Here is a 57,671-nt window from a genome sequence, read left to right as displayed (position 1 = left end):
GACTCGCATCCAGATCCACGACCACCAGCCCACCCTCATCGCAATGCGCATCGGGGGCCCCGGACCCGGCCGCCTGCCATGCGTTCGCGCGGGAGTGGGCGCGGGCGGTGTTGATCGCCGCCACAGCGGGCCCCGCATCAGCGGCCAGGCTGGAGATCAATCGTGAGACCGTCGGATCGGAGGCCACCGGCCCGAACACATCCCGATCACCACGTAACTGCGCGATGTCGGCCAGGCAGTCCCCGCCGATCGCGACCGACACTGCCAGATCGAACACGATCTTGCCTGGGTCATGGATGGCAAGGGGTTTACGCCACGGCGACAACGCCCGCGATAGCTCATCGAGCAGGCCGGTCTTCTCCCCGGCCCGCAGCAACAACGCTGTCCCCGCATGCGACACGATCCCGGTTCCGCCGCCCTCTACAGACAGCGACGGGTACTTCGACGTAGACTTACTCACCAGATTGGTGCTCCTCGAACCGGGCGTATTCGGACTGTGGTAAGTCGAATTATCCCAGGTCAGGGCACCAATCTTCGTATGACACGCAATCAGCGTGAAAGGCTGAAACTAGTTTGTAATCTTCCTCCCGGGACCAGGGCTGCACTCAAGGTACGATCAGATTTGCACCATCGGTCGGTTGAGGCCGAGGTGCGTGAGATCCTGTCCCGTGAATTGGAACGTGAGCCGGTGGCGCTTGTAGATCTGCTTACCGGTGACGTAGGTTCCGATGTCGACTTCTAGCCTGAGCGACTCGGCCTGAAAGTTTGCCCCGCCGACGTGTGACGGGTCGGAAGCAGTATGTCCCTCAACACCAATGTCGTATCGACACTCCGGGCGCGTGGACGTAGCCGCGCCGTCGAGACTTGGGTGGCTTTCGTGACGGCAACGACGATCGCTAGATTGAGCGAGGTGTCGTGGCAAAGGAACGAACCGATCTGCACAGGGGGGTGGTTCTGCGTCGCAGGTTCGAGGACCGCATTCGATATGCTTTCGGAGGCCGTGGTCTTGCGTTTGATCTGTCGGCAGCCTGTGTCCTCGCCACCTATTGAGTGCCCGAACACGTCCCGCTCGATGACGCACTCATCGGTACTGTGGCCCAAGCGACGGGGCGGACGGTCGTGACGCGAAGCGAACGGCACTTCGAGCCACTCGGAGTGCCGTTCATCAATCCGTGGTCTGCGGGTTCGTAGTTCGGCATCGCGACGGTAGTGTGCGGCGGCGGTTCTGTGGGGGACCACGGGACTGGCCGCGGCGTACGCGCCGACGGTCAATCCGCTGGTGATCGGGGCGGTCGTGATGGGCGGGTGCGGGCTACTTCAGGCGGTCGTCGATGCCGAGGTATTGCGGTCGCATCGGGATACGTTGCGGCGCAGCGTCGGTGTCGTCGCGTTCGGTGCGGTGTGTGTCGCGATCTATCCGCTGGCGTTCTATACGTCGATGCGGGTGGGTGGGGTTGCGCTGGGGACGGTGTGGTGTTGTTGGCGTCGGTGCCGGCGGGTGTCGCGTTGGGGTTGGTCGCCGGAGCGACCTATGCCGGATACTCGTGGGCGTTGCGGCGCGTCATCAACCGGCGCATACCGCGCGGGGCCGCTGCCGGCGCGGTTCTCGGTGCGGGTGGGATGTTGCTCGCACCGATCGCCGGCGTCGGACTTGTTCTCACGGAAAGCACTCCCGCAGACGCGTGGCTGGTGCTCGCGTATCTGTCGCTGGTGCCGATGTTCGTCGGCTATGTGCTGTTCAGTCGTGGGCTGGCAGGGATCGATGCCACCACAGCCACCACCGTCACCCTCGTCGAACCCGCTGTCGCAACTGTGTTGGCCGTGCTGATCCTGGGTGAGCATCTCGGCGCGATCGGTTGGTCCGGGATGGCGCTTCTCGGTGCCGCGTTGCTGATTCTCGTCGCGCCGAAACTCCGACAGTGAGCGGTCGTGGTTGTGCCGGGAGGTGATCCCGGCACAACCACGCACCCGCTACCAGCCCCAGTGCCGGCGCTGGGCGTCGACGGCCCACTCGCCGATCCTGTTCGCGTCGGCGAACTCGGGGAGCGGTGACCGATTGTCGTCGAGCAGAGCACGTACCTGCGACTCCAGGTCGGTGATCTGGGCCGACACCTCCTCGCGTGGCACCTCACCGCGCTTGACCGACAGCACCCGTTCGCGCTGGTCGTCGGGCATCGGCAGGGTGAGATGACCCGAGCCGGCCAACTCGTGACCCTGATACGCCAGCCGTAGCGCGTGCGAACCGTACTTCACATCCCAGCCGTATTGCGCGATCAACTCGGGCCGGTTCGGCACGTTGCGTTTGGACTGCCCGAGCATCCGCTCATGCTGCGAATGCATGTAGCCGAGGAAGCGCTCGGCGGCCGCCCTCGACAGGAACGACGAACGCAACGAACGCAGTTCCTCGCCGAGTGGCGTCACCAGAACAACCGACTCCGCAGGTGCGAACAGCGGCAGCAGTGCCGTCGGATTGCCCTTGATCGCCAGGCGCAGGTACTTGCGCAGCGAATACAACACCAGATCGGTGTCACCGTGTCCGCTGCGCACGCCCTCCGGCTGCGTCCGCCAGACATAGTCCTGACGGTGCTCGACGACGCCCAGCACATACTCGGGCGGCTCGACGTATACACCCATCTCGTCGTGGTCGTCGGTGCCGGGGATAGCGATGCCGTGCACACCGCTGCCCACCACCGAACGCAGGATCTCGTTCGGCAGGGCGACGGCGGGGTCGCCGTATTCGACATTCGGACGCAGTTCAGACAGGTCCATCGGATTGCTCCTTCCGGAGGTGGTCACAGGGAAATGGTGGTGCGCCGGGCAGGACTCGAACCTGCGATGCTCGAAAGCCACGGATTTACAGTCCGCTGGAATAGCCGCTATCCGACCGACGCGTGATGATAAAGCCCGGGGCTGATCTGCCATGACGGCACCAGGCCCCGATGGAAACCCGAACGGGTTCTAGGCGTGGATGATCCGCGAACCGGGATACGGGAAACAACGGAGCGCAACAGTGCAGGCGTTGATGGTCATGGTCCCCCTTCGGTCGCAGTGGCAGTAGATTCAGAGGCTAGACGACGACCCCGACGAACGCCACAGCTATTCTTCGAAGGGCGGTATCGGGGTCGTGCGTCGTCAATCGGTGGTCTTATCGGCGTACACCCGTGCGATCAGCTCACTCAGAGCCGCCGAATCGACGTCGGCGAGCTTGTTCAGGTAGATGCAGCCCTTGCCGATGGTGTATTTGCCGATCGCGTCGAGTTGCGGGGTGAGGCTTCCGGCGTCACTCGTGATGTACAGCGAGATCTTGGTCTTGCGGGGGCTGAACGCCAAGAGTGGCCATGCCGATTCGCCGGAATCATCGACACCGAAACCGATGATTGCACTACCCCACATCACCGCCGGTTCACCGGTGATCTCGTTCATTGTCGCGATCAGCGCACGCGATTCGGTCCGGCGTTGCTCACCGACAGTCGACAGAAAGTCATCGACCGAGGCCTCGGGATCTGCGACGGTCCTGCGGTTGCCCATGACGGGCAGCGTACGCGCAGTGAGCGGAATTGAGTAACGTTACGCATATCCTGACCTGGGCGGACGGCTTAGCGTCTATCCATGTCACAAGGCAAAGACGTTCCCCAGTCCGCGACCACCTCGGCCTTCCAGATCCAGGCGGTCATCGCATTCGCCGTCAGCCTGAGCGCGTCGGTCATCGGTGTATGGAATCTGCCGCTCGACTCGTGGCAGCGCGGCTTCTTCGGCGTCACCCTGCTGTTCCTGGTGTCGAGTACGTTCACCCTCGCGAAGGTGGTGCGTGACCGGCAGGAGCAGACGACGATCCGGTCCCGTCTCGACGAGGCGCGCGTGGAGAAGCTGATCGCCGAACACGATCCGTTCAAGGGCGTCGCCTGACCCTTACAGGACGGAGAAGCCGGTCGGGAGGGCGCTGCGTCCGGTAAACGCGAACAGCACACAGGGGCCATCCCCGCGGCGCACCGCCAACGACGTTGCCAGCTCGAGGGTCCTTCGTAGCGCCGGCTCCGGCGGATCTGCCGGAAGACCGGCGGCCGCGCAGATGTCGAGACCATGGACCACCAGCTCGAACGTGCGGGTCGGCAGATAGTTGCGCAGCCACATGCCGCCGGCGATGGTCCGGATCAGCGCATCGGGGTGACCGGTCAGTAGTTTCGGGACCCTGTCGGCGATGTCGGCGAAGGCAGCCGCGGGATCGTCACCGAGAGCGACCCCCGCATCGATACCGCGTTGCAGTACCGCGGCCTCGTCAGCGGCGACCATCTGGGCGGCCGCCTCGTAGTACGCCTCGGCGCGGTCGGCCGACTCCGATTCCGCCGGAATGGTGATGTACTGCTCGACGGTCAGTAGTGCGCGGCTGGTATGGCCGACCAGGGCACGCATATCCCAGTCACCCAGGCCCGGCACGTCCCACCGGGTGATGGAGCCGATGCGGTCCGCAGCCCATCCCGCGGCGACCGTGAACGCCGCGGCCTCGTCCTCCAGCACGGTCATGGGGCATGACGTTACGCCCGCTCCGTGCGCCGTGCAGTCCGGCGGATCCGATCGGAGGCCGACAGCAGGTGAATCTGTTGATCGTTCGTATTCAGGAAGCTGAACCCGACTCACGGTTCGGTGTGAACGGGCATGCCGCACTGGACATTCTGTACACCTCCCGTACGGACATTTGGCCGGTACGGCACTTGACTCAACATATGGCGCGAGCCGGGTTGATCTCTTCAAAGAACCCGGTTTCCGATACAAAAGCGGATCTTTACCAATCGCATGAACCGACATTCACGTTGAGTTGAGGAAGTATTCATTTTGCACTGCGACGTGGTTCACACTGTGGTACTCCTAGGGCACCGACCAGCGGATCTTGCTGGAATAGCAGAGTCGAGGTGATTCTAGTGAGTGGTGCGTCCCCCGAACTGGCGAAGGCGCTCAGCCAACGCCAGTTGACGATGATCGCGATCGGCGGTGTCATCGGTGCCGGCCTCTTCGTGGGATCCGGTGTGGTCATCAAGGATACCGGTCCGGGCACATTCATAACCTATGGCCTGGCAGGCGTTCTGATCATCATGGTGATGCGGATGCTCGCCGAGATGGCGGTGGCCAATCCGGCCACCGGATCATTCGCCGACTACGCCCGGCAATCACTGGGCGACTGGGCCGGCTTCTCTGTGGGCTGGCTGTATTGGTATTTCTGGGTGATCGTCGTGGGTTTCGAGGCGATCGCCGGGGCCAAGATCATCGAATACTGGTACGACGGAATCCCCCTGTGGATCACCGCTCTTGTTCTTCTCATTCTCATGACCGCGACCAATTTGTTCTCGGTGTCCTCGTTCGGTGAGTTCGAGTTCTGGTTTGCCGGCATCAAGGTCGCGGCGATCATCGCCTTTCTTGTTCTCGGCACGATTTATGTGATCGGCCTCTGGCCAGACAAAGAGCTGGATTTCTCCAATCTCACCGCGCACGGCGGCTTCTTCCCGAACGGCATCAGTGCGGTGACCGTGGGCGTCGTCACGGTCATCTTCTCGATGGTCGGTGCCGAAGTCGCGACGATCGCCGCCGCGGAGTCGGAGGATCCCGAGCATGCCGTGGCCAAGGCGGCCAACTCGGTGATCGTGCGTATCGCGGTGTTCTTCGTCGGCTCGGCATTCCTGCTGGTCACCATCCTCCCGTGGAACACGATGGGCGGTGAAGGCCACGACGCGTCCCCCTTCGTCGCGGCATTTGACGAGATGGGTATCCCAGGGGCGGAACACATCATGAACGCGGTGGTGCTCACCGCGGTGCTCAGCTGCCTGAACTCCGGCATGTACACGGCATCACGCATGCTGTTCGTTCTCGCCGCCCGACGAGAAGCTCCGGCGGCACTGGTCGAGGTGACCAAGCGCGGTGTGCCCGCGGCGGCCATCCTGAGTTCCTCGGTCATCGGATTTCTCTGCATCATCGCCGCATCCGTCGCCGAGGACACGATCTTCAGCTTCCTGCTGAACTCCTCCGGCGCGATCATTTTGTTCGTCTACCTGCTCATCTCGATCTCGCAACTGGTGCTGCGGTTCCGGAACGGTTCCGAGCACCTCACGGTCAAGATGTGGGGGTTCCCGGTGCTGTCGATTCTGACGGCGGTCGCGATTCTGGCGATCCTCCTTCAGATGGGCATCGAGTCGGGCAGCCGGTCCCAGCTGCTGCTGAGTTTGCTGTCGTGGGCGGTGGTGATTGTTCTCTTCTTCATCAACCGCGCCTACGTCAACAGACGTCCGGTCGCGCCCAAGATCGAGGCCGAGGCCCCGCCGGAGCGGGTACTGGTACTCGCCAACGAGACGGTTGATTCCGCTGCGCTGCTCGGTGAACTCGCCCGTATGGGTGCCGACCACCAGTGCGTCTTCCATGTCGTAGTACCGGCCAGCCCCGTCGAGACCGGAACAGCCGCCACCCACGGTCCACGGGATGTGTGGGCGGCGACCCTGAAGGCCGCGCAACAACGCCTCGACGTCACCCTGAACACGTTGCGGGAGGCGGGATTCACCGCCGACGGCGAGTTGGGGGAGAACCGGCCGCTACGGGCACTCGCCGCCGGTGTGGAGTCATTCAACCCCGACCAGATCGTGATCTCCACCAAGCCGCCGGAGGATTCGGTGTGGTTGCGGTTCGATGTGATCGACAGGGCCCGAGAGCAGTTCCAGATTCCGGTGACCAACGTCGTCGCCAAGCCCGTCGCTTCGGGGTCGGTATGACCATCGTCGTAGGTTTCTCGGCGAGTCGGCAGTCGCGGGCGCCGCTGAATCTGGCCGTGCAGATCGCGGCGTCGTCAGGCCATTCGATCGTGGCCGTCGCGGTGGTCGAGGACTCCGGCGCGCGAGCCGGGGATCCCTTCCAGCAGGAGTTCATCGATCACCTCACCGGACTCACCGAGGCCGCACTGCGCAGCGTGCTCGACGAAATGCCGGGAGGGGCCGGGATTCCGGCGATCGTGACCCCAGGGCCGTCGACGGCTGCGGGTCTCCTACAGGTGGCCTACGACCATGACGCCGCGCTGGTGGTGGTCGGGTCGTCGTCGTCGGGATTGATGGGGCGGCTGGCGCTGGGCAGCGTCACCGATCGCATCGTGCACACCGCGCGGATACCGGTCGCCATCGCCCCCCGTGGCTACGAACTGGAACCGGGCCGGATCACCCGGATCACCGCGGGATACGGTGGCGCCGCCGACGAGAGCGGCTTGATCGCCGCGACAGCCGAGCTGACCCGCCGGTGGTCGTTGCCGTTGCGCGTGGTGTCGTTCACCGTCCGGCCCCTGGCGGCATTCGCCGCCACGGCCACACCGGGCTCGGAGCAGGCGATGATCGATCGCTGGATCGACCAGACCCGCGATGCGGTGACCGCCGAACTCGCGGAGGTACGCACCCGGATCCATGTTCCCGACACCGAGGTCGTGGTGGGAACCGGACCCGATTGGGCGACGGCGATGGACAAGGTGACCTGGCGGCCCGGTGAGATCCTGGCGCTGGGATCGGGTGCCGCGGGTGTGGTGTCCCAGGTGTTCCCGGGCACAGTCGCCAACCGGATCCTGCGCAACAGTCCGGTGCCGGTGATCCTGATGCCGAAGACCTGACCGTACGGCTCTGAAACACAGCGGCCTCAACACAGGTGGGTGCCGTCCGACGTCGGACGGCACCCACCTGTGTTGTGTTGCTGTCAGTCGGCCGGAAGGTGTGATGCCGCCGCCTCGTCGAGGAACCAGACGGTTTCGGCGGTGCCGTGGGCTCCGGCGCACGGCCAGTCGGCGGGATCGGCGCCGCCATGGGCGGCGGCGACGGCCTCGGCCTTGTCGGCACCCGCGACCAGGAACCACACCGCTCGGCTGCGGTTGACCACCGGCAGCGTCAGCGTGATGCGGCGGGGCGGAGGCTTGGGGGAGTCAGTCACGGCCACAACGGTTTTCGATATTTCCGCGGTGGCTTCGGTGTGCGGGAAGAGGGAATTGATGTGGCCCTCACCGCCCATACCGAGCAAATGCAGGTCGAACTCGGGAGCCACCCCGCCGGTGGACAGCTCGGACAGAATCCGGGCGTAATCCTCGGCTGCGGCGTCGATATCGTCCCCGAACGGACCGTCCGATGCGGCCATCGCGTGCACCTTGGCCGGGTCGACCGGAACATGGGCGAGCAGCGCGTCACGGGCCTGACCCACGTTACGTTCGGGATCTTCATCGGGGACGAAACGATCATCGCCCCAATACAATTCGACGTTCGACCAGTCGATCTCACCGCTGTTGGCTGCCAGTGCGGCCAGGATCGCGATGCCATTGCTGCCGCCGGTGAGCACCACATGCGCGACACCGCGCTCACGTTGGGCGGCGGTCACGACGTCGACGAACCGCTGCGCCGCAGTGGACACCAGCTCCGACTTGTCATCGAAGACCAGCGTCTCCGTCATCGGCTCCAGGTGGGGATTGTCTGATGCGATCACGCCGAAACCCTTTCCACTGTCTCCACCTCGGCGGCACCGGCAAGTGCCATCTCGTAGATCTCGTCGGCGTCGAGCCTACGCAGTTCCTCGGCCAGACACATCGGCAGGTTCCGCCGGATCAACGCAATCCGGCCGTCGGGTTTACCGGGGGCGGTCAGCACGGCATTGCTGTTCTCGTCGATGGCCAGCACCGTCGGCCCGCCCTCCCGGTGCAGACGGACCTCGAAACTGCCGATGCTGCGGTGCGTGGGAACCCGCAGCGCCGCCCGCAGCCACCCTGCCAGCAGGTCGATGGCAGGGGAGTTGGTGGGCCCGCTCACCTCGACCGCGGTGATCGGCTCATGCGGGGGCCGATCGACAGCCGAGGCCAGAATGCCCCGCCACGGGGTGATCTGCGTCCAGGCGATGTCCGAATCACCGTCGGAGTAGCTCGACAGGCGGCGCGCGAGCACCGTGCCGCCGTCGGGGTCCTTGGTGGCGTCGAGGATACGGCGCTTGCCGAGTTTGCCCATCGGGTCGGCCGCCGGGTGCTCCGGAGCGGTGCCCGGCCACCACGTGACGACCGGAGTGTCCGGCAGCAGGAACGGAATGACCACCGAATGCGGGTGTGCTGCCAGCTCGCCGTGCAATGTCAGGACCACCACCTCGGAGGCACCGGCGTCACCACCGACCCGGATCTGTGCGTCGAGACGGGTCGGATCGTTCTCGTCGCCCCGCGACACCGCGATCACCCGGCTCGGATGCTCACGGCTGGCATCGATCGCCGCCGAGATTGCGCCCTCGGTGGGTTCGTTGCGTTCGGCGACCACCACCAGCGTCAGCACGCGGCCCAGGCTGATGGCGCCGCCGGACTCGCGGACCTCCACGATCCGTTTGGCCACCGCGCTGGTGGAGGTGTCCGGAAGATCGACGATCATCGTTACTCCTTACGGCCGGCGCCAGCTGCGACCGGTACGGGTCATCATCTCCTCGGCCGATGCCGGACCCCACGTACCGGACTCGTAGGTATCCGGCTTACCGTCGGCGGCCCAGTGGTCGAGTACGGGATCGAGGATCTGCCACGACAATTCGACTTCCTCGTTCACCGGGAACAGCGACGGCTCGCCGAGCAGCACGTCGAGGATCAGCCGTTCGTACGCCTCCGGGGAGGCCTCGGTGAAGGCGGTGCCGTAGCTGAAGTCCATGTTCACGTCGCGGACCTCCATGCTGGAAGCGGGCACCTTGGACCCGAACCGCAGCGTGATGCCCTCATCCGGTTGCACCCGGATCACCAGCGCGTTCTGGCTCAGTTCCTCGGTCATGGTCTTGTCGAACGGCAGGTGAGGGGCCCGCTTGAACACCAGGGCGATCTCGGTGACCCTGCGGCCCAGGCGTTTTCCGGTCCGCAAGTAAAATGGCACACCGGCCCAGCGGCGCGAATCCACTTCGAGCGCGATGGCCGCGTACGTCTCGGTGATCGAGTCGGCGGCGAAACCGTCCTCGTCGATGAGGCCGGGAACCTTGTCGCTGCCCTGCCAGCCGGGACCGTACTGGCCCCGCGCCGAGTTCTCCGCGAGCGGTTCGATGTTGCGGGTGGCGGCAAGGACTTTGATCTTCTCGGCCTGCAACTGCTTCGGCTCGAACGAGATCGGCTCCTCCATCGCCACCAGCGCCATCAACTGCAGCAGATGGTTCTGGATCACATCCCGGGCGGCACCGATACCGTCGTAGTAGCCGGCCCGGCCGCCGAGGCCGATGTCCTCGGCCATGGTGATCTGCACATGATCGATGTAGTGCGAACTCCACAGCGGATCGAACAACTGATTGGCGAACCGCAGCGCCAGGATGTTCTGGACCGTCTCCTTGCCCAGATAGTGGTCGATCCGGAACACCGACGACTCGGGGAAGACCCGGTTGACGATGGCGTTCAGTTCTTTCGCCGACTGCAGGTCGTGGCCGAACGGCTTCTCGATGACCACCCGGCGCCAATGCTCGTCGTCGCCGGCGGCAAGCCCCACCCGGTGCAGCTGCTCGAGGACGGTCGGGAAGGCCTTCGGCGGGATCGACAGGTAGAAGGCGTGATTACCGTCGGTGCCGCGTTCGGTGTCAAGGCGGGCCAGGGTGTCCTTGAGCCGGTCGAAGGCATCGTCGTCGTCGAAGGCGCCCTGCACGAACCGGAAACCCTCGCTCAGGCGTTCCCACACCTCTTCACGGAAGCCGGTGCGCGCGTGATCGCGGACGGCGTCGTGGACGATCTTGGCGAAGTCCTCGTGATCCCAGTCGCGCCGGGCGAACCCGACGAGTGCGAACGACGGGGGCAGGAGCCCGCGGTTGGCCAGGTCGTACACCGCGGGCATCAGTTTCTTACGCGCGAGATCGCCGGTGACCCCGAAGATGATCAGACTGCAGGGACCGGCGATCCGGGCCAACCTCTTGTCCCGGGGATCGCGCAGCGGATTGGTCCAGTCGGTGCCGTCGTGCTGCGGGTTCCGGGATGTCACCAGGTTTCAGCCTTTCGCTGCGGTGAGCTGCTCTGCGGTCGCGGTGAGGAGCTCGTTCCATGCGTCCTCGAACTTACTCACTCCCTCGCTTTCCAGCACCTCGAAGACGTCGGTGAAATCGACACCGAGGGCGGCGATCTTGTCGAAGACCTCCTGCGAGGCGCCGCCCAGACCGATGATCGAGGAGGTGTTGACCCAGCCGTGGTCGGCGAAGGCGTCCATCGTCTTGCCCGGCATCGTGTTCACCGTGTTGGGGGCAACCAGCTCGCTCACGTACAGGGTGTCGGGGTAGTCGGGGTTCTTCACACCCGTCGACGCCCACAGCGGACGCTGCGACCGGCCGCCCTTGGCGACGAGCGCGTCGAAACGGTCGCCGCTGAACACGTCCTCGTACGCGGCATATGCCAGCCGGGCATTGGCCAGTGCCGCCTTGCCCTGCAACTCGGTCGCCTCGGGCGAGCCGATGGCGGCCAGGCGCTTGTCCACCTCGGTGTCGACGCGGGAGACGAAGAACGAGGCCACCGAATGGATCTTCGACAGATCGTGTCCGGCGGTGGCCGCGGCCTCCAGGCCGGCGAGGTAGGCGTCCATCACGCCCAGGTAGCGCTCCACCGAGAAGATCAGCGTCACGTTCACGCTGATGCCCTCGGCGATCACCTTGCTGATCGCGGGCAGACCGGCGACGGTCGCGGGGATCTTGATCAGCAGGTTGGGCCGATCGACGATCTTCCACAGTTCGATGGCCTGGGCCACGGTGGCGTCGGTGTCGTGCGCCAGACGCGGATCGACCTCGATCGACACCCGGCCGTCGACGCCGTCGGTGGCCTCGTACACGCCGGCGAGCACGTCGCAGGCGTTGCGGACGTCGTCGGTGGTGACGGTGCGGATGGTGGCGTCCACGTCGGCGCCGCGCGCGGCCAGCTCACTGACCTGGGCGTCGTAGCTGGTGCCTTTGGACAGCGCGGCCTGGAAGATCGACGGGTTGGTGGTCACCCCGGTCACCGACTTGGTGTCGATGAGGGCAGCCAGGTCACCCGAGGAGATCAGGTCACGCGAGAGGTCATCGAGCCACACCGATACCCCGGCGGCGGACAGTTCTGCGAGCTTCTCATTCTGGGTCACGGCGGTTCTCCCTGATTTCGTGTGATTACTTGGCGACTGCGCGTTCCGCGGCGGCGACGACGGCCTCAGCGGTGATACCGAACTCCTCGTAGAGCACCTTGTACCCGGCCGACGCGCCGTAGTGCTCGAGGGAGACGATCTGGTCGGCGGACGGCACGAACCGGAACCACGGCATCGCGATGCCGGCCTCGACCACCACGCGCGGGGTGGCCGGCGGAAGCACCGAATCCCGGTACTCCTGGGTCTGCTCGTCGAACCATTCGATGCTGGGCATCGACACGACGCGGGCGGCGATGCCCTTGCCCTTGAGGGTCTCCTGCGCGGCGACAGCCAACTCGACCTCGGAACCGGTCGCGATCAGCACCACCTGGGCCTCGCCCTCGGCGTCGCTGAGCACGTAACCGCCGGCGGCCACACCTTCGGCGGACGTGCCTTCCAGGACCGCGACGTTCTGGCGCGTCAGGGCCAGGCCTGCCGGGTTCTTGTGGCGGGTCAGGATATGCGCCCAGGCGTAGGCGGTCTCGTTGGCGTCGGCCGGGCGCACCACGTCCAGGTGCGGGATGGCGCGCAGCGCGGCCAGGTGCTCGATCGGCTGGTGGGTCGGCCCGTCCTCGCCGAGGCCGATCGAGTCGTGCGTCCACACGTAGACCGGGGCGATCTCCATCAGTGCGGCCAGGCGCACAGCCGGGCGCATGTAGTCGGCGAACTGCAGGAATGTGCCGCCGTAGGCGCGGGTCGGGCCGTGCAGGACGATGCCCGACAGGATCGAGCCCATAGCGTGCTCGCGGATGCCGAAGTGCAGGGTGCGGCCGTAAGGGTCTGCGGTCCAGGTCGATGTGGAGATCGACGCCGGGCCGAACGACGCGGCGCCGTCGATGGTGGTGTTGTTGGAGCCGGCGAGGTCGGCCGAGCCGCCCCACAGTTCGGGCAGCACCGGGCCGAGCGCCGAGAGCACCTTGCCGGAGGCCGAACGCGTGGCCACGGCCTTGTCGCCGGGCTCCCAGGTGGGCAGCGCATCGGTCCACCCCGCGGGCAGCTCACCGGCATGCAGCCGGTCGAACAGCGCCTTGGCGTCGGTGTTCGCGGCGGCCCAGGCATTGAACGCGGTGGTCCACTCGGCCTTGGCGGCGGCGCCGCGCTCCAGCAGTGCACGGGTGTGGCCGATGACCTCGTCGGACACCTCGAAGGACTTCTCCGGGTCGAAGCCGAGGATTTCCTTGGTGGCGGCCACCTCGTCGGAGCCCAGTGCCGAACCGTGCGAGGCACCGGTGTTCATCTTGGTGGGGGCGGGGAAGGCGATCACTGTCTTGAGGCAGATGATCGACGGCTTGTCGGTGACGGCCCTGGCCGCCTCGATTGCCGCCTCGATGCCGGCGACGTTCTCACCGCCGTCGACGGTCTGCACATGCCAGCCGTAGGCCTCGTAGCGCTTGGCGACGTCCTCGGACAGGGCGATGTCGGTGTCGTCCTCGATGGAGATCTGGTTCTGGTCGTAGAAGACGATCAGATTGCCGAGCTGCTGTGTACCGGCGAGCGAACTGGCCTCGGAGGTCACGCCCTCCTCGATGTCACCGTCGGAGGCGATCACGTAGATGAAATGGTCGAACGGGCTGGTGCCGGGGGCGGCCTCCGGGTCGAACAGGCCGCGCTCGTAGCGGGATGCCATGCTCATGCCCACCGCCGACGCCAGACCCTGGCCGAGCGGGCCGGTGGTGATCTCCACACCGTTGGTGTGCCGGTACTCGGGGTGGCCGGGGGTCAGCGAACCCCAGGTGCGCAGCGCTTCGAGGTCGGACAGTTCGAGACCGAAACCGGCCAGGTACAGCTGGATGTACAGGGTCAGGCTCGAGTGGCCGCAGGACAGCACGAAGCGGTCACGGCCCACCCACTCCGGGTCGGCCGGATCGTGCCGCATCGTCCGCTGGAACAGGGTGTAGGCGAGCGGCGCCAGGCTCATCGCCGTGCCCGGATGCCCGCTGCCGCACTTCTGCACCGCGTCGGCGGCCAGCAGCCGGGCGGTGTCGACGGCCCGGGTGTCGACGTCGGTCCAGTCAGCCGGATGAGAGGCGACGGTCAGCGCGCGGATCTCGTCGGTGATGACGGCGGGACTGTTTGAGGTGCTGGCCACGATGCGGTGTCTCCTGTTGATGATGGGCTGCTGTGCTGATCTGCTGCGGGCAGTTACGAGGATTTGCGGGCACTTGCTGCTTTCCAGACTAAACGCCGGGCCCCGCGGCGGTTCGGTCACGGGGCCTAACTCGCCGGTAGCTTCGGCAACGTGACCAATTCCTCTTGATCCCGGTCACAGAATCGACGGCTCGGGCGTCCAGTGGCCGAGGCGATTCCTTGATTCACCGGCCCACCGTCTACCATTCCCTGTAGTAGTCGGCCGAGGCGAAGGCCCGCCCGTGGGTCGTCAGAGATGCAAACGCCGTCCAGTGGAATGCCGAAGCAGGACATCGGTGTCCGCCGGCAGACGAGGAGTGCCAGTGAGGATTGGGGAACACGTGAGCGGATCGTCCTCCGCCGCCCCCCGAGATACCTCGGTACCGCAGGGCTCGGCCCGGCCGTCGGTGCCGCGGCGAGTGCGCGACACGGTTCTCGCCTACATCGCGCTCACCAAACCCCGGGTGATCGAGCTACTGCTGGTGGCGACCATCCCGGTCATGCTGCAGGCAGACCGTGGTGAGGTCGACCTCGCGCTGATCGCGTTCACGCTGATCGGCGGCTGGCTCGGAGCCGGCAGCGCCAACACGCTGAACATGGTCGCCGACGCGGACATCGACCAGAAGATGAAGCGAACTGCGCGCAGGCCGATCGCCCGGCATGCCGTGTCGACGCGGGCCGCGCTGATCTTCGGGATCGTGCTCGGCGTTGCCTCGTTCGCGGTGCTGTGGACGGCCGCCAACCTGCTCAGCGCGTTGCTGGTCCTCGCGACCATCGCGTTCTACGTCGGCGTCTACACGATGATCCTCAAACGCCGCACCTGGCAGAACGTGGTCTGGGGCGGCGCCGCCGGCTGTATGCCCACCCTGGTGGGCTGGGCCGCGGTCACCGGCTCACTGAGCTGGGAACCGATCGTGCTGTTCCTGGTGATCTTCTTCTGGACACCGCCGCACACCTGGGCGCTCGCGATGCGCTACAAGGAGGACTACAAGGCGGCGGGCGTGCCGATGCTCCCGGTCATCGCGACCGAGGAACGCGTCACCAGGCAGATGCTGTTCTACACCTGGGCCACCGTCATCACCTCGCTGGTGTTGATCCCGGCGACAAGCTGGATCTACCTCGCGGTGTCCGTCCTCGGCGGCGGATGGTTCCTGAGCCGGGTGCACAAGCTCTACAGCGAGACCCGAGCGGGTGCCGAGGTCGCCCCGCTCAAGGTGTTCCTGCAGTCCAACGAATACCTGGCCATCCTGTTCTGCGGTCTGGCCATCGACGCCGTCGTCAACATGAAGACGATCGCCGACCTTATTTGATTCAAACGTCAGGGGATCAGGACCGTGCTGCCCGTGGTGATGCGGGCCTCCAGATCGCGATGGGCCTGTGCCGCATCCGCGAGGGCGTAGCTCTGGCCCACCCGAACCTTGACATCCCCGTCGGCGACAGCCCCGAACAGCTCACCGGCACGCCACGACAGTTCGTCGGGGCGGGCGATGAAGTGCGCCAGCGTCGGGCGTGTCACCGACAGTGAACCCAGCCCGTTGAGCCGCTGCAGATCGAACGGGGGCACCGGTCCGCTCGCGGCGCCGTAGAGGACCACGGTGCCGCGGACCGCCGTGGAGGTCAGGGACTGCTCGAAAGTGTCGGCGCCGACCCCGTCGTAGACCACCGTCACGCCATCGCCCGCGGTCAGGTCACGGACCTGCGCGGTCAGGTCGTCGCTGTAGCGCAGCACGTGATCGGCCCCGGCCTCCCGCGACAACACCTCCTTGTCGTCGGAGGAGACCGTGGTGATGACCCGCAGCCCACGGAGCTTGGCGAGCTGGGTGAGGATCAGCCCGACACCGCCCGCACCGGCGTGCACGAGCACCGTGTCGCCCGCCGCGGGATGCGCGCTGCCGTCGAGGAGGTAGTGGGCGGTCAGGCCGCGCAGCATCGAGGAGCCGGCGACGTCGTCGGTCACCGCGTCGGGCAGCACGACGGTGCGGCCGGCGGGCACGGCCACCAGTTCGGCGTAGCCGCCGGGGGCGTTCACGGTGGCCACCCGGTCGCCCACGGACCGATCGGTGACCGACGAGCCGACTGCCACCACGGTGCCGGCGATCTCCGAGCCCGGGATGTAGGGAGGCGCGGACGGATACATGCCGCGGCGCAGGTAGGTGTCGATGAAGTTCACGCCCGCGGCGCCGGTGCGCACCAGCACCTCGTCCGCGGCGGTCACCGGATCGTCGACGGTGGTGAGGGACAGAACGTCGGGACCGCCGTGGGCCGTGACCTGTATCGCACGCATGCCACTGTTGTACACGGTCCCGTGAGGGTGGCCGGTATGCTGGCCCGCATGACTGACGCGCCCTCAACCGATACCGAAGCCCCTCAGCAGGCCACGCCGAAGTTGACCGTACCCAAGGATGTTCTCGTCGCCGTGCGCGGTTTCGTGGCGCGGGAGGGCGGATCGGCCAAGGCCGTGCTGCAGCCGATCGGCGCCGCCGGTGTCCGGATCACCCTCGTCGGTGAGGCGGGCGGCATCCTCGGTGACCGTGTGGTGGCCGACGTGGCCACCGCCAAGGCCGTCGTCGACGCGGTGAACGGCCTGGAGGTGGCCGAAGAATGGGACCGGGAACTCATCTCCACGGTGACCCCGAAGAAGGGGCACTACGCGAAGATGGCCGGCTGGGTCGCCAACCAGAAGCGGTTCCCCAAGGCGCGCAACACCGCGATCGTCAAGCCCAGGCTTCGCGACCCCGGCCTCGGCTGACCGCATCGTATTCACTCGAATGGCCGCATCCCCGGCGTGGGGATGCGGCCATTCGCATGCCGTTGGGGTGGCCGGCGTCAGCGCGCGGCTTGCTCGCTGACGTTCTCGGCAGCCGAGTCGTCGTTGCTGCGTGAGAACGAGATGACCAGCCAGGTGGCTCCCGCGACGAGTAAGGCGCTCCCGGTCATGTGCGCGATCACCAGGGCGATCGGCAGATCGGTCGCGTACTGGATCGCCCCGATGAGACCCTGCAACAACAACAGCCCCAGGAACATGACCGACGTGCGGTACTGGCCCAGCTTCGCGGCCCGGGCACCGATGACGAGCGCGACAGTGGCGCCGAGCAGGATGAACACGGCGTCAGCGTGCAACTGGGTGGCGTTGGCCGGATCGAGCCCGTTACGGGGCGCGTTCTCGTCACCGGCGTGCGGTCCGGAACCGGTCACCACGGTGCCCAGATAGGTCGCCGCCCAGGTTGTCACGTAGATCAGCCAGGACAGATCCCGGCCCAGCCGGGCGACCAGGCCGGCGGAGCCGGGCGTATCGGAGCTTCCCCGCGGGTAGCGCAGCCGGTAGACCAGCCACGCCGCGCCCGAGACCAGCGCCATCGACAGCAGGAAGTGCAGGGCCACCACCCACGGGTTGAGATCGGTGAGCACCGTGATGCCGCCGATCACACCTTGGAACGGGATACCAAGACCAAGGAGCACCGACAGCCGGCGGTTGAACCGTTCGACAGGCCTGCGGCGCCAGATCGCGACGACCGTGGCGATCGCGATCACCGTGAGTACCCAGGTGAGCATCCGGTTGCCGAACTCGATGACGCCGTGGATACCGAGTTCGGCGTGCGGGACCACCGATTCGGCGGTGCAGCGCGGCCAGGTCGGGCAGCCGAGTCCGGACTTGGTCAGCCGGACCGCGCCGCCGGTGGCGACGATCCCGATGTTGGCCACCAGCAGTGCGATCGCCCAGCCGAAGACGAACCGGTCGGTCGGGTGGGCGAAGCCGGGAACCCTGTCGAGAATCGACGGCCTGCCGGCGGGAGGTCCGGCGGGTGCCGAGTCCGCCCGGGCGTCCGTGGCGGGTGAGTTGTGGGCTGTTACTGAACTCATTCGAACTTGAACCACCTCACGGCAAGGGCGCCGGCGACGGCCGCCCAGACCAGCAATACACAGATCCCGAATACGTCGAAACTCCCGGACGTCGCCTGGGTGAGAGCTTCGGTCAGCGCACCCGACGGAACGCAGCGGGCTGCCCAGCGAACCGCGTCGGGCACACCCGAGTCGACGATGGTGAGGCTGCCGATTCCGATCAGCACAAACCACAGGAGATTGGCGAGCGCCAGCACGATCTCGGCCTTGAGGGTGCCGCCGAGCAACAGTCCCAGCGCGGCGAAGGTCACGGTGCCCAGCGCGATGACCACCGCACCGAGGGCGAGTCCGGCGATGTCCGGACGCCAGCCGAGGGCGAGACCGATCGCGGCGATGATCACCGCCTGCAGTGCGACGACGATCGCGACAGCCATGGATTTGCCCGCGATGATGCCCCACCGGGGTATAGGGGTGGCACCGAGGCGTTTGAGGGCGCCGTAGCGGCGGTCGAAACCGACCGCGATGGCCTGGCCGGTGAAGGCGGTCGACATGATGGCCATCGTCATGATCGCGGGGACCACGGAGTCGGCACGTTCGCTGACTCCGGCGCCGAGCCCGGCGTCGATGGGGAGCAGGCACAGGCCGATCAGCACGGTGATCGGGATGAACATGGTCAGCAGCAACTGCTCGCCGTTGCGCAGCAGCAGTTTGAGTTCGAGCCGGGCCTGTGCGGTCAGGATCTTGCCGATCGGCGCGGGCCGCGGTGACGGGGTGAACGCCCCGGCGGGGAACCTGTTGGCGGCGCCGTCTGTGGAACCGGGCGTGCCGATGTCAGAGATGCTCATCCGCGCAATCCTTTTCCGGTGAGCCCGAGGAACACGTCTTCGAGGCTGCGGCTCTCCACGCGCAGATCGGTGGCCAGGACATTGATGCGGGCACACCAGGCGGTGACCGTGGCGAGCACCTGCGGCGTCATCGGACCCACCACGAGGTAGCTGCCGGGCGACGGTTCGGAGCTGGTGTAGCCCTCGGGCAAGGCCAGTTCGAGCAGGCTCAGGTCCAGGCCGCGGGGTGCGGTGAAGCGCAGTTCGTTCTCGGCGCCCTTGCGGGTCAGATCCGCGGGACTGCCCTCGGCGACCTTGCGTCCGTGATCGATGATCACCACGCGGTCGGACAGTTCCTCGGCCTCGTCCATCATGTGGGTGGTCAGGAGCACCGACACACCGTCGGCGCGGAGCCGGTCGATCAACTCCCACACCATGATCCGCGCGTGGGCGTCGAGGCCGGCGGTCGGTTCGTCGAGGAAGACGAGTTCGGGGCGGCCGACGATGGCGCAACCGAGGGCCAGGCGTTGCTGCTGGCCGCCGGACAGCCGCCGCACCGAGGTGCGGGCCGCATCGCGCAGTCCGAGCACGTCGAGCAGCCACCGCGGGTCGATGGGGTCGACGTAGTAGGAGGCGCACAGCCGGAGCATCTCCTCGGCGCGCGCACCGGTGTAGGCGCCGCCGCCCTGCAGCATCACGCCGATCCGGGAACGCAGGGCGTCGCTGTCGGCGACCGGGTCGAGACCGAGTACCCGGACCTGTCCCTGGTCGGGTCGCCGGAAGCCTTCGCAGATCTCCACGGTGGTGGTCTTGCCGGCGCCGTTGGGGCCGAGCAGGGCCACGACAGATCCGTGCGGGACGGTGAGATCGAGACCGTCGACGGCCGCTGTGGACCCCCAGTGCTTGACCAGTCCGGTGACGGTCAACGCATGCTCCCCGACGGGACCCGCCGGTGCCTGCTGCCGACGGTCGGGCGACCGATCGCCGGTGGTGGCGCCCGAGCGGGCGGTCGTGGAACGCACGGCTGTCAGCCTATTCCTCGTTGCGTCGTCCGGGAACAAAAAGCCGGCCCCGCCGCGGAGGTCGGATGGCCGGGGCGAGCGAAGCGACGGGGGATATCGACGTTCTCGAAGAAGATCGCGGTGAGCACGCCGACGACGATGACACCCGCCAGCACACCCGAGGCGATGAACACCGCGCCGGTATTGGCACCCGTCGGCAGCGCGACCACCCCGATCAGGGCACTGACGAGGATCGTGAGCAGCCGGAACCACGGACCGGTGGCCCACGCGGCGAGCGGGATCACCGCCCACAGCAGGTACCACGGCTGCACGAACGGGAAGAACGCGATGAACGTGGCCATCGACACACCGAGCGCGCCGAGCGGATGGATCCGTCCGCTGAGGGTGGCCAGCATCCACCGCAGAATGAATACACCCGCCACGCCCTGCGCCAACGGCCGGGCGGTGTCGAGGATGGTCTGGGTGTGATCGCCGAGTCCTAGCGATTTCCCGATGTTTCCGGTGAGCACCGACACCGAGGTGGGCAGCGACATCCAGGACCGCACCACACCGCCCGTGGTGACGGTGTGGATCCAGCCGAAGCCGAGGCCGGTGATCAGCCCGATCACGGCCATCACCGCTGCCAGCACGGCGACGTGGAAACCCGCTGACAGCGTGATCGCGATCACCGACCGTCGCGAACGCCGCCACCATTGGCTGACGGGCGCGTGCCGGAGGGCGGGCAGGGTGGCGCCCCACCGCTGGGCCAGCGCCAGGCCGAGGAAACCCATCGCGAGCAGCGATGTGATCTTCACCATGCACGAGGCGGCGATGATGGCTCCGCCGGCGATGAGCAGCCAGCCGGCCGGACTGGGCAGCCAGGTGCCGGGGCGGCGTAATCGGGCGGTGCCGTAGATCGCCCGGAAACCGAGTTCCAGCCCGACGAGCATCAGCCCGAGCATCAGCGCCTCGTTATGGATGCCGCCGACGAGGTGGATGATCACCAGCGGATTCATCGCACCGAGCCAGATCGCGGCGACGCTCGACACGCCGCATCGGCGGGCGAGCCGGGGCAGTGCCCACACGATCAGCGCGATGCCGAGCAGGGCGACCAGCCGGTGCAGGAACACGGCGGCGGTGATGTTGTTGCCGGTGATCGCGGTAATGCCCTCACCGATCCACAGGAACAGCGGCCCGTACGGCGCGGGGGTGTCGCGCCACAGGTTGGGCACCGACCGGGTGAGCACATGATCGACGCCCAGACCGCGGAGCGGGCTGACGACGTACGGGTCCATGCCCCGGTGCGCGATGGCGCTCTGGGCGAGGTAGGAGTAGACGTCCTTGCTGATGATGGGCGGTGCCACGACCAGCGGAATGCTCCACAGCAGCAGGGTGCGATCGGCCTGTCTGCGGGTCATCCGCCGCGCGGGGCTGCGTCCGGTGAGGACCTCGACGCTGAGCCTGCCGACGGCGAAGCGTCCGATCAGCAGCCAGGCGAGCACCAGCATGATGGTCCCGGCGACGGTGAGCGTCAGTGACGTACTCCACATCCGGGACGGGAGTGACAGCACGCGGGTGCCCGCGACGGGGTTCTGCAGTACCGGGATCTGGCCGGTGCCGAGCGATCCGATGAGCAGCAGGATGGACCCGGTGGCGCCGAAGATCTTGATCCGGCCCAGGAGCTGATTCTCCCGCGGATTGAGCGGCCCGACCTCGCGCTCGTCGTCGTGAAGCCTGGCCACGGCCTTGCCGTAGTCGCCGATGGTGTCGGCGTCGGGTTCCCGCCGTTCGCGGCTCAGCCCCAGATAGTCGGCGACGCGCCGCCCGGCTCGCGGCCTGGGCGGCGTCTGCTCCGGGGGCTGCGTCGCGTGCACAGCGAGAACTCTAGTTGCCCTTATCGGAAATCCTGGGACCGGCTGGGTAAGGCCACCCTTGCTGGCAGATGGGAATCAATTACGACACACTTGTGTTGTGAAAACCGTGGGCGACGTTACCGAAGTGCCGGTGAAGGACGCCCGTCGACGCCGTAATCGCAGTTCAGGACGTTCCGAAGAGGATTTGACCGACCTGGCCGCACCTACCGCGCACGACGGGCAGACCCGCGCTGCTGTGGTGTCGCTGCTCGTCGAGGACGGTCCGCTGACCGCCGGGGAGATCGCTGAGCGTCTCGGTATCAGCGCGGCCGGTGTGCGCAGGCATCTCGACGCACTCGCCTCCGCTGGCGACGTCGAGGCCTCGTCGTCGGGATACGGGCAACGCGGCCGTGGCCGTCCGGCCAAATGGTTCCAGCTCACCCCGACCGGCCGTGGCAAGTTGCGTCACGCCTACGACGACCTGGCCGGTGCCGCCCTGCGGGCACTGCGCAATGTCGGTGGGCAGCAGGCGGTCGAGGACTTCGCCCGGGACCGCATCACCCGCATCGTCGCCGATGTTGCGCCGGCCGAGGCGGGTTCGGTGGCGGGCACGGTCGAGGGCATCGCGGATGCGCTGACGAGTGCCGGCTTCTCCGCGAACACCCGGCAGGTGGGCAACGGCGTCCAGATCTGCCAGCATCACTGCCCGGTGGCCCATGTCGCCGAAGACTTTCCGGAGTTGTGCGAGGCCGAGACCGCGGTGTTCACCGAGCTGCTGGGCACCCACGTGCAGCGGCTGGCCACCATCGCCAACGGTGACTGCGCGTGCACCACGCACGTGCCGCTCGCCGCGGTCGGCGGACTCGGCACCGCCGGAACGCCCGGATCCACCGCAGACCCGCCACGCCGACAACCAGGACCGACCAAGACTTTCACTGCCGAGCGACAGACCGCGCAGCCCGCGGCCGCTCACCAACCGTCACCTCGAAAGGCAACGTCATGACAGTCACCGATCCCGTCCCATCGGGGATGACGCAGGAAGAGACCATCGCGTCCCTGGGCAACTACGGTTACGGCTGGTCCGACTCCGATGCCGCGGGCGCCGTCGCGCAGCGTGGCCTGTCGGAGGCAATCGTCGCCGACATCTCGGGCAAGAAGAACGAGCCGGCCTGGATGCTGGAGGCCCGCCTGAAGGCGCTGCGGATCTTCGACCGCAAGCCGATGCCGCACTGGGGCGCGGGCCTCGACGACATCGACTTCGACAACATCAAGTACTTCGTGCGCTCGACCGAGAAGCAGGCCACCTCGTGGGAGGAACTGCCCGAGGACATCAAGAACACCTACGACAGGCTCGGCATCCCCGAGGCCGAGAAGCAGCGTCTGGTGGCAGGTGTCGCCGCGCAGTACGAGTCCGAGGTGGTCTACCACCAGATCCGTGAGGACCTCGAACAGCAGGGCGTCATCTTCCTCGACACCGATTCGGGCCTGCGTGAGCACCCGGAGCTGTTCCGCGAGTACTTCGGCTCGGTCATCCCGGCCGGCGACAACAAGTTCTCCGCCCTCAACACCGCGGTGTGGTCGGGTGGCTCGTTCATCTACGTGCCGCCTGGCGTGCACGTCGACATCCCGCTGCAGGCCTACTTCCGGATCAACACCGAGAACATGGGCCAGTTCGAGCGCACCCTGATCATCGTCGACGAGGGCGCCTACGTGCACTACGTCGAGGGCTGCACCGCGCCGATCTACAAGACCGACTCGCTGCACTCGGCGGTGGTGGAGATCATCGTCAAAAAGGGTGGCCGGTGCCGCTACACCACCATCCAGAACTGGTCGAACAACGTCTACAACTTGGTCACAAAGCGCGCCAAGGCCGAGGCCGGCGCCACCATGGAGTGGATCGACGGCAACATCGGTTCCAAGGTCACGATGAAGTACCCGGCGGTGTGGCTGACCGGTGAGCACGCCAAGGGTGAGGTGCTCTCGGTGGCGTTCGCCGGCGAGGGGCAGCACCAGGACACCGGTTCCAAGATGGTGCACCTGGCCCCGCACACCTCCAGCAACATCGTCTCCAAGTCGGTGGCGCGCGGCGGTGGCCGGGCCTCTTACCGCGGCCTGATCAAGATCAACAGCGGCGCCTACGGCAGTCGCTCGACGGTCAAATGTGATGCGCTGCTGGTCGATACGATCTCACGCAGCGACACCTACCCGTACGTCGACATCCGTGAGGACGACGTCACGATGGGCCACGAGGCCACCGTGTCCAAGGTGAGCGACGACCAGCTGTTCTATCTGATGAGCCGCGGTCTCACCGAGGACGAGGCGATGGCCATGGTGGTGCGCGGCTTCGTCGAGCCCATCGCCAAGGAACTGCCGATGGAATACGCACTCGAACTCAACCGACTCATCGAACTGCAGATGGAAGGAGCCGTCGGCTGATGGCAGACCCCACGCTTCCGGTCGCCGGCCAGGTCCCTGGTACAGCCGCTGTGCCGGGCACCACCGTCACTCAGGTCAATAAGGGACAACAGTTCACCTCATTCGACGTGAACGCATTCGAGATCCCCCATCAGCGTGAAGAGGTGTGGCGGTTCACCCCGTTCCGCCGCCTGCGCGGCCTGCACGACGGCACCGCCGTTCGCACGGCAGACCCGGCGATCACCGTCGACGGAGTGACCGACGGGGTCACCGTCGAGACCGTCGGCCGTGACGACGCCCGCCTGGCCGAGGGCGGCGCGCCGTTCGACCGGGTTGCCGCACAGGCCTTCTCGTCGGTCACCGACGCCACCGTCATCACCGTGGCCAAGGAGACCGAACTCGCTGATCCGGTGATCGTCAAGGTCATCGGGCCGGGCGAGGGCCAGGTGGGCTTCGGGCACATCCAGATCCGTCTGGAGGCCTTCGCCCGGGCCGTGGTCGTCCTCGACCAGCAGGGCAGCGGCACCTATGCCGAGAACATCCAGTTCGTCGTCGGCGACCAGGCACACCTCACCGTCGTGAACGTGCACGACTGGGAGGACGACGCGGTGCACGTGGCCGCCCACCACATCGGGGTGGGCCGCGACGCCATCGTCCGGCATTTCGCGGTCAGCCTCGGCGGAAACCTGGTCCGGCTCTCGCCGGTGGTGCACTACAACGCACCCGGCGGCGACGTCGAGCTGTGGGGCCTGTACTTCGCCGACGCCGGCCAGCACCTCGAACAGCGCCTGCTGGTCGACCACAGCCAGCCCAACTGCCGCTCCAACGTCGTGTACAAGGGCGCGCTGCAGAGCGACGGCTCCGGCGACCGGCTGCGTGAGGCGCACACCGTGTGGATCGGCGACGTACTGATCCGGCCCGAGGCCGAGGGCACCGACACCTTCGAGCTCAACCGCAACCTGGTGCTCACCGATGGCGCCCGCGCGGACTCGGTGCCCAACCTGGAGATCGAGACCGGCGAGATCGTCGGCGCCGGACATGCCAGCGCCACCGGCCGTTTCGACGACGAGCAGCTGTTCTACCTGCAGTCGCGTGGTATCTCCGAGGCCGAGGCCCGCCGTCTGGTGATCCTCGGGTTCTTCGGCGAGATCATCCTCAAGATCGGTGTCAAGGAGATCCGTCAGCGCCTGGCCGACGCGATCGAGGAAGAACTCAAACTCGTCGTCGGATGACGGCAACGCTTACAGCCCAAGCATTTTCGTTGTAGACATCATTCATCAAGGATCAATTGTGACCACTCTGGAAATCCGGGATCTGCACGTCAACGTCAAGCAGTCCGACGCCGACGCAGAACCCATCAGCATCCTCAAAGGTGTCGACCTGACCGTCGCCTCCGGCGAGACCCACGCCATCATGGGCCCCAACGGCTCCGGCAAGTCGACGCTGTCCTACGCCATCGCCGGCCACCCCAAGTACGAGGTCACGCAGGGCTCGATCACCCTCGACGGCGAGGACGTGCTGGAGATGAGCGTCGACGAGCGCGCCCGCGCCGGCCTGTTCCTGGCGATGCAGTACCCCGTCGAGGTGCCGGGTGTGTCGATGTCCAACTTCCTGCGCACCGCGGCCACCGCCGTACGCGGCGAGGCTCCCAAGCTGCGCCACTGGGTCAAGGAGACCAAGGAGGCGATGACCGAACTCGGCATCGATCCGTCGTTCTCCGAGCGCAGCGTCAACGAGGGTTTCTCCGGTGGCGAGAAGAAGCGTCACGAGGTGCTGCAGCTCGGCCTGCTCAAGCCCAAGATCGCCATCCTCGACGAGACCGACTCCGGCCTCGACGTCGATGCGCTGCGGATCGTGAGCGAGGGCGTGAATCAGTACAAGGAGCGCGAGAACGGCGGCGTGCTGCTGATCACGCACTACACGCGGATCCTGCGCTACATCAAGCCCGACTTCGTGCACGTGTTCGTGGCCGGCCGCATCGTCGAGTCCGCCGGGCCCGAGCTGGCCGATGAACTCGAAGAGAACGGCTACGTGCGGTTCACCTCGGCCGCGACGGCGGGCTGAGCCCAACTCGGAGGAGGAAGGCTGTGACCATTTCACCCGACACCCTGAACCCCTCGGGTATTGCGGTGTTCGACGTCGACCGCATCCGTGCGGACTTTCCCATTCTGTCCAGGACCGTCCGGGACGGAAAACCGTTGGTGTACCTGGATTCCGGGGCCACCTCGCAGCGGCCCGTCCAAGTCCTCGACGCCGAACGCACCTTCCTGACCACGTGTAACGCAGCGGTGCACCGGGGTGCGCATCAGCTGGCCGAGGAGGCCACCGACGCCTACGAGGGTGCCCGCGAGAAGATCGCCGGGTTCGTCGGGGCGAGAGCCGACGAGATCGTGTTCACCAAGAACGCGACCGAATCGCTCAACCTGGTCACCTACACGCTGGGCGATGACCGCAGCGCGTCCGTTCTCGGCGGCAAGGCACTCGGGCCCGGCGACACCGTCGTGATCACCGAGCTCGAGCACCACGCCAATCTCGTTCCGTGGCAGGAACTCTGTCGCCGGACCGGTGCGACGCTGCGCTGGTATGGGGTCACCGACGAGGGCCGCATCGACCTCGACTCGATCGAGCTCGACGACACCGTCAAGGTCGTGTCGTTCACCCATCAGTCCAACGTGACCGGTGCCGTCGCCGATGTCGCCGAACTCGTCCGGCGGGCGCGGGTCGTCGGCGCGCTCGTGGTGCTCGACGCCTGCCAGTCGGTGCCGCACATGGCCGTCGACTTCGCCGCACTCGACGTCGACTTCGCGGCATTCTCCGGGCACAAGATGTTCGGGCCTTCGGGCGTGGGCGTGCTGTACGGCAAGGCCGATCTGCTGGCCGCGTTGCCGCCGTTCATCACCGGCGGCTCGATGATCGAGACGGTGTCGATGGAGGTGTCCACGTACGCGCCGCCCCCGCAGCGTTTCGAGGCCGGTGTGCCGATGACCTCGCAGGTGGTTGGTCTCGGTGCCGCCGTCGACTACCTCGCCGCCATTGGTATGGATGCTGTTGCCGCACATGAACACTCGCTCACCGAACGGGCGCTGGAGCTGCTCGGCGGAATCGACGGTGTGCGCATCATCGGCCCTGCTGACGCGCAGCGGCGCGGCGGTGCCGTGTCGTTCGTGGTCGACGGTATCCACGCGCACGACCTCGGCCAGATCCTCGACGACGAGGGTGTGGCCATCCGCGTCGGTCATCACTGCGCCTGGCCGCTGCACAAGCGGTTCGGGGTCGCGGCCACCGCACGCGCGTCGTTCGCCGTGTACAACACGCTCACCGAGGTCGACGCCCTGGCCGAGGCCATCGTGAAGGCCCAGGACTTCTTCGGAGCGCGCTGATGCGGATGGAGCAGATGTACCAGGACGTGATCCTGGACCACTACAAACACCCGCACGGGCGTGGCCTGCGCGACCCGTTCGTCGCCGAGGTGCACCATGTCAACCCGACCTGCGGCGACGAGGTCACGTTGCGAGTCAGCCTGTCCGACGACGGCACCAAGGTCGCAGACATCTCCTACGACGGGCAGGGCTGCTCGATCTCGCAGGCGTCGACATCGGTGCTGCACGACCAGGTCGTGGGACTGGAACTGGCCGAGGCCCTGGCGACGGTGGACTCGTTCAACACGATGATGACCTCGCGCGGCAAAGACGAGGGTGACGAGGACGTCATCGGCGACGGCATCGCCTTCGCCGGCGTCAGCAAGTATCCGGCCCGCGTCAAGTGTGCGCTGCTGGGCTGGATGGCATTCAAGGACGCACTTGCCCAGGGTGTGGACGCAAAGGAGATAGCATGACCGACGAAGCCACCACACCGGCACCCCAGACGGTGGGTGAGGTGCAGACCGCACTGCCGAGCCTCGACGACGTCGAGGAGGCGATGCGTGATGTCGTCGACCCCGAACTCGGCATCAACGTGGTCGACCTGGGCCTGGTCTACGGGCTCGACGTCACCGACGAGGCGGTCGCGAAGATCGACATGACCCTGACGTCGGCGGCCTGCCCGCTCACCGACGTGATCGAGGATCAGGCGCGGACAGCGCTCGTGGGCAGCGGCTTGTGCACCGACCTGGAGATCAACTGGGTGTGGCTGCCGCCGTGGGGCCCGGACAAGATCACCGACGACGGCCGCGAACAGCTGCGGGCACTCGGTTTCACCGTCTGAGCAGACTCGACCAACCCAGCCGACCATCCTGTGACGGGCCGGGGCACCCAGCGTGCCCCGGCCCGCCGCCGTCGGTGGGGACGCGCTCTCGTACGGGTTCCGGGGCGGCGAACGGAGTCAAGGCGAGATAGCCTAACCTAAGTCGAGGTTCGCCTTCGGTGGTGGACGCAGCGCGGCGGGGGAGGCCACGCGGACGGCAATCGGGTCAACTCTGAGGAGCACGACGGCAAGTGAGTTCCACCGTGAAGCCGACGGCTCCTGTCGAGTCCTCGGTCACCGCCGACGCCGCCGTCGCGCAATTGACCCACGGCATAGCGCGGAGCAACCTCCTACGCACGATCGGATGGATCGTCGGTGTGGCGATCTTGCTGCTGATCTGCCTGCTGAGCCTGTCGGTGGGTGCCAAGTCGATCCCGTTCGGCACCGTGTGGGATGCGCTGTTCGCCTTTGACGGAAGCCAGGATCACCTGGTCGTCCGGGACATGCGGCTCCCCAGGACCGCCCTCGGCCTGGTCGCCGGCGCGGCCCTCGGTGTGGCCGGTGCGCTGATCCAGGCGTTGACGCGCAATCCGCTGGCCGATCCCGGAATCCTGGGTGTCAACGCGGGTGCGGCGTTCATGGTGGCGCTGGCGGTCGGGACGTTCGGGATCACCGGACTGCGAGGTTACATCTGGTTCGCCTTCGCCGGGGCGATCCTGGCCACCCTCATCGTCTACGCGATCGGTTCGTGGGGACGCGGCGGCGGCACCCCGGTGCGCCTGACGCTCGCCGGTGTTGCGATAGCGGCGGTGCTCGGCGGTGTGACGCAGGGACTCGTACTGCTCGATCCGGTCGCGTTTGACGCGATGCGCACCTGGAACGCGGGCTCGATCGCCGGCCGCGACGACGCCGTGGTCTGGGCGATCCTGCCGTTCATCGTGGCCGGTCTCATCGCGGCGCTGGCCGTGGCGCGGCCGCTCAACGCGGTGGCCCTCGGTGACGACCTGGCACGCAGCCTCGGCGCTGACGTCGGGCGTGTCCGGACTGTCGGGGTGATCGCGGTGACGTTGCTGTGCGGTGCGGCCACCGCCGGTGCCGGGCCGATCGGATTCGTCGGGCTGATGGTGCCGCATATCGCACGCTGGATCGTCGGCCCCGACCAGCGGTGGATCTTCGCGTACACCATGATCGGCGCACCGATGATGGTGCTCGTCGCCGACGTTCTCGGCCGGCTCATCGTCCGGCCCGACGAGATGCAGGTGGGCATCGTGACGGCGCTCGTGGGTGCGCCGGTGCTGATCCTGCTCGTGCGGCGCAAGAAGGCGAGCGGACTGTGAGCGGCAACCAGACCCTGCGCCGGACCGAGCGGACGATCGATTTCGGACGGCCCCTGCTCGCCGTCCGGCTGCCCGCGATCACCCGGCGCGGCAGCTCTGTCACCAGGGTGCCCGACGGGCTGTCGACTCGGATCGACCTACGCGGCGTGGTGGTCGTGATCGTGTTGATCCTGGCTGCCGCCGGCGCCGCCTTCGCCGAGTTGGCGACCGGTGACCTGCACATCCCGATCACCGAGGTGATCGAGGCGGTGTTCGGCGTCGACACCCCGAACGCCGAGATCGTCACCGAATGGCGGGCGCCCCGGGTGGTGCTCGCGGTGGTCCTCGGGACGCTGCTGGGCATCAGCGGCGCGATCTTCCAGTCCCTGACCCGCAACCCGCTCGGCAGTCCCGACATCATCGGTTTCAACACCGGCGCCTACACCGGCGCCCTGGTGGTTCTTCTCCTCCTCGACGGCGTGGCCACCAGCTATTACCCGACGGCGATCGGCGCACTGATCGGCGGTATCGTCACCGCTCTGCTGGTCTATCTGCTCGCGTTCAAGCGCGGCGTGCAGGGCTTCCGGCTGATCATCGTGGGCATCGCGATCGCCGCGGTGCTGGCGGCGGTCAACACCTGGCTGATCCTCAAAGCCGATCTGGAGGACGCCATGTCCGCCGCCGTCTGGGGAGCGGGAACCCTCAACAACAAGGAATGGGTCCACGCCCAGCCGGTGCTGATCGTGGCCGCGATCCTGGTGATCCCCGTCTTCTGGGTGGCCTACCGGATGCCGATGCTCGACATGGGCGACGACTCGGCCGCGGCACTCGGAATCCCGGTGGAACGGACCCGGCTCGCGATGATCGTCGTCGGGGTGAGCCTGACGGCGATCGCCACCGCGGCCGCCGGGCCCATCTCGTTCGTGGCGCTGGCCGCCCCTCAGCTCGCCAAACGGCTCACCCGCTCGGCGGGTGTGACCATCACCGCGTCCGCCGCCATGGGCGCCCTGCTGCTGGTGGTGAGCGACTGGATCGCGCAGTTCGCCTTCGGCGACAAGGATCTGCCGGTGGGTGTGGTGACCGTGTCGATCGGCGGGCTGTACCTGGTGTGGCTGCTGGCGATGGAAGCGCGCAGGCAGTGAGAGCGGAGAAGATGAGATGAGCGAGGTCATGGCGCCGGAGGAAACCCGCACGGGTACCCGTCTGCAGGCGAAGAACATCACGATCGGCTACGACTCGCGGATCATCAGCGACGGGTTGACTCTCGACATCCCGGACGGCAAGTTCACCGTGATCGTCGGTCCCAACGCGTGCGGCAAGTCGACCCTGCTGCGGGCGTTGTCACGGCTGCTCGCGCCGTCGTCCGGGGAGGTACTGCTCGACGGCAAGGCAATCGCCGGCTACCCGGCCAAACAGGTCGCGCGGCAGCTCGGTCTGCTACCGCAGTCCTCCATCGCCCCCGACGGTATCCGGGTGGCCGACCTCGTCGCACGCGGCCGGTTTCCGCACCAGAACCTCATCCGCCAGTGGACTCGGGAGGACGAGGCCGCGGTGGTGGAGGCGATGGCCGCGACCGGCGTCGGTGAACTGTCGGGACGACTGGTCGATGAGTTGTCCGGCGGTCAGCGGCAGCGGGTGTGGATGGCGATGCTGCTGGCCCAGCAGACCGAGCTGATGCTGCTCGATGAACCCACCACCTACCTCGACATCGCCTATCAGGTGGACCTGCTGGAACTGTGCACCGAACTCAATCGGGACGCGGGCCGCACCCTGGTCGCGGTGCTGCACGACCTCAATCACGCCTTCCGGTACGCCGACCACATCATCGCGATGAAGGCCGGCCGGGTGGTGGCGCAGGGCAGCCCCGCCGACATCGTCACCGCCGACATGGTGCACGAGGTGTTCGGGCTGCCATGCCGGATCATCGATGACCCGGAAACCGGTACGCCGCTGGTGATTCCGCTGGCACGGAAGGGTGATGCGGCGCGGTTCACCACCCACTGAGGCGCGCGAGCAGACCGGTCGTGCGCCGGTGTGCCGGGAGCCCGGCCAGTGAGGTCCTGGCGATCGTCGACTTCAGCCGAAGGGGCAACGAGGCGAAGACGCCCCACATGGCCTTACAGGTGCCCACAAGGTCGTCGCGCCCGGACAGATACCCCCGTTGCGTGGACTCCGGGAGGGCGAAGAACCGGTCAAAGAACAGGACCAGGTCGTCGGGCTCGAGGACGAGCAGTGCGGCCAGGCCCATCACCCGCAGCCGGTACACGCACCGCGCCCGCCACGGCCACAGTGCCCTGGTCACATCGGCACCCCGGCGCACCGCGTCGACCACCGTGTCGGCCATTGCCAGCGACTGGGCGAGGCTGTACCCGGTCGCCGGATGCATCAGCCCACCGGCCGCCCCGAAGCGCGGGGCACCCGCGGTGTGCCACGGCCGCGGCGTCGCGCCCACGAGTGGGAAACGTACGATCTCGGCTCCCGTGGACACCCTGCTGCGCGCACCCCGCCTACCCGGAGCCGGGATGGACACTCCCGGCACCCGGTCGCGCAGTCTGCGCGACAGTTCATCGATATCGACGGCCGGTGCGCCGGCCAGGCAGGTCTCCTCGACGAGCCGCCGCCCACCGCCGAGATCGACGGAGTAGGCGAAGGTGCCGGTGCCCGGCCGCCAGTCCATCACCACCATGCGGTCGTCGGCGGGGCGATGCTCGACCCCGGTCCCGCCATGCGCGACGACGATCCCGACGGCCGTCTGCTCCGGCGCGTTCTCGGCGGGGTCCGCGGCGGCGATCCCGCGTGCGTCGACAACAGCACGGGCGTACAGGATCGAGCCGTCGGCGACGGTGACGTAGGTGGTGTACGCGTGCGCCACCCGGGCTCGCACGATCCGCACGCCGGCCAGGTCGAGCGCCGATTGCAGCGCCGCGGTGTCGAGGATCGCGTACTCGCGGTCCAGGACCTTGCGGCCCGGGGTGTAGACGACCGCGGGGCCCGTGGCCGCGATGCAGTCACCGGGCAGCCAGCCGGGCAGTTCGTCGGCCCAGGCTCCGTAGGTGGCCTGCCAGGGACGGTCGGGGTGGGGGTCGATGAGGGTGACGTCGAGTCCGGCCGCACTGCCGCGATGAGCGATCGCTTGTCCGGCCGGGCCGGCACCGATCACCAGGAGATCCTTCACCCGCAGAAGTGTAGTGGCGCAAGGCTCCCACCGTGCCCCGAAATACCTTAGGGTAGCCTAATCAGTGTGTGGTGTGTATGCGGGGGAGCGGGGACCCGATGACGACTGTCGGGGTTGTCATCCCGGTGTACCGGTGTGCCGATTACGTCCGTGGCTGCATCGAATCGGTGCTGGCACAGACCCGTCCGGTCGATCAGATCGTGTTGGTCGACGACCGGGGTGGTGACAGGTCCATCGACATCGCCGTCGCGACGCTGCGCGAACATGGGCGCGAGCACCGGGTCATCACCCAGCCTCGTAACGGTGGCCTGGGCCGGGCCCGCAACACCGGCCTGGCCGCGCTGACCACCGACCTGGTGTGGTTCCTCGACAGCGACGACACCGCCGCGCCCGAGTTCGTCGACACCCTGGTGACGGCGATGACCGACGCGGACGCGCAGCTGTCGGTGACCCGCACCTACCGGGTCGACGAGCATGATCAGGTGCTGCAGATCGACGAGGCCCGTCCGGTGGCCGGCGTCGTGTCGGGTGCCGAGTACGCGCACGAGCTGCTTCGGGGCCGGGCAAAGGCGTACGCCTGTACCAAACTGTTCGAACGGGCGAGTCTGGGTAGCCGGCCGTGGGCCGAGGATCAGGCCTACGAGGACATCGCCACGAGTATCCGGGTCGCGCTGTCGGTGGAGCGGGTGGCGACGGTCGAGACACCGCTGTACCGGTACCTGTACCGGGAGGGTTCGCTGTCGACGGCGTTCTCGCCGACCACCTTCGACCTGTTCACCGCCGACGCCGAGGTGCGGGCACTGGTGGCGGGCCAGGGTCGTGGTTCGGACTGGGACCGGGACTACCTGGGCTACCACTACCGTGAGGTCCTCACGTCGATCGCGCACGTGGCGATGCGCGCCCAGCACGCGGCCGGGGCCGACCCGATGCTGTACCGCACCGCGATCGCCAGAGTGCGGCAGGGTATTTCGCTGTCCGATGTGCCGGTCCTGTGGGCCGGCGGGCACCGCCGGGAGATCGTGTTCGCGCTGCTGATGACGTTCTCGCCCGCGCTCTATTCCGCGATCCTGCGGTTCCGGTAGGTATCCGATGACCGCACAGCAACCGTTGGTGACCGTCCTCATGCCGGCATACAACGCGGCCGGCTACATCGCCGACGCGGCGCGATCGGTGTTCGCCCAAGGCGTCGACGACCTCGAACTGCTGGTGATCGACGACGGCTCCACCGACGGCTGTATCGATGAGTTATCGGCGCTCGGCGATCGGAGGATCCGGGTGGTGCCGCAGGCCAACGCCGGCCTCGTCGCGGCGCTCAACCGCGGTCTCGACGAGGCGCGCGGGGAATTCATCGCCCGCATGGACGCCGACGATCTGCTGCCCGAGGGCAGACTGCTCGCTCAGCTGCGCTGGATGCACGAGCATCCCCGTGGCATCGTGTGCGGCACCGACTATGAGCTGTTCGAGGCGATGACCGGCTACATCCGCACGCCCCGTTCGGACAAGGCATGCCGGCAGCGGCTGCTGTACGGCAGTTGCCACTGCGGGGCGTCGGTGCTGATCCGCCGCGAGGTCATCGAGCGCACCGGCATCCGGTTCGACCCCGAGTACGCCCACGCCGAGGACTACGAGTTCTTCACCCGCATCTGCCACTACGGCGAGATCGGGAATGTGCCGATCCTCGGCTACCGGTACCGGATCCACGCCGCGTCGGTGAGCAATCAGAACAACGACGTCCAGCGGGCGGCACATCTGCGGATCGCTGCCCGGTACGCCGACCAGACCGGTGCCAGGCCCTTTCCCGACGACGCCCTGGCCCGGTTGATGTGGCCGTCGGGATCGTCGGCGGCCGGACTGGTCATGGGTACGGCGTGGGCCGCGGCGCGGGCGTTCGTGCGCAGTCCGGGCGCGGACACGGCACAATTCGGAGCCCGCCGGGTGGTCGAGGCGGCCGCGGCTGCCCGGGCCCGGTTGCGTACCTGACGAGGGGGCATGGGGGTCACCGCGGTCAGGGCAGTGCGGGGAACCTGTCGGTGTCCAACTCCGACGGCGGTACCCGGTGAGCGCCGGTGCGGATCACCGGGATCTTGTCGGTGACCTGGGTATCGGGAATGTAGAAGTCACCGTCGACGGTGGGCGGGTAAACGTCAGAGTGCGCCTTGCCGTCGGTGTCCGCGTTCCCGTTCTGGGCGTTGCGCAGAAGCTGCGCGAGGGCGTGCAGCAGTGGTCGGATCGCGATCGCGGCGCCCACCGTGACCGCGGTGAGCGAGGCGATGCCCACACCGATCAGGCCCACCCGGGGCAGCAGCAGGTATGAGCCGCCGACGGTGATCACCATGACGATGATCTGCATCAGCACCATCAGCCGCAGCCGCCGCACGATCTGGCTGACCATGTAGAACACCACCACGACGGTCTCGACCACCGACTGGACGGCCAGCACCAACATGAGCGGTGCGGCCTCGCGGAAGTACTCGTCGCCGACCACCCACAGCACCGCGGGCCCGCCGATCGCCAGTCCTGCCGCCACGAGCAGCGTGAGCGGTAGCAGCATGCGGCGCAGCTGCCGGACGAGGTTCGCGGTGTTGGCACCCGGCTGCACGGCCTCGACGATGAACGCCGAACCCACGCTGGAGCGCACGAGACCGGCGGCGGACGTCATCGTCCAGGCCAGGTTGAAGTAGGCGTTCTGCGTGGTGCCCACCGTCTCCACGACGATCAGCGGCAGGGCAAACGGGGTCACCGAAGTGATCAGCATCATCGTGAAGAACGCGCTCTGGAACGACATCAGCTCCCGGTTGCCCGGCAGCTCGTCGGCACTCTCCAGCCGACGGGCGAGCGCCAGCCGCACGGCGTGCAGCATGAACACGACGGTGATCAGCGCGGCCAGCACCATCCACGATCCGGTGACGGCGACCGCCGTGGCCGTGCCCGACAAGAAGAACAGCGGCACGATCTTGACCACCGACAGCCCGACGTTCTTGACGGCGACGGCGGGGGATCTGCGCAGACCGATCAGGATCGGGTCGGTGATGGCGTAGATCGCCAGCACGAGCACCAGCGGCACGAACAGCACCCGGTCGGTGGTCGAGGTGAAGATCGACGAACCGAAACCCAGTGTGACGAACGCTGTTCCGAGGAGAATCGAGGTGCCGGTGATCAGTCCGTACCCGCTGAGAATCAGCCGCAAGGACCGATTCCCGGCAACAGGCAGGAATCGCTGATAGGCGCCCGCAAGCGACAGACACGCCAGCGACGAGAGGACCGTCGCGGCTGAGATCATCGCCGAGGCGCGGCCCACTTCGGAGGTCGGCAGCATCCGTTCGGCGACCATCCAGTACACGAGGCCGAGCAGGCCGGTGGCCGCGGACGAGATCATCAGCGCGCTCGCGTTGAGCGCCAGCCTGCCTTTCAGCATGTCTGCCCCGCCCGCCAGGTCCAGCCGGCACCGACCTTCCGCGCGAACATCGCCGGACTGGCCAGGGCCGTGGGGAGGTTCTGTTCGGTGAGTTCGGCGGGCCGGACGGCGTCATACACCGACCAGTCGATGAAGTGCAGCGCGTGGAGCGTCTCGTCGGGCGCTGTGCGGTCGAGATAGTTCTGGGTGATCCTCGGCGCCATATCCGAGTCCGCGAGGACCGAATGGAACACGAACTCGTCGGGGCACAGCGAGAATCGGTGACCACGCAGCCATGCCGGGTGGGCATCGAGGTAGTCGCGGACGGTCCGGATCGCGGTGCCGGTCAGCGACCACCACTGCGAACCCTCGACCAGCGGTGGTCCGGGCGGGATCCGGCGCGGCACCCGCCCGGACAGCCGGGTCCGGTCGAGCAGCGGCTGGTCGGGGAACCAGTAGCGACGTGGCTTGAGATGCCCCTGACTTTCGGCCCGGTTCAGCCGCCGGTCGATGCGCAGATGTTCGGCATCGTCCGACCACCGCTCCAGCAGCACCGGAAGCGGTCTCAGGAGCACATCGGCCCCCGACAGCAGCGTGTGCCTGTGGTAGTCGATGCCGCTTGCGGCTGCCAGATCGAGCGACGCCAAGGTGGCCCGGACCACGCTCAACCCACCCCACCGGACGTCGACCCTGGCAGCCGGCGGTACGAAGGTGACGTCGGCTCCGGCTGCCCGGACAGCCGACTCGAACAGGTCCTGAACAGACGTGGCGTCGACGTGGACATAGACGTCGATCGCTTCATGCCGCAGGGAGGCGGCCAGCGCCGCGAACAGCTGCGGCTGGTCGTGCACGAGGAGGTGGACGGCGAATCTCATCGGGCTCACGCCGGTCCGGTGAATGCGTCGGCCACCAACTGCGCCGTGCGCGCGACGTACGGCGGCCGCAGCATCGCATTGTGGTCGCCGGCGACGAAATGGATTCCCGCGCAGTGGGGTGCGTAGGCGTACCAGCAGTCGGGGTTGTCCGGATTGTCCTCGGCGAGGATCGCGGTGACCGGTCCGTACCAGGGCCGCAACCGGTGCAGCAGCGCCGAACGCCGGCCCAGATCGTGGAACAGTGACCATTGCTCTTTGGCCGGCCGGCGCCACCAGCCCGCGCTGACCAGGGCCAGCCGCCGGCGCCACAGTGCGGCGGAACCGGTGTCCTGCACCGGGTCCCCGGGTGCGGCAGCGGGAGCGGAGGCGAGGCCGACAGCCGCGGGCAGCCGTAGGCGTGCCCTCGCGGCCAGCGGACCGTCGAAGATGGTGTCCAGGCACACGATGTGCTCGACGTGATGTCCCTGGGCCGCGAGCAGTCTGGCGACCTCGACGGCGATCACACCGCCCAGCGAGTGCCCGACGAACCGGTACGGTCCGGGTGGGCAGATCTCCAGGACATGGTGGACGAAGCGGCGGGCGGCCGCACCGACCGTCCAGTCGGGGAGCCCGCGGCTCTCCAGGGCGTGCGCCTGCAGCCCGATGACGCGAAACTCGCTGAGGCACTGGGCCAGCGGACCGAACGCCAGCGCGGACTCGCCGGCGCCCGCGAACGCGAACAGCAGCGGCCGGTGGTCGTCGGCCGCCGCGACCGCGGTCAGCGGCACCACATCGCCGTCGAGCGCGGGCGGGTGATGCCGGTCGATCACCTCGGCGACCGCGCGCAGGGTCGGCGCGCCGACCAGGTCCGACGGCGTGAGTGTGGTGGCGAATGTCGCCTTGATCCGCGTGATCAACTCCACGACGGTCAGCGAATCGCCGCCGAGGGCGAGGAAGTCGTCGTCGCGTCCGACCTCGGCGACGCGCAGCAGATCCTCCCAGATGGGTGCCAGCAGGCCTTCGGTGGCGGTCGCGGGTGCGACGTATAGCGGTCGCCCGGCCGGTTCGGGGAGCCGGGTGCGGTCGACCTTGCCGCGTTCGTTGCGGGGGAGCACGGCCAGCAGAATCACGTGCGTGGGCTGCATCCAGCTCGGCAGCGACGATGCCAGCGTGGTGCGGATCTCGGCCACCGAGGGTGGCCGCGTGCCCGGAGTGGTCGCCAGGTAGGCCGCGAGTTCGGCCCCGGCCGCGCCGTACCGGGCGATGACGGTGGCCTCGGCGACCTCCGGGATGGCCTCGATCGCGCCGACCACCTCGGAGATGTCCACGCGGTAACCGCGGATCTTGACCGTATCGTCGCCGCGGCCGGCCAGATGCAGGTGATTTCCGGTGACCGAGCCACGGTCACCGAGGTTGTGCTCACGCACCTCGCCGCCGGGGAAGTCGCCGGTCAGGTATCCCTGGGCGATGAAGGGGGACCGCACGATGAGCGTGCCGATGGTGCCCTCGGGAACGGGCAGTCCGTGGTCGTCGACGACGAGGACGGTCTTACCCTCGGCGATCCGCCCGGCGGGCACCGTCCCGTCCGGAAGGCGCCGGCGTGGTCCGTAGGTGTTGAAGGCGAGGTTCCCGGTTTCCGATGAGCCGGAGCGGTTGACAAAGGTGATGCCCGCGTTGCACTCGCGCAGCGTGGCCACCTCGCCGGAGCCGATCGCCTCACCGCAGGTGCCCACGAGATCCACGGTGGCCAGCGCGTCGGCTCCGGCCGGATCGGCCAGCAGCGCGCGCAGCAGCGCGGGCGTCAGGTGCAGACCGTCCGGACGCCATTCGGCCAGCGCGGTGGCCAGCTCGGCGACGCCGTCGGTCCGCGGGTGCGACAGGCACAGAGTCGCCCCGTGACCGACCGCTGTCAGGGCGATGTCGAGTCCGCCGCCGAAGCTGACCGGCATCGCGAGCGCAACGGTATGCCCCGGTCCGATCCCGAGTTCGCGGCCGAGTTCGTCGATCTGGTGCATCCACTGCACGACGCCCTGCCGCACGGCCTTGGGTGTTCCCGTGGACCCGGAGGTGAACATCAGCACGGCGGTGCCGGGCACCTCGCGCGGCATCGTCGCGCTCGGCAGGGCATCCTCGCCCGGGTAGGCGACCGCGCCCGCGACCTCGATCAGCCGGGCCGTGCGCTCGGCCGGCGACGCGGAATCGATCGGCAGGACCGGATGCGGCGAGCACAGCACTGTCAGCAGCGCGACCACGCTGTCGAGCGACCCGGACAACCGGACCGCCACCGGGACGCCGGCAGGGATTCCGGCGGCTTCCAGACGTTCGGTGCCCTCATCGATCAGCCGGAGCAGTTTGGCGTAGCTGACGGTGCCGGTCCGGGTGCGCAGGGCGATCACGTCGTTGTGATCGTCGGCCACCCGGACCAGCAGGTCATGGAACGGGTTAGCGTTCCTCACAGAACTCGGTGATCGGAAGACCGACGTGGCGGGCCTCGGTGGGGACGTAGCCGAGCAGCACATCGCCGGGCTTGAGTTCGGTGACGTTGTTGACCGAACCGCCGGGACCGAGCAGACGCACATGCCAGTCGTCCTGGGCGATGACATTGATGGTCTTGCCGGTGGCCGAGGTGGCGGTGATCGAGATCAGCGGGCGCCGTTCGATCTTGACGCGGCCGATACGGACCTCGCGCACCGAGCCGTCGGTGCGGACCGCGAGAATCGGCTGACCCGCCCGCAGCTCGCTGACGTAGCGGGTCCGGTTGTCGGGGGTCATGACGTACGAGTGCACGGCGCCGGCGTTCCACCGGAACGGTCGGGTCGGCATGTACGGCAGCGGATGGGTCTCGCTGCACGAGAGGAACATCCCGCTGGCGAACGAGCCGATGAGGCAGCCCTCGTCGAGTTCGAGGAGCGAGCAGGTGTCGATGCAGGCGCGCTCACCCATCCCGATGTGGGCGACGTCGGTGATGGTGAGCTCGGACAGCTCCATTTTGTCGTTGTCCGGGGTGAGCACGTCAACCAGCGCGACCACGTCGTCGGCGTGCCGCGGCGCGAGCAGCAGACCGTCGGAACCGTGCTCCAGCACCAGCTTGACGATGCCGGCGTCCTCGATGTCGTTGACGACGGTGACGGTCTTGCCCCCCGAGTTCTCCGCCGCGGCGATCACGATCTCCAGCGGGATCTTGGTGGGATCGGTGAAGGTCAGCACCGTCCACGGTGTCACCCGGACGAGCTCGCAGGCAAGGCCGAGCGTCGGCGCGTCGGACACCACGACGTGCACACCGGCCGCGGGGGCGGCACCGGTCCGCAGGTCGGCGGCCTCGGTCAGCACCAGGTCCGGGGTGAAGGACGGGGCCTGCTCGGTGTCGTCGGCGGACTTCTTGTCCGTCTTCTTCTTGTTGTCGGTTTTTGTCTTGTCGGCAACCGGGGCGGTGCCGGCCAGGATCCGGCGGACCGTCGGCGGCAGGCCCGCGAGCAGTGCGGGATCGTCGGCGACGATGCCGTCGAGACCGTAGTTGATCGCGGCCTGGACCACGGCGTCACGTGCCGCACCCTCAAGGTTGCGGACATCGACCCACGCGAAATGCTGGCTGTTCCGGTCGTTCTCCGACGGTGCGGCGGGCACGATCTGGTCGGTGACGACGACATGGCTGGTCATAGGTTGATGGACCTGACTTTCTGCTGTGGTGAGGTGTGCCGGCTGGTCATGCCGGGCCGTGGTGCTGGGCTGGTGTGATCAGGCGAGTGCGGCCACGCGCTCGGTGTCGCCGATGCGCTGGTGGACGATCCGGGCGAGCGCGCTCGCGACCCTGACGGGGCTGGACGCGTCGAAGACGTTGCGGCCGAAGCTCAGGCCGGCGACTCCGCTGGACATGATCTCCGCGCCGAGTGCGATGGCGGCGTCGTCGCTGATGGTGGGGCCACCGGCCACATAGACGGGGACCGGTGTCGATGCCACCACGGCCTGCATGGCCGCGGGCGATCCGGCGTAGTCGAGTTTGATCATGTCGGCGCCGAGGTCGGTGGCGATGGCGGCGAGGTGGGCGAGTGTGGCGGCCGACGACGGCCCCGACTGTTGCGGCCCGCGGGCGTACATCATGGCCAGCAGCGGCACCCCGAGCGCCTCGCATTCGCGTGCGACGGTGGCGAAATCGGCCAGCTGCTGACGCTCGCTGTGTGAGCCGATGTTGACGTGGATGCTGACGGCGTCGGCACCCGAGCGCACCGCCGCCTCGACGCTGGAGACGAGCACCTTCGCGTCGGTGTCCAGGCTCAGCGAGGTACCCGCGGACAGGTGGACGATGAGCCCGATGCTGGAGAACGCGTCGACCGGCACATGGTTGATCCGGCCGCGGTGCAGCACCACGGCGTTGATGCCGGTGCGGGCCAGGAGGGAGACCATGCGTTCGGTGTGGTCGACCGGGCCGAGCGGGCCGACGGTGACCGAGTGGTCCATCGGCACGATGTGGGCGCGGCGGGTCGCGGGATCGCTGATGCGCGCCAACCGCAGGGCCTTACCGCTTGAGAGAGTGGCGCGGGCCAGTGCGTGCTGGGTGTCCATGAGTTCTCCTGCGACCGATTTGAGGCTTTTCGCGATACTTCCGAAAAGCTTAGGCTAGCCTAGCCAAACTTACAAAGCGGGTGGCATGATCTGTGCCACACCGGCATCCGCGCTCACGCCGGCGCTCCCGCGCCGATCGGGCTGCCGAACGTCGGGGCGGTGGCGAACGGCAGGCCGAGGTACACCTCGCCGAGCTCGTGCTGGGCGGCCTGCGAACCGACCCAACGGTCGAGCGTCGCGCGGCGCAGGGCCTCGGTGAAACCGTCGCCGGGCAGTGCGTGCAGCGTGGTGGTGAGCAGCGCCGAGAACCGCTGCGCGGCCATCACGCGCGGCAGGGCCGTCGCGGTGTAACGCTCCAGGTGTTCGGTGCTGCCGTGATTGAGTGCCGCACCCAGGGCGTGCGAGAGCACACAGGTATCGGAGATGGCCAGGTTGAGTCCCTTGGCGCCGGTCGGCGGCACGATGTGCGCCGCGTCGCCCGCCAGGAACAACCGGTCGTACTGCATCGTGCTCGAGACGTAACTGCGCAGGGGAGCGAGCGACCGTTCGATGATCGGCCCGGTCTCCAGCGGCGCGGCGTCGGCGGCCGAGCAGCGTAGCGACAGCTCGTCCCAGATCTGCTCGTCGCTCCAGTCGCCGAGCTCGGTGCCGGCGGGCACCTGCAGGTACTGCCGGGACAGCTTGGGGCCGCGCATGCTGTGCACGGACAGGCCGTTGGGGTGTGGGCAGTACATCCCCTCCGGCGCCGCAGGGGTCGATTCGGCGAGGATGCCGAGCCAGGCCACCGGGTATTCGCGGATGAGTTCACCCCGGACCTCGGCGGGAATCGCCGCACGGCCGGCACCGTGGAAACCGTCGGCGCCGACCACGAAGTCGGCCTCGAGGGTGTGCTCGCCGGCCGCGGTCCGGTACCGGACCGATGCGGTCGGCCCGGTCGGGGAGATGGCGGTGACCTCGGTGTCGAACAGGAGCGGACGGCGGGTCCCGATCCGGGCGGCGATCAGGTCCTTGACCAGTTCGTGCTGGCCGTAGACGGTGGCGTGCTGCCCGGTGTGCGGGTGGAAGTCCAGGTAGTGGGTGCTGTCGTCATAGCGCAGGTAGAAGCCGCTGTGCACCATGCCCGCGCGCAGCAGTCGGTCACCGAGGCCGGCGGAGACCAGCAGATCGACGCTGGGCTGCTCGATGATGCCCGCGCGCAGGCGCTGCTCGACATGCTCGCGGCTGCTGCGTTCCAGGATGACCGAGCCGATGCCCTGTAGGTGAAGCAGATGTCCGAGGGTGAGGCCCGCCGGTCCGGCGCCGACGATCGCGACCTGGGTACGGGACGGAACCCGGTCGTCGAGTGTCGGGTCGCTGGTCACTGAGGATCACCTTGCTTTGTTTAGGCTTGCCTTGATTGCACTGGATTGGTCGTCAGCTTAACGGTGGCTGAGGACGACAGCAACGAGGGGGCCGGATCGGGTTACGCTGCCGACGGTTCAACCGAACGGGGTACATCATGGATTGGCCTGCCGGGCCCGGAGCCGGCGCTGCTCATGCCACAGCGCTTTAGGGCCACCGAGTACCGACAACACCTCGGTGCGCCCCACCGAGCGCGGTACATCCTGCAGGAACGCCGGCGGGGGTGCCGCGATCGCGCAGTAGGCGCGCCCCGCCCTGGCCACCGCGCGGCCACGGTGCCGCAGCACCGACAGGGCCAGGCGCCGGTGGCCCTTGTCCAGTGCGACCTTGGTCAGCCACGCGCCGAGACCTCGGCCGTAGCCCCGGGCCTGAGCCAGCAGCGCGTCGTTGTCGCTGCGGTGCCGGTGCCAGATGATCGACGAGGGTTCGGTGGCCAGACAGTGTCCCGATGCCAACACCCGGAAGAAGATGTCGAGGTCCTCGCCGCCGCGGGTGGCGGTACCCGCGCCGAGCCGTTCATCGAACAGGCCGAGGTCGACGATCACGTCTCGGCGGACCGCGAAATTGGCGCCCGTGCCGAAGCGCCCGATCTGGAACGGGAACAGCGGTACATCCTCGGGCGGGTCCGACAGCCGGTACACCCGGGGTTCGATGTTGTCGGCCCAGGACACCCGCCAATCGAAGTAGGCCTGAGGGAGGGTGCGCAGTTCGCCGCTCGGCACCAGACCCGCTACGCAGGCGACGTCGTCGGCGCGGGTGAACCCCGTCGCCAGTCCGCGCAGCCAGCCCGGATCGGCGACCACGTCGTCATCGGTGTAGGCGATGATGTCGTGCCGGGCGGCGTGCACTCCGGCATTGCGGGCGGCCGACAGGCCGGCGATCGGCTCCACCACGCGGCGCACTCGCGGATCATCGATCGCGGCGACGACGCGAGCGGTGCCGTCGGTGACAGGCGCGTTGTCGACGACGATGATCTCGAAGTCGGGGTAGTCGACCCGTAGCAGAGAGTTCAGGGCCCCGCGCAGATCGTCGGGTCGTTCGCGGGTACACAGGACCACCGACATCGGTGGCAGTGCCGAGGTCGCGGCAGGTGTCTCCGTTTCCGGAATCGGCAGCAGCGCGCGGCCGTTGACCAGCGGAACGTGCGCGAACTCCAGCGGGATCAGCCCGTCCCGGATCAGGATCCGCGCGCTCGCATAGCCCTCGACATCCGGCACGACTCCGAGGAACTGTCCGGTCCGGCCGTCGCGGAGCAGGTCCGCGATGTCGGCCACCCCGATCCAGACGGCGCCCGGCCAGCTCGGTGCCCCGCCGGGCGTCATGGGTGAGCTGAGGGTGACTTCGGGAATCATGCGCAGATGCTCGAATCCAATCAACGATGAGGGGCGATACGGCGACCACAGCGGTCATTCTCCGGCCACTCCGGTCCGGATCAGAGGTTAGCCTAATCTAAAGGATGGGGGGTTTGCGAAATTCCATATTCCGGACGACTTGCTATCCAGGACGGTGCAGCACACCGGCCGGGTCGGTCGCGAACGCGGTGAGCGCCTCGCGGATGCGTTCGGGTGAATGCAGCTCGGGCTGAAAGGACGCGCTGATCAGCAGGCGATCGTGGATGGTCGCCGACTGCAGGGTGATGCCGTTCGGGACCGCGGGACGGGTGCCGGTCACATACACCGAATTGTCCCGGTCGATCCAGGGGAAGCTGTCCATCAGCTGCTGGTGGGCCTGAATCCCGGTGAACACCAGCGGCGTCTTCGGGGGCAGCATCGTGGCGTGCCGGCCGTCCGGAGACAGCAACTGCGCCGCGCGCGAGAGTGCGGTGACCCGGGCCAGGGAGACGATGGGGCGCCCCGACGCGACGGCGGCGGTCAGGTCGTCGTGCAGGCGAGCCGGATCATTCCCGTCCCGCAGGGGTAATTGGATTCCGGAGACGAAATTCGCCAACGGGTTGGTGCCGCGCGGCAGGTACCTGCGCAGGTCGACCGGCAGGGTGCCGACGTCGTCGACGGTGATACCCGCCCGGACCAGGGCACGGGTGAGTCCGCTGACGACCAGGGCGAACAGGCTGGTGCCCGGGAGCGTCGCATCCCGCCACGCCCGAAGGTCACCGAGAGCGTCCGCCGGCATCGCGGCCACGGCCACGGTGTGCGGTCCGAGGTTCGGCGGTGGCGTCGTGGCGGGGGCGCCCGCATCGATGGGGAACTCGGGCCCGGCCGGTGTGCGCTTGGTTTCGCGCATCGATCGGAGCACGTCGAACACCCGGGTGGGACGGGACCCGAAGACCCGCAGCCCGGCCGTTGCCAGACCGTCCCAGCGCCGGGAGATCTGCGCGAGCATCACCGGGTCTTGGGGGGACACCGCCCCGGTGATGATCTGGTGCGCGAGGAGGCCGAACCGGATCTCACCCACCCCATGCTCGTGGTCGGTACGCAGGTACCTGCCCGCGAGGGTGATCCGCATCGGTGCGTTCGGCCGGCCGTCGGGCACCAGTAGGTCGAGGGGGTCTGCCGGTTCGTCGACGACCTCGATCGTGTCGAGCAGACGCCGGGGGTCGTGGATCCAGCGGCGGCCGTCCGGGTCGGGGCGCAGGGCGATGCGGGTCGCGGGGCCGAACGATGCGAATGCGTCGAGGTTCCTCCGCACCGTTTCCAGATCCGGGAGGTCGACGGGCCCGATGAGTGCAGTTGCGGATTCGCCGAGGTGGATGCGGTCGCTCAGCCCGATTCGGGGTCCGGTCACCGGCATCGGCCGAACGGTCGCCGGTGCCGTGCAGGGCGACGCGGCGGTGGGGACGCGGGCATGATCACCCGATCACCGTAGCCAAACCGGACAAGCCGTACAGCCGGTGGGCGGCCGACCGGCGGGACGGCTGTGAGGGCACTCACTTAGGACCACCTTGTTTTGATTAGGCTAGCCTTGTTAAATAGCCGTAGCTTAATGATCGCTTAGAGCCTCGGCCATGCACCTCGGCCACGAGAACCTCAGCTACGAGAACCTCAGCAACGACAGGGTCCAGACATGCACGACGCTTCCGGTAACGACGGACGAACCGACAACGTGACCGAGCTACCGGTCGGAGCGGACTCCGCCGCGCAGCAGAGCCGGCCGACGGTTTCCGTGATCATCCCCGCGATGAACGAGGCCAAGAACCTGCCCTACGTCGCCCACCGCATGCCCGGCGGGATCGACCAGATCGTCTTCGTCGACGGCAACTCCTCCGACGACACGGTGGCCGTCGCCCAATCGCTGTGGCCCGAAGCGACTTTCGTGGTCCAGAGCCGTTCCGGCAAGGGCAACGCGCTCGCCTGCGGCATCGAGGCCTGCGTCGGCGACATCATTGTGATGATCGACGCCGACGGTTCGACCGATCCGGCCGAGATCCCGCTGTTCGTCAAGGCGCTCACCGACGGCGCGGACTTCGCCAAGGGCAGCCGCTTCGTCGACGGCGGCGGCAGCACCGACATCACCACGCTGCGCCGCATCGGCAACAAGGGCCTGAACACGATCGTCAACGTCGCCTTCCACACCAAGTTCTCCGACCTCTGCTACGGGTACAACGCCTTCTGGTCGCGTCACGCCGAGCTCATGGAGTTGCCGCCCACGCAGTACTCGCGGGCGCAGTGGGGCGACGGATTCGAGATCGAGACCGTCATCAACGTGCGCCTGGCCACCGCGGGTATCAAGATCACCGAGGTCGGCAGCTTCGAAGGACCTCGCCTGCACGGCCGCAGCAATCTGAACGCCTACAGCGACGGCATGCGCGTGCTGCGCACCATCCGCCAGGAATGGCAGCACTGGAAGGCACACCGCGCTTCTGTGCGGCACGGGGTCCGGGCCGGCAGCGCCGTCGCGGCCACCGCCGACGAACTGGCCGGGTGAGCCCCTCCCAGCCGGGAATAGCCCGAAACTCACTGGCCGTAGCGATCTCCGGGATCGCTACGGCCGGTTTGGGTTTGATCTACTGGATCGTGATCGGCCGGCTGTATCCCGCCACCGAGGTGGGTGCGGCGGCGGCGGTCGTCTTCGCGGCGTCTATGCTGGCCGCCTTCGGCAACCTCGGTCTCGGTGCGTACTTCGAGCGGTTCCTGCCGGTCGCGGGGCCGGCGTCGGCGCGGCTGCTGACCGACGGACTCGCCGTCGGTGTGCTGTTCGGCGGATTACTGGCCGCCGGATTCCTCGCGTTCGGGCCGGTCGAGGAGATGTTCGCCGATGTGTGGCAGATGGCCTTCTTCCCGGTGGCGGTCGCCTCGCTGTCGTTGTTCGCACTGATCGACCACGTCTGTATCGGCCTGCAACGTGCCGAGTGGTCGGCTGCCAAGAACATCGTGCACGCGGTGGTCAAACTCGTTGCGGCCGCGGCTGTCGCAGCCGTGGCGGGCCGGCAGGGGATCGTGGCAACGTGGGTGCTGACCGCGCTGATCGGGGCCGTCATCCTGTGGGTGATCGTCATCCGGGAGATCCGGCGCCGCGCTGTCGTGCCCGTGCCGCAGGTGCTGCCGTCCTGGCGTGACCAGCGGCGGTTCATCGTCGGCAACTACGGGATCTATGTGGCGAGTTCGCTGACGCCACTGCTGCTGCCGATGATCGTGATCGGCCAGGTCGGCGCCGGACAGAACGCCTACTTCGCGATGGTGTGGCAGCTCATCACCGCGGTGATCGTGCTGCTGACGATGCTGATCGGGCCGTACGTCGCCGAGGCGAGTGCCGGCAGCACCGATCTGCGCCACCTCACCTACCGTTTCATCGCCATCATGATGGGTGTCGCCGGCGCGGCGACGGCCGGGCTGTCGACGATCGGGCCGCTGTTCCTGCGCCTGGCCGGCGACGACTACGCGGACAACGGGACCCCGCTCCTGCGGGTCGCGTCGGCGGCACTGCCGCTCGCGGCGGTCGGGCTCATCTTCGTCGCGGTCAGCAGGGTCCGGAACCGGCTGTGGCCCGCGCTCGCCGCGCAGGTCGCCGGGGCGCTCGTCAACCTGGGACTCGCCACCGCACTGCTCGGCGGCCACGGGATCGTCGCCGTCGGCTGGTCCACCATCGCTTCGGAGGCGCTGATCGTGCTGCTGGTGATCGTCCCACTCATCCGGGGGGTGCGCGCATTCGTCCGCACCGGCCCGACCCCCGATCAGGAGTCGGTCAGATCGACCGCGCCGGGGGCGTTGTCGAAGTAACCGCTCTTGTCCAGCGACGCGTACGAGGTCATCACGTCGTAGACGGCGACCCAGTCGATGTCGACCGAGGACTCGAGTGGCCGCGGTTCGGCGCGCGTGCACGGCGCCATGCCCCATTCCGCACGCAGCGCGCAGGCGCCCGCACCCATCTGCAGACCCAGCCACATCGGTGTGGTCGGGGCGCGGTCCGGCGATCGGGAGATCGCCCACACCTTGCCGTCGAGGAGATAACGGACGATGCCCGGCGCCCACTCCACGCCGACCGTGCGCCAGTCGGTGAAGTCACCTGCTATGTGCGCCTTGGCTTTTCGCTTCTCCTTGCCGTCCTTCCAGTGCAGGAAGGCAGTGATCTCGTCGCGCCCGGACGACACATCCTCGGCGAAATCGATCTCCGGTGGCCATTTCTCGTTCTGCGGCCACAACAGGAAGTGGTAGGAGATGTCGGCGCTGCGTTCGACCCGGTACCGCACCTCCCAGCGGCCGTATTTCTGGGTCACCGGCCAGTTGGACACGCCACCGATCTTCCAGTCGTCACCGTCGCGTTTGCTGTGCAGGCGCAGCGCACCGTTGTCGATCGACACCATCGACGGATGCCACTTGCCGTACTTGGCGCCGCCCGGACGGCCGTCGTAGGCCGACCAGTTCTCGCCGAGCTCGCACCGGTTGAAGTCATCGATGAACACCGACTGCCAGGTGCCCTCGATCGCGTGCGGGGGTGCCACACCGCTGATCGTCGCGCGATGGTCGCAGTTCAATGCATCAGCGGCGGAATCGCTTCCACCGGAATCACCACACGAGGTGAGGACCAGACCGGCGGCGAGGGCGGCGACGACGGCCGGTCGCACCCGCCGGGCGCGCGCTGTCACCATGCCAGCTCGACAAGCCGCTGGAACGTCAGGATGGCGGCGAAAACCGTGAAGACGAGGGTGCCCGCGCCGATCGCGTGGGCGATCGCACCGCGGCCCACCGAACCCCGGTCACCGACCTCACGTTCCTGCAGGACGGCTCCGGCGACGATGAAGATACCGGCGAAGATGAGCATGGCGGCGGCCATCAGTTGTCCTTACCTTCGGAACGGGCGAGTTCTGCCGACAGGTCCACCGCCGGCGCATCCACGAAGTGCAGAATCCGCACCGAATCGGTCTCGATGAACATCGTGTAGTCCTCGAGCTTCTCGAGCGCGGCGATATCGGACTCCATCTCCTCGGCCGGCTTACCCAGCTGCAGGTCCATCATCTCGATGCCCTGGTGGGTGATCAGCACGTAGTCGGGCTGCCGGTTCTCGGTACATTGCGCGAGGTTGTCCAGGCACGGGAAGCTGTCGATGTAGCCGACGATCGGGCTGTCGGGGTCCAGCGCGCGGCGCGCACCCACCGAATGCGGGGCGTGACTGAACACCATCACCGACGAGTTCGGCGGGATCTTGTTGATCAGTCCCTGGGTGAGGGCGTCCTCGGCCGGGGTGGAGGCCTCGAACGCGGCGTTCAGACCGCGGTTGGTGGTTTCGAGCACACCCATCCCCAGCGTCAGGATGATCGCCACCACCGTGACCAGCACGGTGGGCAGGCGGCGCAGCTTCCGCGAGAGTTTGACCAGGGCGATGGCCACGAACGGCGCCAGCGTGGGGGAGGCCAGCAGGAACACACGGATGATCATCTCGCCGCCGTAGCTCTGCAGCGTCACCAGCACGAACGGCGCGGCGCACAGCAGGCCGGACACGAGCCAGGCTCGCCGGCCCCGGCAGGTGAGCCAGCCGATGAACGCCACGACGACAAAGGCACCGGAGGCGGCTATCCGCAGGTACTGCATGCTCTTGTAGGTGGGGTCGCCGTTGAGGCGCTGGCCCACGCCGCGGTTGACCGAGTAGCCGATCTGGCCGACCTCGTTGAACAGCGAGTTGAGGTGTCCCATCCAGAAATCGGTGGCGCCGTAACTGAACCACGCGGCGAACACCAGGCCGGCCGCCAGCCACAAAGTGCGGTATCGGGTGGTACCGGTGACCGCGAAGGCGGCGAGTGCGAGCACGGTCAGCATCGGCGTCATCTGATGCGACACGGTGTTGGCGGTGATGATCAGCAGCAGGGTGGCGCCGACGGCCGGCGTCCGCCCCGAACCGAAGCCCGGCACCCGTCCCGGGGTGCGCCGGGCGAGGCTGAGCACCTCGCCCAGCCGGCCGGGAAGGACCCGGTCGAGCCCGGCCGGCGCCGGCAGCGGGGAGCGGCGCAGCTGCCACAGCATCGTGCCCAGGATGGCGACATAGCCGAGGCCTGCGACGGCCTGGGGGGCGAAGTAGTCCTGCTGATACCAGTTGAACGCCTGGTACAGCAGTACCGCCATCCAGGCGATGCGGGCATTGCCGCCGATCGCCCACGCGATGGCGTACAGGCCGAAACACATCAGGGGACCGAACACGACCGGCGCCCAGAACAGCACGTCGGTCAGATCGGTGAACCCTGCCGACTCCTGGATATGGGTGGCCAGCGAGAAGAAACCGGCCCAGCTATAGCGGGCGTCCTCCAGATCGGGCAGCCGGTGTGATGCAGCCAGGACCGAGACGAATCCGCGGTGGACGAAGGCGGTGGGCACCGACGCCTCACCGGTGGCCACCGCGACCAGCATCGTGTTGTAGACGACGGCCAGGGCGGCGGCCGCGGTCATCACGATGTGATCGATGTGCCCGGCGCGCAGGGTGAGGACGATCGTGGCGACCAGCAGCAGCAGACCGAGGAAGTACCACGGTCCGACCAGCGAGATCACCCCGTAGGGACCTGCCTGCAGGATGTCGAGGCCGCGTGCGGCGACGATGAACAGAGCCAGCGAGACCGCGAGCGCGGCGAGCATCGCCAGCCGGGTCGGGGTCCAGTGCGCCCGGGCCAGACCGAGCGGCCCGGTGCGGACGTCAGCGGGCACCGTCCGGAACGCGGCGATCGACGCGACGAGCCCGACGACCAGCAGAATGGTCTGGGTCTGCGCCGAATGCCACTGCTCGAGCACCATTGATATCTGGGTGACGAGGATGTTCACCGACAGTGACGCGGACACGATCAGGGCCGTGGCCAGGGCGCGACCGGGAATGCGCAGCGCCACCACGATCGGCACGCCGGGCAGCAGGAAGACCGCGAGGAGCACCGCGGGGATCCGGATGACACCGGGAACGGCGACACCCGACCAGTCCAGGACGGCGACGACGAGCGCGACGGCCGCGACGGTGAGGGCTGTCCACAGTGCGGCGCGGGGATGCCAGCCGTAGGACACGGGCCGTGCGGCCGGGGTCGCCACGGCGGTCTGAAGGTCGTCGAGCCGGTGTCTTCCGGTCTCGGTGATGTCGGAGGGGCCCGGGCCGGGCCGGTCGACCAAAGTCACGTGCGATCTCCCAGGTGGTTCGTTCGGGTGGCTCGCCTGCGGACGTTCCACGCACTTTTCGCGTACAGAAGGGGGCCAGCGAGGTAGCCGGACACCTCGATGACGCGCAGGTGGAAGGGCCAGGTGTCGGGGTACCGGGAATTCAGGTTGGAACCGGGAGCGAACAGTTCCCGCACCCCGGCGGGGAACCTGAGCAGCAGCCCGGCGAGGTGGCGGGAGGCCACCAGTTTGGTCAGGCACGCGGACATGCCGGTGCCGTAACCCCAGCACTGGGTGCGCAGGTCGGCGAGGTTGTCACGGTGGTAATGGCTCACCACGGCACTCGGCTGGTAATAGATCGCCCAGTTCCGGAACAGCGCGGTGCGCAGGTAGTCCAGGTCCTCGCCGCCGAGCGTCGGGGTGGCCGGTCCCAGCCGCTCGTCGAAGCCGCCGATGTCGCCCGCCGCCTCGCGGGCGATCGCGCAGTTGCCGGCGCCCCCGACCGGGCCCGTGGAGTAGGGGAAGAACACCCGGTGTTCGGCATAGCCGGCGAGATCATCGAGATGTGGCCGCTGTTCGATCGTCCAGATCTTGGCGTCGTCACCTTTGTCGAAGATGCCCCCGTCCTCGAACATGGTCTGCAGTTCGGTGGGGGATTCGGTGCTCACCACCCGGCCGGTGACCATCGCGATCGACCTGGTGCGGTCACGCACGAACACATCGAGAATCTGTGCGGCCCAACGGGGTTCGGGGATAGCATCGTCGTCGGTGAGGGCGATGACGGTCCCGCGGGCGGCGGCCATGCCGGTGTTGCGGGCCCGGGAGGCGCCTGGAACCGGTTCGGGCACGATCCGCAGGCGCGGGTCGTCGATGACCGACAGGATCCGGGTGGTGTCGCCGGTGCCCGGCCGGTTGTCGGCGACGATGACCTCGAGGTTCACCTCCTGCTGTGCCAACGCCGCCCGCACCGTCTTGAGTACCTGATCGCGGCCGACGGTGGGGATCACGATCGAGACGAGGTCCTCGCGGGTGATCGGATTGGTCAGCGTCGGCAGGGTGCGCGCCCGGCGCCGGGACCTTCCCACGCCGCTGCCGACCGTTCCGAGCACGGTGCCCATGCCGGTCGCGAACACACCCAGGACCATGATCAGCAGGCGCGCCGGGGCGAAGATGTCGCCGCGGCCGAACTGCCCGAGGTAGCGCACCACCCCACTGGTGATGGTGCGGGTGAGGTAGGAGGTCTCGGCGGAGAACGCCGATTCCGGGCCTGCGATGGCGCTCAACTTGGCCTTGGAGCGGCCTTCATGACGGCACCGTGACAGGTAGTAGCCGACCGTCTGGCGGGCCTGCGGCACGTGGTGGTCGACGGCGAACCCGCTGTCCCGGATCACCGTGGACCGGGGAAAGGTGTTGCGCAGCTCGATACCCATCAGGGTTTCCTCACAGCCCACGGGCAGGGTGCCGACGCGGCCGAGAGCGGAGCTGAAGCCGCCGATCTTGACCAGTTCGGGTCTGCGGACGGCCATCGCGGCGCCGATCGGGTTGCGCACCTGGCTGCCCGAGGCGGCGATGCCGCGATAGTCGCAGCCGACGACCCAGCCGAACTCGTCGGGAAACCAGCGCGGTGTGCGTCCTTCCCAGGCCGCGTGGACGCCACCGCCGACGGCGACCACCTCGGGTCGCGAGTGCATCACCGAACGCAGGTGATCGAGCGCGCCGGGGCGCAGGACGGCGTCGTCGTCGAGGTAGACGATCACGTCCTGATCGGCGTGGTCGATGCCGGTGTTGCGGGCCCCGGACAGGCCCTTGGTCTGGGTGTTGGCGACGACGTGCAGATCCGGTGCGTCGTCGGTGGGGAAGGCGCCGTCGGCACCGAAATGCCGGATGAGGCGTGCCTGCAGTTCAGGGTTGTGGTCGACAACCACGACGAGCCGGTCGCCTTCGTGGAGTTGGGTTGCCGCCGCGCCGATTCCGTCGATCAGCAGATCCCACCGCTGCGCGGTGTAACAGCAGATGACCGTGCACAGACTGGGACTGCGCGAGGGTCTGCCGATCGGGAGTAATGTTGGCACAGGTGGTGTCTCCGTCGTATGAGGCGAGGCTAACCTAGCCTAGTGGTGTGCTGTCTTATTTCCAACCTGGGTGGTCGGTGATGTGGTATCCACCGCTTTTGGCTGATCGTCGTGACCTGCGTCGCTCTGATTTCCTGTGTATGCGTGGTGAGCCGTGGACACGCTGGATGCGGTCGTAGCGTGGCACCGACAAACGATGCGGGTTTGATCACGTATCACCGGTAGACTGGCCCGTCGTGATTACCGCGACCGACCTTGAGGTCCGAGCCGGTGCGCGGACGTTGCTGTCGGCGCCCGGATCGGCGCTACGCATCCAGCCCGGAGACCGCATCGGTCTCGTCGGGCGCAACGGCGCCGGTAAGACCACCACGCTGCGCATCCTGGCGGGGGAGACCGAACCCTACGCCGGCGCGATCCTGCGCAGCGGAGAACTCGGCTACCTGCCGCAGGACCCGAAGGAAGGCGATCTGGATGTGATCGCCAAGGACCGGGTGCTCTCGGCCCGCGGCCTCGACGCGATCCTGCACCAGATGGAGAAGCAGCAGGCGCTGATGGCCGAGTCGGCCGACGACAAGGTCCGCGACAAGGCCGTCGCCAAGTACGGCCGCCTCGAGGAACGCTTCGCCGCGCTCGGCGGTTACGTCGCCGAGTCCGAGGCCGCCCGCATCTGCAGCAGTCTCGGCCTGCCAGACCGGGTGCTCGCCCAGCCGCTGCGCACCCTGTCCGGTGGTCAGCGCCGGCGCATCGAGCTGGCGCGGATCCTGTTCGCGGCCTCCGACGGCTCCGGCAAGTCCGACACCACGCTCCTGCTCGACGAGCCCACCAACCACCTCGACGCCGACTCCATCACCTGGCTGCGTGGCTTCCTGCAGAACCACGACGGCGGGCTGGTGGTGATCAGCCACGACGTCGAGTTGCTCGCCGACGTCGTCAACCGGGTGTGGTTCCTCGACGCGGTGCGCGGCGAGGCCGACATCTACAACATGGGCTGGAAGCGCTACCTGGACGCCCGCGCCACCGACGAACAGCGGCGCAAACGTGAACGTGCCAACGCCGAGAAGAAGGCGTCGGCGCTGCGCGCGCAGGCCGCCAAACTCGGCGCCAAGGCCACCAAGGCCACCGCCGCGCAGAACATGCTCAAACGCGCCGACCGGATGATCGACGCCCTCGACGACGAGCGGGTGGCCGACAAGACCGCCAAGATCCGGTTCCCCGAACCCGCCCCGTGTGGCCGTACGCCGCTGATGGCCAGCGACCTGACCAAGGTGTACGGATCCCTGGAGATCTTCACCGGCGTCGACCTGGCCATCGACAAGGGTTCACGCGTGGTGGTGCTCGGTCTCAACGGTGCGGGCAAGACCACGCTGCTGAAGATCCTGGCGGGCGTGGAGAAGCCGGACCTGGGGCAGCTCGAACCCGGATTCGGTTGCAAGATCGGCTATTTCGCCCAGGAACACGACACTCTCGACGATCATGCGAGCGTGTGGGAGAACATCCGGCACGCCGCCCCCGACGCCGGTGAGCAGGATCTGCGTGGGCTGCTCGGCGCGTTCATGTTCACCGGCCCACAACTCGACCAGCCCGCCGGAACCCTGTCCGGCGGTGAGAAGACACGCCTGGCGCTGGCCGGTCTCGTCTCGTCGGCCGCCAACGTGCTGCTCCTGGATGAGCCCACCAACAACCTCGACCCGGTCTCGCGTGAACAAGTCCTCGACGCCCTGCGTTCCTACAAGGGAGCGGTCGTGCTGGTGACCCACGACCCGGGTGCGGCCGCCGCTCTCGACCCACAACGAGTGATACTGCTGCCCGATGGCACCGAGGACCATTGGAGCGAGGAGTACCAGGAACTGATCGAACTCGCCTGATCCCGACGGCTCGACGGCCAGGTCAGTTGCCCGGTTTCACCCACACCTGACGCCCGGCGCGCAGATGTGGGGCGCTCAGGGCTGTTTGGGGTAGGTGATGCAGTCGTCGCCGATGGGTCCCGCAGACCATTTGGTCTTGTTCTCGCGGTCCAGGCACGTCTTGCGCAGGATGATCAGCAGTGGGCGACCGGACTGCGCCTTGCCTGACAGCACGCCCTGCGGATCCCAGAAGGCGCAGTAGCCGGACTCGTTGGGCATGAGCTCCTTGCAGCGGCTCATCACCGTTTCCAGCTTGACGTTGATGCAGCCGAGCTGGTTGACGATCTCGCTGGACATCTTGCCGTACTTGCCGGTCTGTGCGGTGGCCAGCGGCACCACCCGGATCCAGCGGCAACTGCGCGGGGTGCCGGTGGCCGAACCGTTGAACACATACCCCGACGAGTCGATGGTTCCGGCGGTGTTGGCCGTCGACGACACCGACGACGAACTCACCGACGAGGACGAGGCCACCGGATCATCGGTACCATCGCCGCCGCCGGAACGACCGATCAGCACGAACGCCACGATCGCCACCACCAGGATGAGGACGCCGGCGCCGATCAACCAGCCCAGCGCCTTCTTCGACATACCGCCCGACCCGGTGCCACCCGACGGCTGACCGCCGGTGGCCTGTGCGCCCGAATACAGGCCCAGGGGAGACGTGCCACCCGGACCCTGACCGCCTGCGACACCGCCACCGTACGGCGGAGTGCCCTGGACTCCCGGGCCATAGCCGTAGCCACCCTGCCGGCCCGGCGGAGGTGTGGGGTGCTGGGATGGCGGGTGTTGTGGCGTCTGGATGGGGATGAGGTTCTGCGGGTTGGACGACTGGGGGTTGGACGACTGGGGACTGGACGACTGGGGGTTGGGTGTGTAGCCCATCGGTGTCTGCGGAGTGGAACCGTAGACGGGCACACCCTGTGGGTTCGAGCCGGGAGGATTCGACACCGGGGGAGCCTGATGGGGGGCATGCGGCCCGGACGGGGGTGGCGTCCGCGGGTCGCGTTGCGGTGCGAAGCCACTCTGCGGTCCCGATACCGGACCACCCGGGGACTGTACGGGGAACGCCGCAGAGCCGGAACCGCCGGTCGGGGACGTCCGGATCGCCTGCTCGAGGGCGTCGACGAACTCCACGCACGATCCGTAGCGGTCCTCGGGCTCCTTTGCCAGCGCCCGGTCGAACACCGGATCGGCCGCTGCCAGGTCCTCCCGGTACTGCGACAGTTTGGCCGGCGGCCAGCTGGCATGGGCGATCATCAGCTGGGTGACCGTGTCGGCGTCGAACGGTGTCTTCGCACTGAGCAGTTCGAAGGCCGTGCACGCCAGGGAGTAGATGTCCGAGGCACCCACCGCGTCACCCGCGAACGTCTCCGGCGCGGAGTAGGCGACGGTGCCGATGTACATGTTGGCGTGCGTGATCCGCGGATCACCCTCGGGGCGGGCGATCCCGAAATCGAGGACATACGCGCGGTCGATCCGGCCGCTGCGGTTGCGGCTGACCATCAGGTTGGCCGGTTTGATATCCCGGTGCACCACGTGCTGATCGTGCGCGTAGTCGATGGCCTCGGCCACCGAACGCAGCACCGTGATGGCCTCGGCGTCGGTGAGCGTGGCATTGGTGAGGTCGGTACCCTCGACATACACCATCGTGAACCACGGTCGGCCGTCCTCGGTGCCGTAGTGGTAGATGCCGGCGATGGACGGGTGACTGAGGCGGGCCGCGGTGCGCGCCTCACGCTCGAACCGGGTCACCGCCTCGTCATCGCCGGTGGTGTGTAGCAGTTTGAGTGCTTCGCGGCGGCCGAGCCGGACGTTCTCGACGAGGTACACCTCGCCCATGCCGCCCACGCCGAGCTGCGAGAGCACGCGGTAGTGCTCGGCGAAGACTGCACCTGGTTTCATTGCGTGCTCTTCCGGGCCGGGAATGATGGGTGACGGTGTCGGGATCGTCGGATGCCCCTGACCCTACCCAAGAGGTACCGCCCGAACCCAGGTGGCGCGACGTCGACCCTTCGGTCGAACGACACGACACCCGGGCAGGGCGTGCGCGTTTCGCCTACCGCTCGATGCGTACCGACTCCTCCACCAGATCGAGCACCGCGGTCAGGTCGTCGG

Annotated in this window: 49 protein-coding genes, 1 tRNA gene and 1 pseudogene (1 of these 51 running past the window's edge); 22 read left to right on the top strand and 29 right to left on the bottom strand. The window is 67.7% G+C overall.

Features of this window, described 5'->3' with window-relative positions; all coding sequences use genetic code 11:
* Window positions 1-460, bottom strand: a pseudogene (locus GOAMR_RS00515) (IS1380 family transposase); it reaches 916 nt to the left of the window's first position.
* Window positions 461-538: 78 nt separating this feature from the next.
* Here GOAMR_RS00515 and GOAMR_RS25410 point away from each other — a divergent pair.
* Together GOAMR_RS25410 and GOAMR_RS23390 are read left to right on the top strand one after the other, a co-directional pair.
* Window positions 539-742, top strand: coding sequence for a FitA-like ribbon-helix-helix domain-containing protein (locus GOAMR_RS25410; RefSeq protein WP_083836790.1), 204 nt, complete (start codon window positions 539-541; stop codon window positions 740-742).
* Between the two features lie 731 nt (window positions 743-1,473).
* The gene (locus GOAMR_RS23390) at window positions 1,474-1,923 is read left to right on the top strand and encodes an EamA family transporter (protein WP_005181179.1); all 450 of its coding nucleotides are present in this window, start codon (window positions 1,474-1,476) and stop codon (window positions 1,921-1,923) included.
* 48 nt (window positions 1,924-1,971) lie between these two features.
* On the opposite strand, the gene GOAMR_RS00505 is transcribed toward GOAMR_RS23390, so the two are convergent.
* The 3 genes from GOAMR_RS00505 to GOAMR_RS00495 all read right to left on the bottom strand — a co-directional run bounded on the left by GOAMR_RS00505 (window position 1,972) and on the right by GOAMR_RS00495 (window position 3,528).
* The gene (locus GOAMR_RS00505; protein WP_005181174.1) at window positions 1,972-2,769 is read right to left on the bottom strand and encodes a nucleotidyltransferase domain-containing protein; all 798 of its coding nucleotides are present in this window, start codon (window positions 2,767-2,769) and stop codon (window positions 1,972-1,974) included.
* Between the two features lie 37 nt (window positions 2,770-2,806).
* Window positions 2,807-2,891: transfer RNA gene (locus GOAMR_RS00500), tRNA-Tyr, on the bottom strand.
* A 241-nt stretch (window positions 2,892-3,132) separates the two neighbouring features.
* Window positions 3,133-3,528 carry a DUF1801 domain-containing protein gene (locus GOAMR_RS00495; protein ID WP_005181172.1) on the bottom strand — a complete coding sequence of 132 codons (396 nt, stop codon included), beginning with the start codon at window positions 3,526-3,528 and terminating at the stop codon, window positions 3,133-3,135.
* A gap of 81 nt (window positions 3,529-3,609) precedes the next feature.
* Between GOAMR_RS00495 and GOAMR_RS00490 the strand changes: the two genes are divergently transcribed.
* Entirely contained in the window at window positions 3,610-3,906 is a 297-nt protein-coding gene (locus tag GOAMR_RS00490; RefSeq protein ID WP_005181169.1) for a YiaA/YiaB family inner membrane protein, read from the top strand.
* A gap of 3 nt (window positions 3,907-3,909) precedes the next feature.
* Here GOAMR_RS00490 and GOAMR_RS00485 read toward each other — a convergent pair whose 3' ends face one another.
* Window positions 3,910-4,521: a maleylpyruvate isomerase N-terminal domain-containing protein gene (locus GOAMR_RS00485; protein WP_005181167.1), complete on the bottom strand. Its 612-nt coding sequence runs from the start codon at window positions 4,519-4,521 to the stop codon at window positions 3,910-3,912.
* Between the two features lie 386 nt (window positions 4,522-4,907).
* On the opposite strand from GOAMR_RS00485, the gene GOAMR_RS00480 reads away from it, so the two are divergent.
* Both GOAMR_RS00480 and GOAMR_RS00475 read left to right on the top strand, forming a co-directional pair.
* Window positions 4,908-6,749, top strand: coding sequence for an amino acid permease (locus GOAMR_RS00480; RefSeq protein ID WP_005181165.1), 1,842 nt, complete (start codon window positions 4,908-4,910; stop codon window positions 6,747-6,749).
* Window positions 6,746-7,624 (top strand): universal stress protein, encoded by an 879-nt coding sequence (locus GOAMR_RS00475; RefSeq protein WP_040513940.1) that lies wholly within the window; start codon window positions 6,746-6,748, stop codon window positions 7,622-7,624. Before GOAMR_RS00480 ends, GOAMR_RS00475 begins: the two co-directional genes overlap by 4 nt.
* Window positions 7,625-7,707: 83 nt before the next feature.
* Here GOAMR_RS00475 and pgl read toward each other — a convergent pair whose 3' ends face one another.
* Genes pgl through tkt form a run of 5 tightly spaced genes read right to left on the bottom strand, consistent with a single transcriptional unit; the run spans window position 7,708 to window position 14,211 of the window.
* Window positions 7,708-8,448 carry a 6-phosphogluconolactonase gene (pgl, locus tag GOAMR_RS00470; protein ID WP_040513980.1) on the bottom strand — a complete coding sequence of 247 codons (741 nt, stop codon included), beginning with the start codon at window positions 8,446-8,448 and terminating at the stop codon, window positions 7,708-7,710.
* A 29-nt stretch (window positions 8,449-8,477) separates the two neighbouring features.
* Complete coding sequence (locus tag GOAMR_RS00465) at window positions 8,478-9,398, bottom strand: glucose-6-phosphate dehydrogenase assembly protein OpcA (RefSeq protein ID WP_005181157.1); 921 nt, start codon at window positions 9,396-9,398, stop codon at window positions 8,478-8,480.
* Window positions 9,399-9,407: 9 nt separating this feature from the next.
* Window positions 9,408-10,961, bottom strand: a complete 1,554-nt coding sequence (gene zwf / locus GOAMR_RS00460; protein WP_005181155.1) for a glucose-6-phosphate dehydrogenase — start codon at window positions 10,959-10,961, stop codon at window positions 9,408-9,410.
* 6 nt (window positions 10,962-10,967) lie between these two features.
* Entirely contained in the window at window positions 10,968-12,083 is a 1,116-nt protein-coding gene (gene tal / locus GOAMR_RS00455; RefSeq protein WP_005181151.1) for a transaldolase, read from the bottom strand.
* A 25-nt stretch (window positions 12,084-12,108) separates the two neighbouring features.
* Complete coding sequence (gene tkt, locus GOAMR_RS00450) at window positions 12,109-14,211, bottom strand: transketolase (protein ID WP_005181148.1); 2,103 nt, start codon at window positions 14,209-14,211, stop codon at window positions 12,109-12,111.
* Between the two features lie 379 nt (window positions 14,212-14,590).
* On the opposite strand from tkt, the gene GOAMR_RS00445 reads away from it, so the two are divergent.
* The gene (locus tag GOAMR_RS00445; protein WP_040513939.1) at window positions 14,591-15,559 is read left to right on the top strand and encodes a heme o synthase; all 969 of its coding nucleotides are present in this window, start codon (window positions 14,591-14,593) and stop codon (window positions 15,557-15,559) included.
* An 8-nt stretch (window positions 15,560-15,567) separates the two neighbouring features.
* On the opposite strand, the gene GOAMR_RS00440 is transcribed toward GOAMR_RS00445, so the two are convergent.
* Window positions 15,568-16,533 carry a quinone oxidoreductase family protein gene (locus GOAMR_RS00440; protein ID WP_040513937.1) on the bottom strand — a complete coding sequence of 322 codons (966 nt, stop codon included), beginning with the start codon at window positions 16,531-16,533 and terminating at the stop codon, window positions 15,568-15,570.
* A gap of 36 nt (window positions 16,534-16,569) precedes the next feature.
* On the opposite strand from GOAMR_RS00440, the gene GOAMR_RS00435 reads away from it, so the two are divergent.
* On the top strand, window positions 16,570-16,998 hold the full coding sequence (locus tag GOAMR_RS00435; RefSeq protein WP_005181142.1) for a hypothetical protein: 429 nt from the start codon (window positions 16,570-16,572) through the stop codon (window positions 16,996-16,998).
* A gap of 77 nt (window positions 16,999-17,075) precedes the next feature.
* On the opposite strand, the gene GOAMR_RS00430 is transcribed toward GOAMR_RS00435, so the two are convergent.
* Genes GOAMR_RS00430 through mptB form a run of 4 tightly spaced genes read right to left on the bottom strand, consistent with a single transcriptional unit; the run spans window position 17,076 to window position 21,788 of the window.
* Window positions 17,076-18,110 carry a COX15/CtaA family protein gene (locus GOAMR_RS00430; RefSeq protein ID WP_005181138.1) on the bottom strand — a complete coding sequence of 345 codons (1,035 nt, stop codon included), beginning with the start codon at window positions 18,108-18,110 and terminating at the stop codon, window positions 17,076-17,078.
* Complete coding sequence (locus tag GOAMR_RS00425; protein ID WP_005181127.1) at window positions 18,107-18,934, bottom strand: ABC transporter permease; 828 nt, start codon at window positions 18,932-18,934, stop codon at window positions 18,107-18,109. The genes GOAMR_RS00430 and GOAMR_RS00425 overlap by 4 nt, the downstream gene beginning before the upstream one ends.
* Window positions 18,931-19,935 (bottom strand): ABC transporter ATP-binding protein, encoded by a 1,005-nt coding sequence (locus GOAMR_RS00420; protein WP_005181125.1) that lies wholly within the window; start codon window positions 19,933-19,935, stop codon window positions 18,931-18,933. Before GOAMR_RS00420 ends, GOAMR_RS00425 begins: the two co-directional genes overlap by 4 nt.
* Window positions 19,936-19,940: 5 nt before the next feature.
* Window positions 19,941-21,788 (bottom strand): polyprenol phosphomannose-dependent alpha 1,6 mannosyltransferase MptB, encoded by a 1,848-nt coding sequence (gene mptB / locus GOAMR_RS00415; RefSeq protein WP_005181122.1) that lies wholly within the window; start codon window positions 21,786-21,788, stop codon window positions 19,941-19,943.
* A 184-nt stretch (window positions 21,789-21,972) separates the two neighbouring features.
* On the opposite strand from mptB, the gene GOAMR_RS00410 reads away from it, so the two are divergent.
* The 10 genes from GOAMR_RS00410 (at window position 21,973) to GOAMR_RS00365 (ending at window position 31,684) form a co-directional block, all read left to right on the top strand.
* Window positions 21,973-22,770, top strand: coding sequence for a helix-turn-helix transcriptional regulator (locus GOAMR_RS00410; RefSeq protein ID WP_244427188.1), 798 nt, complete (start codon window positions 21,973-21,975; stop codon window positions 22,768-22,770).
* A 26-nt stretch (window positions 22,771-22,796) separates the two neighbouring features.
* Window positions 22,797-24,203, top strand: a complete 1,407-nt coding sequence (gene sufB, locus GOAMR_RS00405; protein WP_373278747.1) for a Fe-S cluster assembly protein SufB — start codon at window positions 22,797-22,799, stop codon at window positions 24,201-24,203.
* A complete protein-coding gene (sufD, locus tag GOAMR_RS00400) occupies window positions 24,203-25,414 on the top strand; it encodes a Fe-S cluster assembly protein SufD (RefSeq protein ID WP_005181115.1) in 1,212 nt (403 codons plus the stop codon). Before sufB ends, sufD begins: the two co-directional genes overlap by 1 nt.
* Before the next feature lie 58 nt (window positions 25,415-25,472).
* Window positions 25,473-26,246 carry a Fe-S cluster assembly ATPase SufC gene (gene sufC, locus GOAMR_RS00395; protein ID WP_005181111.1) on the top strand — a complete coding sequence of 258 codons (774 nt, stop codon included), beginning with the start codon at window positions 25,473-25,475 and terminating at the stop codon, window positions 26,244-26,246.
* 23 nt (window positions 26,247-26,269) lie between these two features.
* Window positions 26,270-27,562, top strand: coding sequence for a cysteine desulfurase (locus tag GOAMR_RS00390; protein ID WP_005181110.1), 1,293 nt, complete (start codon window positions 26,270-26,272; stop codon window positions 27,560-27,562).
* Window positions 27,562-28,017, top strand: a complete 456-nt coding sequence (gene sufU, locus GOAMR_RS00385; RefSeq protein WP_005181109.1) for a Fe-S cluster assembly sulfur transfer protein SufU — start codon at window positions 27,562-27,564, stop codon at window positions 28,015-28,017. The genes GOAMR_RS00390 and sufU overlap by 1 nt, the downstream gene beginning before the upstream one ends.
* Complete coding sequence (locus tag GOAMR_RS00380; RefSeq protein ID WP_005181108.1) at window positions 28,014-28,385, top strand: metal-sulfur cluster assembly factor; 372 nt, start codon at window positions 28,014-28,016, stop codon at window positions 28,383-28,385. The genes sufU and GOAMR_RS00380 overlap by 4 nt, the downstream gene beginning before the upstream one ends.
* Window positions 28,386-28,615: 230 nt before the next feature.
* Entirely contained in the window at window positions 28,616-29,701 is a 1,086-nt protein-coding gene (locus GOAMR_RS00375) for an iron chelate uptake ABC transporter family permease subunit (protein WP_005181107.1), read from the top strand.
* On the top strand, window positions 29,698-30,822 hold the full coding sequence (locus GOAMR_RS00370; RefSeq protein ID WP_005181105.1) for a FecCD family ABC transporter permease: 1,125 nt from the start codon (window positions 29,698-29,700) through the stop codon (window positions 30,820-30,822). The genes GOAMR_RS00375 and GOAMR_RS00370 overlap by 4 nt, the downstream gene beginning before the upstream one ends.
* Before the next feature lie 16 nt (window positions 30,823-30,838).
* On the top strand, window positions 30,839-31,684 hold the full coding sequence (locus GOAMR_RS00365; protein WP_005181104.1) for an ABC transporter ATP-binding protein: 846 nt from the start codon (window positions 30,839-30,841) through the stop codon (window positions 31,682-31,684).
* Here the strand turns inward: GOAMR_RS00365 and GOAMR_RS00360 are convergent.
* Window positions 31,671-32,855 carry a lycopene cyclase family protein gene (locus GOAMR_RS00360; protein ID WP_050942536.1) on the bottom strand — a complete coding sequence of 395 codons (1,185 nt, stop codon included), beginning with the start codon at window positions 32,853-32,855 and terminating at the stop codon, window positions 31,671-31,673. The two genes, GOAMR_RS00365 and GOAMR_RS00360, sit on opposite strands and share 14 nt — an antisense overlap.
* 98 nt (window positions 32,856-32,953) lie before the next feature.
* Here GOAMR_RS00360 and GOAMR_RS00355 point away from each other — a divergent pair, with 98 nt between their 5' ends.
* Window positions 32,954-33,937 (top strand): glycosyltransferase family 2 protein, encoded by a 984-nt coding sequence (locus tag GOAMR_RS00355; RefSeq protein ID WP_005181099.1) that lies wholly within the window; start codon window positions 32,954-32,956, stop codon window positions 33,935-33,937.
* A 7-nt stretch (window positions 33,938-33,944) separates the two neighbouring features.
* Window positions 33,945-34,835: a glycosyltransferase family 2 protein gene (locus GOAMR_RS00350; RefSeq protein ID WP_005181097.1), complete on the top strand. Its 891-nt coding sequence runs from the start codon at window positions 33,945-33,947 to the stop codon at window positions 34,833-34,835.
* A gap of 25 nt (window positions 34,836-34,860) precedes the next feature.
* On the opposite strand, the gene GOAMR_RS00345 is transcribed toward GOAMR_RS00350, so the two are convergent.
* From GOAMR_RS00345 to GOAMR_RS00310, 8 genes are all read right to left on the bottom strand, one after another.
* Entirely contained in the window at window positions 34,861-36,270 is a 1,410-nt protein-coding gene (locus GOAMR_RS00345; protein WP_005181095.1) for a lipopolysaccharide biosynthesis protein, read from the bottom strand.
* Entirely contained in the window at window positions 36,264-37,124 is an 861-nt protein-coding gene (locus tag GOAMR_RS00340) for a beta-1,6-N-acetylglucosaminyltransferase (protein WP_050942535.1), read from the bottom strand. Before GOAMR_RS00340 ends, GOAMR_RS00345 begins: the two co-directional genes overlap by 7 nt.
* 5 nt (window positions 37,125-37,129) lie before the next feature.
* The gene (locus tag GOAMR_RS00335) at window positions 37,130-39,559 is read right to left on the bottom strand and encodes an AMP-binding protein (protein ID WP_005181089.1); all 2,430 of its coding nucleotides are present in this window, start codon (window positions 39,557-39,559) and stop codon (window positions 37,130-37,132) included.
* Entirely contained in the window at window positions 39,546-40,760 is a 1,215-nt protein-coding gene (locus GOAMR_RS00330; RefSeq protein WP_005181086.1) for a 3-dehydroquinate synthase II family protein, read from the bottom strand. The genes GOAMR_RS00335 and GOAMR_RS00330 overlap by 14 nt, the downstream gene beginning before the upstream one ends.
* Window positions 40,761-40,838: 78 nt before the next feature.
* Window positions 40,839-41,663 carry a 2-amino-3,7-dideoxy-D-threo-hept-6-ulosonate synthase gene (locus GOAMR_RS00325; protein WP_005181082.1) on the bottom strand — a complete coding sequence of 275 codons (825 nt, stop codon included), beginning with the start codon at window positions 41,661-41,663 and terminating at the stop codon, window positions 40,839-40,841.
* A 113-nt stretch (window positions 41,664-41,776) separates the two neighbouring features.
* Complete coding sequence (locus tag GOAMR_RS00320; protein ID WP_005181079.1) at window positions 41,777-43,024, bottom strand: 4-hydroxybenzoate 3-monooxygenase; 1,248 nt, start codon at window positions 43,022-43,024, stop codon at window positions 41,777-41,779.
* A 135-nt stretch (window positions 43,025-43,159) separates the two neighbouring features.
* The gene (locus GOAMR_RS00315) at window positions 43,160-44,416 is read right to left on the bottom strand and encodes a glycosyltransferase family 2 protein (protein WP_005181077.1); all 1,257 of its coding nucleotides are present in this window, start codon (window positions 44,414-44,416) and stop codon (window positions 43,160-43,162) included.
* 142 nt (window positions 44,417-44,558) lie between these two features.
* Entirely contained in the window at window positions 44,559-45,812 is a 1,254-nt protein-coding gene (locus GOAMR_RS00310) for a hypothetical protein (protein ID WP_005181073.1), read from the bottom strand.
* A 273-nt stretch (window positions 45,813-46,085) separates the two neighbouring features.
* Here GOAMR_RS00310 and GOAMR_RS00305 point away from each other — a divergent pair, with 273 nt between their 5' ends.
* Window positions 46,086-46,946, top strand: coding sequence for a glycosyltransferase family 2 protein (locus GOAMR_RS00305; protein ID WP_005181070.1), 861 nt, complete (start codon window positions 46,086-46,088; stop codon window positions 46,944-46,946).
* The gene (locus tag GOAMR_RS00300) at window positions 46,943-48,238 is read left to right on the top strand and encodes a lipopolysaccharide biosynthesis protein (protein ID WP_170319092.1); all 1,296 of its coding nucleotides are present in this window, start codon (window positions 46,943-46,945) and stop codon (window positions 48,236-48,238) included. The genes GOAMR_RS00305 and GOAMR_RS00300 overlap by 4 nt, the downstream gene beginning before the upstream one ends.
* Here the strand turns inward: GOAMR_RS00300 and GOAMR_RS00295 are convergent.
* The 4 genes from GOAMR_RS00295 to GOAMR_RS00280 are packed head-to-tail and all read right to left on the bottom strand — an operon-like array spanning window position 48,193 to window position 53,652.
* On the bottom strand, window positions 48,193-49,107 hold the full coding sequence (locus GOAMR_RS00295; RefSeq protein WP_005181066.1) for a glycoside hydrolase family 16 protein: 915 nt from the start codon (window positions 49,105-49,107) through the stop codon (window positions 48,193-48,195). The two genes, GOAMR_RS00300 and GOAMR_RS00295, sit on opposite strands and share 46 nt — an antisense overlap.
* Window positions 49,101-49,292: a hypothetical protein gene (locus GOAMR_RS00290; RefSeq protein WP_005181062.1), complete on the bottom strand. Its 192-nt coding sequence runs from the start codon at window positions 49,290-49,292 to the stop codon at window positions 49,101-49,103. Before GOAMR_RS00290 ends, GOAMR_RS00295 begins: the two co-directional genes overlap by 7 nt.
* Window positions 49,292-51,601: a hypothetical protein gene (locus tag GOAMR_RS00285; protein WP_005181061.1), complete on the bottom strand. Its 2,310-nt coding sequence runs from the start codon at window positions 51,599-51,601 to the stop codon at window positions 49,292-49,294. The genes GOAMR_RS00290 and GOAMR_RS00285 overlap by 1 nt, the downstream gene beginning before the upstream one ends.
* Window positions 51,598-53,652: a glycosyltransferase family 2 protein gene (locus GOAMR_RS00280; protein WP_005181059.1), complete on the bottom strand. Its 2,055-nt coding sequence runs from the start codon at window positions 53,650-53,652 to the stop codon at window positions 51,598-51,600. Before GOAMR_RS00280 ends, GOAMR_RS00285 begins: the two co-directional genes overlap by 4 nt.
* 236 nt (window positions 53,653-53,888) lie before the next feature.
* On the opposite strand from GOAMR_RS00280, the gene GOAMR_RS00275 reads away from it, so the two are divergent.
* Window positions 53,889-55,517: an ABC-F family ATP-binding cassette domain-containing protein gene (locus GOAMR_RS00275; RefSeq protein WP_005181056.1), complete on the top strand. Its 1,629-nt coding sequence runs from the start codon at window positions 53,889-53,891 to the stop codon at window positions 55,515-55,517.
* 75 nt (window positions 55,518-55,592) lie between these two features.
* Here the strand turns inward: GOAMR_RS00275 and GOAMR_RS23385 are convergent, their stop codons facing one another.
* Window positions 55,593-57,458: a serine/threonine protein kinase gene (locus GOAMR_RS23385; RefSeq protein WP_005181053.1), complete on the bottom strand. Its 1,866-nt coding sequence runs from the start codon at window positions 57,456-57,458 to the stop codon at window positions 55,593-55,595.
* Window positions 57,459-57,671: the final 213 nt, after the last annotated feature.

It is taken from the genome of Gordonia amarae NBRC 15530, assembly GCF_000241345.1.
GTDB classification, from domain to species: domain Bacteria; phylum Actinomycetota; class Actinomycetes; order Mycobacteriales; family Mycobacteriaceae; genus Gordonia; species Gordonia amarae.
The sequence above is the reverse complement of the archived record's forward strand: the minus strand, read 5'-3'. Positions and strand labels throughout refer to the sequence as shown.

Coding starts and splice junctions, on each gene's coding strand:
- GOAMR_RS00295 (WP_005181066.1), bottom strand. CDS start 49,107: ATGGTGACAGCGCGCGCCCGGCGGGTGCGACCGGCCGTCGTCGCCGCC.
- GOAMR_RS00490 (WP_005181169.1), top strand. CDS start 3,610: ATGTCACAAGGCAAAGACGTTCCCCAGTCCGCGACCACCTCGGCCTTC.
- GOAMR_RS00380 (WP_005181108.1), top strand. CDS start 28,014: ATGACCGACGAAGCCACCACACCGGCACCCCAGACGGTGGGTGAGGTG.
- GOAMR_RS00325 (WP_005181082.1), bottom strand. CDS start 41,663: ATGGACACCCAGCACGCACTGGCCCGCGCCACTCTCTCAAGCGGTAAG.
- GOAMR_RS25410 (WP_083836790.1), top strand. CDS start 539: ATGACACGCAATCAGCGTGAAAGGCTGAAACTAGTTTGTAATCTTCCT.
- pgl (WP_040513980.1), bottom strand. CDS start 8,448: ATGACGGAGACGCTGGTCTTCGATGACAAGTCGGAGCTGGTGTCCACT.
- GOAMR_RS00430 (WP_005181138.1), bottom strand. CDS start 18,110: ATGAGTTCAGTAACAGCCCACAACTCACCCGCCACGGACGCCCGGGCG.
- sufB (WP_373278747.1), top strand. CDS start 22,797: ATGACGCAGGAAGAGACCATCGCGTCCCTGGGCAACTACGGTTACGGC.
- GOAMR_RS00305 (WP_005181070.1), top strand. CDS start 46,086: ATGCACGACGCTTCCGGTAACGACGGACGAACCGACAACGTGACCGAG.
- GOAMR_RS00355 (WP_005181099.1), top strand. CDS start 32,954: ATGACGACTGTCGGGGTTGTCATCCCGGTGTACCGGTGTGCCGATTAC.
- GOAMR_RS00310 (WP_005181073.1), bottom strand. CDS start 45,812: ATGCCGGTGACCGGACCCCGAATCGGGCTGAGCGACCGCATCCACCTC.
- GOAMR_RS00475 (WP_040513940.1), top strand. CDS start 6,746: ATGACCATCGTCGTAGGTTTCTCGGCGAGTCGGCAGTCGCGGGCGCCG.
- GOAMR_RS00350 (WP_005181097.1), top strand. CDS start 33,945: ATGACCGCACAGCAACCGTTGGTGACCGTCCTCATGCCGGCATACAAC.
- GOAMR_RS00315 (WP_005181077.1), bottom strand. CDS start 44,416: ATGATTCCCGAAGTCACCCTCAGCTCACCCATGACGCCCGGCGGGGCA.
- GOAMR_RS00290 (WP_005181062.1), bottom strand. CDS start 49,292: ATGGCCGCCGCCATGCTCATCTTCGCCGGTATCTTCATCGTCGCCGGA.
- GOAMR_RS00345 (WP_005181095.1), bottom strand. CDS start 36,270: ATGCTGAAAGGCAGGCTGGCGCTCAACGCGAGCGCGCTGATGATCTCG.
- sufD (WP_005181115.1), top strand. CDS start 24,203: ATGGCAGACCCCACGCTTCCGGTCGCCGGCCAGGTCCCTGGTACAGCC.
- GOAMR_RS00330 (WP_005181086.1), bottom strand. CDS start 40,760: ATGACCAGCCATGTCGTCGTCACCGACCAGATCGTGCCCGCCGCACCG.
- GOAMR_RS00425 (WP_005181127.1), bottom strand. CDS start 18,934: ATGAGCATCTCTGACATCGGCACGCCCGGTTCCACAGACGGCGCCGCC.
- GOAMR_RS00435 (WP_005181142.1), top strand. CDS start 16,570: ATGCTGGCCCGCATGACTGACGCGCCCTCAACCGATACCGAAGCCCCT.
- GOAMR_RS00495 (WP_005181172.1), bottom strand. CDS start 3,528: ATGGGCAACCGCAGGACCGTCGCAGATCCCGAGGCCTCGGTCGATGAC.
- GOAMR_RS00505 (WP_005181174.1), bottom strand. CDS start 2,769: ATGGACCTGTCTGAACTGCGTCCGAATGTCGAATACGGCGACCCCGCC.
- GOAMR_RS00365 (WP_005181104.1), top strand. CDS start 30,839: ATGAGCGAGGTCATGGCGCCGGAGGAAACCCGCACGGGTACCCGTCTG.
- GOAMR_RS23385 (WP_005181053.1), bottom strand. CDS start 57,458: ATGAAACCAGGTGCAGTCTTCGCCGAGCACTACCGCGTGCTCTCGCAG.
- GOAMR_RS00440 (WP_040513937.1), bottom strand. CDS start 16,533: ATGCGTGCGATACAGGTCACGGCCCACGGCGGTCCCGACGTTCTGTCC.
- GOAMR_RS00485 (WP_005181167.1), bottom strand. CDS start 4,521: ATGACCGTGCTGGAGGACGAGGCCGCGGCGTTCACGGTCGCCGCGGGA.
- GOAMR_RS00465 (WP_005181157.1), bottom strand. CDS start 9,398: ATGATCGTCGATCTTCCGGACACCTCCACCAGCGCGGTGGCCAAACGG.
- GOAMR_RS00340 (WP_050942535.1), bottom strand. CDS start 37,124: ATGAGATTCGCCGTCCACCTCCTCGTGCACGACCAGCCGCAGCTGTTC.
- sufU (WP_005181109.1), top strand. CDS start 27,562: ATGCGGATGGAGCAGATGTACCAGGACGTGATCCTGGACCACTACAAA.